General features: G+C 37.7%; 37 protein-coding genes (1 of these 37 running past the window's edge). 23 read left to right on the top strand and 14 right to left on the bottom strand.

The genetic code is table 11. The features are described 5' to 3' along the window. From Q360_RS25020 to Q360_RS0121680, 3 genes are all read left to right on the top strand, one after another. Positions 1–930 (top strand): hypothetical protein (locus Q360_RS25020; protein ID WP_027078953.1); only part of this gene is annotated, 930 nt, incomplete at its 5' end. Continuing rightward, positions 930–2096 carry a gliding motility-associated C-terminal domain-containing protein gene (locus Q360_RS0121685; protein WP_027078952.1) on the top strand — a complete coding sequence of 389 codons (1167 nt, stop codon included), beginning with the start codon at positions 930–932 and terminating at the stop codon, positions 2094–2096. The genes Q360_RS25020 and Q360_RS0121685, both read left to right, overlap by 1 nt. A 233-nt stretch (positions 2097–2329) precedes the next feature. Further along, positions 2330–3064 carry a M15 family metallopeptidase gene (locus Q360_RS0121680; protein ID WP_027078951.1) on the top strand — a complete coding sequence of 245 codons (735 nt, stop codon included), beginning with the start codon at positions 2330–2332 and terminating at the stop codon, positions 3062–3064. A gap of 22 nt (positions 3065–3086) precedes the next feature. On the opposite strand, the gene Q360_RS26085 is transcribed toward Q360_RS0121680, so the two are convergent. Next, positions 3087–3290 (bottom strand): hypothetical protein, encoded by a 204-nt coding sequence (locus Q360_RS26085; protein WP_156950238.1) that lies wholly within the window; start codon positions 3288–3290, stop codon positions 3087–3089. A 746-nt stretch (positions 3291–4036) separates the two neighbouring features. Between Q360_RS26085 and Q360_RS27305 the strand changes: the two genes are divergently transcribed. The 4 genes from Q360_RS27305 to Q360_RS0121660 all read left to right on the top strand — a co-directional run bounded on the left by Q360_RS27305 (position 4037) and on the right by Q360_RS0121660 (position 7717). After that, positions 4037–4204 (top strand): DUF6747 family protein, encoded by a 168-nt coding sequence (locus tag Q360_RS27305; protein ID WP_316931552.1) that lies wholly within the window; start codon positions 4037–4039, stop codon positions 4202–4204. Positions 4205–4561: 357 nt separating this feature from the next. Then, positions 4562–6064 (top strand): 2,3-bisphosphoglycerate-independent phosphoglycerate mutase, encoded by a 1503-nt coding sequence (gene gpmI, locus Q360_RS0121670; protein ID WP_027078950.1) that lies wholly within the window; start codon positions 4562–4564, stop codon positions 6062–6064. Positions 6065–6120: 56 nt separating this feature from the next. After that, the gene (map, locus tag Q360_RS0121665; protein ID WP_027078949.1) at positions 6121–6939 is read left to right on the top strand and encodes a type I methionyl aminopeptidase; all 819 of its coding nucleotides are present in this window, start codon (positions 6121–6123) and stop codon (positions 6937–6939) included. 13 nt (positions 6940–6952) lie between these two features. Then, positions 6953–7717 carry a class I SAM-dependent methyltransferase gene (locus Q360_RS0121660; protein WP_027078948.1) on the top strand — a complete coding sequence of 255 codons (765 nt, stop codon included), beginning with the start codon at positions 6953–6955 and terminating at the stop codon, positions 7715–7717. Here Q360_RS0121660 and Q360_RS0121655 read toward each other — a convergent pair whose 3' ends face one another. The 8 genes from Q360_RS0121655 to Q360_RS0121620 form a co-directional block, all read right to left on the bottom strand. Continuing rightward, positions 7718–8725: an FAD:protein FMN transferase gene (locus Q360_RS0121655; protein WP_036196450.1), complete on the bottom strand. Its 1008-nt coding sequence runs from the start codon at positions 8723–8725 to the stop codon at positions 7718–7720. Then, positions 8725–9090, bottom strand: a complete 366-nt coding sequence (locus Q360_RS0121650) for a hypothetical protein (RefSeq protein ID WP_027078946.1) — start codon at positions 9088–9090, stop codon at positions 8725–8727. Before Q360_RS0121650 ends, Q360_RS0121655 begins: the two co-directional genes overlap by 1 nt. 124 nt (positions 9091–9214) lie before the next feature. Then, positions 9215–10522 carry an NADH:ubiquinone reductase (Na(+)-transporting) subunit F gene (nqrF, locus tag Q360_RS0121645; RefSeq protein ID WP_027078945.1) on the bottom strand — a complete coding sequence of 436 codons (1308 nt, stop codon included), beginning with the start codon at positions 10520–10522 and terminating at the stop codon, positions 9215–9217. 3 nt (positions 10523–10525) lie between these two features. Further along, positions 10526–11284, bottom strand: a complete 759-nt coding sequence (gene nqrE / locus Q360_RS0121640) for an NADH:ubiquinone reductase (Na(+)-transporting) subunit E (protein WP_027078944.1) — start codon at positions 11282–11284, stop codon at positions 10526–10528. A 21-nt stretch (positions 11285–11305) separates the two neighbouring features. Further along, complete coding sequence (locus Q360_RS0121635) at positions 11306–11953, bottom strand: NADH:ubiquinone reductase (Na(+)-transporting) subunit D (RefSeq protein WP_027078943.1); 648 nt, start codon at positions 11951–11953, stop codon at positions 11306–11308. A gap of 2 nt (positions 11954–11955) precedes the next feature. After that, positions 11956–12708: a Na(+)-translocating NADH-quinone reductase subunit C gene (locus Q360_RS0121630; RefSeq protein WP_027078942.1), complete on the bottom strand. Its 753-nt coding sequence runs from the start codon at positions 12706–12708 to the stop codon at positions 11956–11958. Between the two features lie 2 nt (positions 12709–12710). Continuing rightward, entirely contained in the window at positions 12711–13997 is a 1287-nt protein-coding gene (locus Q360_RS0121625; RefSeq protein WP_027078941.1) for an NADH:ubiquinone reductase (Na(+)-transporting) subunit B, read from the bottom strand. 3 nt (positions 13998–14000) lie between these two features. After that, positions 14001–15353, bottom strand: coding sequence for a Na(+)-translocating NADH-quinone reductase subunit A (locus tag Q360_RS0121620; protein WP_027078940.1), 1353 nt, complete (start codon positions 15351–15353; stop codon positions 14001–14003). 151 nt (positions 15354–15504) lie between these two features. Between Q360_RS0121620 and Q360_RS0121615 the strand changes: the two genes are divergently transcribed. From Q360_RS0121615 to Q360_RS0121590, 4 genes are all read left to right on the top strand, one after another. Then, the gene (locus tag Q360_RS0121615; RefSeq protein WP_036196449.1) at positions 15505–16749 is read left to right on the top strand and encodes a type IX secretion system plug protein; all 1245 of its coding nucleotides are present in this window, start codon (positions 15505–15507) and stop codon (positions 16747–16749) included. Positions 16750–17882: 1133 nt separating this feature from the next. After that, the gene (apaG, locus tag Q360_RS0121600) at positions 17883–18269 is read left to right on the top strand and encodes a Co2+/Mg2+ efflux protein ApaG (RefSeq protein WP_027078937.1); all 387 of its coding nucleotides are present in this window, start codon (positions 17883–17885) and stop codon (positions 18267–18269) included. A 257-nt stretch (positions 18270–18526) separates the two neighbouring features. Next, complete coding sequence (gene pruA, locus Q360_RS0121595; protein ID WP_027078936.1) at positions 18527–20155, top strand: L-glutamate gamma-semialdehyde dehydrogenase; 1629 nt, start codon at positions 18527–18529, stop codon at positions 20153–20155. A 111-nt stretch (positions 20156–20266) separates the two neighbouring features. Beyond that, entirely contained in the window at positions 20267–20779 is a 513-nt protein-coding gene (locus Q360_RS0121590; protein ID WP_027078935.1) for a DinB family protein, read from the top strand. A gap of 517 nt (positions 20780–21296) precedes the next feature. Here the strand turns inward: Q360_RS0121590 and rsmG are convergent. Beyond that, positions 21297–21932: a 16S rRNA (guanine(527)-N(7))-methyltransferase RsmG gene (rsmG, locus tag Q360_RS0121585; RefSeq protein ID WP_027078934.1), complete on the bottom strand. Its 636-nt coding sequence runs from the start codon at positions 21930–21932 to the stop codon at positions 21297–21299. A 122-nt stretch (positions 21933–22054) separates the two neighbouring features. Here rsmG and Q360_RS0121580 point away from each other — a divergent pair, with 122 nt between their 5' ends. Next, positions 22055–23155 (top strand): fatty acid desaturase family protein, encoded by a 1101-nt coding sequence (locus Q360_RS0121580; protein ID WP_027078933.1) that lies wholly within the window; start codon positions 22055–22057, stop codon positions 23153–23155. Positions 23156–23417: 262 nt separating this feature from the next. Further along, positions 23418–24605, top strand: coding sequence for a pyridoxal phosphate-dependent aminotransferase (locus Q360_RS0121575; protein WP_027078932.1), 1188 nt, complete (start codon positions 23418–23420; stop codon positions 24603–24605). Between the two features lie 271 nt (positions 24606–24876). Here Q360_RS0121575 and Q360_RS0121570 read toward each other — a convergent pair whose 3' ends face one another. After that, on the bottom strand, positions 24877–26370 hold the full coding sequence (locus Q360_RS0121570) for a TrkH family potassium uptake protein (RefSeq protein WP_027078931.1): 1494 nt from the start codon (positions 26368–26370) through the stop codon (positions 24877–24879). 1 nt (position 26371) lies between these two features. Beyond that, positions 26372–27721, bottom strand: a complete 1350-nt coding sequence (gene trkA / locus Q360_RS0121565) for a Trk system potassium transporter TrkA (protein WP_027078930.1) — start codon at positions 27719–27721, stop codon at positions 26372–26374. A gap of 238 nt (positions 27722–27959) precedes the next feature. On the opposite strand from trkA, the gene ubiE reads away from it, so the two are divergent. Both ubiE and porT read left to right on the top strand, forming a co-directional pair. Continuing rightward, positions 27960–28691, top strand: coding sequence for a bifunctional demethylmenaquinone methyltransferase/2-methoxy-6-polyprenyl-1,4-benzoquinol methylase UbiE (gene ubiE, locus Q360_RS0121560; protein ID WP_027078929.1), 732 nt, complete (start codon positions 27960–27962; stop codon positions 28689–28691). A gap of 66 nt (positions 28692–28757) precedes the next feature. Then, the gene (gene porT / locus Q360_RS0121555; RefSeq protein WP_027078928.1) at positions 28758–29453 is read left to right on the top strand and encodes a type IX secretion/gliding motility protein PorT/SprT; all 696 of its coding nucleotides are present in this window, start codon (positions 28758–28760) and stop codon (positions 29451–29453) included. A gap of 4 nt (positions 29454–29457) precedes the next feature. Here the strand turns inward: porT and Q360_RS0121550 are convergent, their stop codons facing one another. Beyond that, positions 29458–30165, bottom strand: a complete 708-nt coding sequence (locus Q360_RS0121550; protein ID WP_316931551.1) for a TrmH family RNA methyltransferase — start codon at positions 30163–30165, stop codon at positions 29458–29460. Between the two features lie 42 nt (positions 30166–30207). Between Q360_RS0121550 and tamL the strand changes: the two genes are divergently transcribed. From tamL to Q360_RS0121525, 5 genes are all read left to right on the top strand, one after another. Beyond that, positions 30208–32814: a translocation and assembly module lipoprotein TamL gene (gene tamL / locus Q360_RS0121545; RefSeq protein WP_036196447.1), complete on the top strand. Its 2607-nt coding sequence runs from the start codon at positions 30208–30210 to the stop codon at positions 32812–32814. Positions 32815–32873: 59 nt separating this feature from the next. Then, positions 32874–33941, top strand: coding sequence for a class II fructose-bisphosphate aldolase (gene fbaA / locus Q360_RS0121540; RefSeq protein WP_027078925.1), 1068 nt, complete (start codon positions 32874–32876; stop codon positions 33939–33941). 35 nt (positions 33942–33976) lie between these two features. After that, positions 33977–34855, top strand: a complete 879-nt coding sequence (gene accD / locus Q360_RS0121535; RefSeq protein WP_036196458.1) for an acetyl-CoA carboxylase, carboxyltransferase subunit beta — start codon at positions 33977–33979, stop codon at positions 34853–34855. Positions 34856–35639: 784 nt separating this feature from the next. Beyond that, the gene (rpsO, locus tag Q360_RS0121530) at positions 35640–35909 is read left to right on the top strand and encodes a 30S ribosomal protein S15 (RefSeq protein WP_027078923.1); all 270 of its coding nucleotides are present in this window, start codon (positions 35640–35642) and stop codon (positions 35907–35909) included. A 255-nt stretch (positions 35910–36164) separates the two neighbouring features. Further along, the gene (locus Q360_RS0121525) at positions 36165–38381 is read left to right on the top strand and encodes a polyribonucleotide nucleotidyltransferase (protein WP_027078922.1); all 2217 of its coding nucleotides are present in this window, start codon (positions 36165–36167) and stop codon (positions 38379–38381) included. A 67-nt stretch (positions 38382–38448) separates the two neighbouring features. Here Q360_RS0121525 and Q360_RS26080 read toward each other — a convergent pair whose 3' ends face one another. Then, on the bottom strand, positions 38449–38598 hold the full coding sequence (locus tag Q360_RS26080) for a hypothetical protein (RefSeq protein ID WP_156950236.1): 150 nt from the start codon (positions 38596–38598) through the stop codon (positions 38449–38451). A gap of 321 nt (positions 38599–38919) precedes the next feature. Between Q360_RS26080 and Q360_RS0121515 the strand changes: the two genes are divergently transcribed. The 3 genes from Q360_RS0121515 to pulA form a co-directional block, all read left to right on the top strand. After that, positions 38920–39783, top strand: coding sequence for a sigma-70 family RNA polymerase sigma factor (locus Q360_RS0121515; protein WP_027078921.1), 864 nt, complete (start codon positions 38920–38922; stop codon positions 39781–39783). Between the two features lie 398 nt (positions 39784–40181). After that, complete coding sequence (locus Q360_RS0121510; protein WP_027078920.1) at positions 40182–40850, top strand: hypothetical protein; 669 nt, start codon at positions 40182–40184, stop codon at positions 40848–40850. Between the two features lie 1144 nt (positions 40851–41994). Next, positions 41995–43708: the 5' portion of a type I pullulanase gene (gene pulA / locus Q360_RS24215; RefSeq protein ID WP_051554888.1), read on the top strand. It continues 248 nt past the right edge of the window; only the first 1714 of its 1962 coding nucleotides appear in the window; it begins with the start codon at positions 41995–41997; its stop codon lies off the right edge, out of view.

Genomic DNA, 43708 nt, shown 5'->3' with positions numbered 1-43708 from the left:
GTAAACGGTAGCGGAACAGTGGCAGTAACTGGAACAGGAACGACTGGAGACCCATATGTACTAACAAGTGCCGATACATCCGATGGTTCGGAGACAGTTGTAAACGGCAGCGGAACGGTGGCCGTAACTGGAACCGGAACAACACCTGACCCATACGTGCTTACTACAACAGCAGGAGACAACTTTTCGAATACAGATTTAATTTTAGACGCCAACAGAACTCACAATCTAGCCGGCTTTAACTTTGTTTTTGGTGGCCCAGGTAATATAGCAGTTGGTACACTTCCAGGTGCTCCACAAAGCAAATTAGATGTTGACGGACAAATTCAAGCTAGATTGGGGTTTGCCGGCAACCCTGGCTCTGCTGGAAATCCAAGTTTTGGTTTTTACACAGAAACTACTATGGGGATGTATAGAGCAGGGAATAATCAACTGGGTTTTTCCACAAATAGTACAGAAGCAATGAGAATTATTGCAAATGGTGACGTAGGAATTGGTGTTGCAATACCACTTTCGAATCTTCATGTTGATGGTGACATTCGAGCAAATGGTGATATATTATACGATGGTAACTCTACTGATTTAGTACCTGACTACGTCTTCCAAAAATATTATACAGGGAAATCATTTTTAAACAGTATTTACAAATTTCAAACTTTAGAAGAAATTGAAAATTTTATTAAAGAAAATAAACACTTACCCGGTATAAAATCCGCAGCCCAAGTAAAACAAGACGGGTTTTGGAACCTTAGCAAATCCAATATAAAAAACCTCGAAAAAATAGAAGAACTCTTCTTGCACACCATAGAACAAGAAAAGAAAATTAAATCCTTAGAAGACACAAACAGTTCACTGACTAACGAAGTGGCGCTGCTTATAGCCCAAATGGAAGCAATTAAAAAAATGTTGACAGCGAAGAACAACCACTAATGCAAAAAACCTGCTACATCCTTTTTATGCTTTTGGCAGTAACCCTTACCGCCCAAACTGCCCTATACAACAGTGGCAACTTGCGCATTCACGAGAATGGGAATCTTGGCTTTCACACCAATCTAATCAACGAGGCTCCGTTTGATACCAATTTAGGATTGGTAGGCTTCTATAGCCCTACAGAACTAACTGTCTCAGGCACCATAGTTCCTTTATTTTTTGATACTGAAATTGCCACGGAAAACGGATTGCATTTAGAGCTGGGCATAGATAACACCAACAACACCAGTTTTATCGTTGGCGATATCCTAAGCCCAAGAACTCAAGACAACACCTACTATAATTTCCTTAAAAATAGTTTTTACCTTGGTGAAGGAAATCTAAATAAAATAGATGGGTATGCAGCCATAACCAATAAGCAGAACTTTATTTTCCCCGTTGGGGATTCAGAATTGCTAAGGCCTTTAATACTTGACTCGGAAAGTACCAACCTCTTTGCCAAATGCGCCTATTTTTTTGAAAATCCAAATGCGCCTGTTTCCCGCAGTGGAAACTTTGATACTGATAACACAGCCAGGAATATAGAATTAGTTAGTACCTCAGAATTTTGGCGTTTAGAAAGCACGGTGGTGTCTACTGTTAATGTAAGCTGGAATGCCAGAAGTAGCATGGAAAGCCTTACAGATGACAGCACTACTCTTGTTTTAGTAGGCTGGAGCAAATTAGGCAATCGGTGGGAGAATCTTGGGGCAACATCCGTACTTGGCAACTTGGAGCAAGGTTTTATAACCTCGGAACCCTTTCTACCTTCCGATTATGAGATTCTAACCTTGGGGTCTTCAAAAATTCCTTTTGAGCCTTTGGCAAGAGCAGTCGTTAGGTTAGAAAACTATTTTGTGTCCCCTAACGGAGATAATATTAACGATACCTTTTTTGTTCCCGAACTAGAAAACTCTGAAAATAATATAGTTACCATTTATGACCGGTACGGCATAAAAGTATTCAAAAAAAGCAACTATACCAATGACTTTTCAGGAACCGCTAATGTGGGTAATTTTATCTTTAATAGGAATCAAGGGCTACCTTCCGGAATTTATTTTTATACCATATTCATGATAGATTTAAATCTTGATTACCAAGGTTTTCTCTACCTTACCAACAAATAAAATTATAGCTTTACCAACACCTTTTAAGGGTTGGCGATTACTTAAATGTCTTTAAATGGACCCTTTACCACAGTTTTCCCCAACTAGACAACAATAATATGTGAGGGCTATACGTATGTACTATTTTTAAAATATATTCAAAATTTCAAAGAAGAATTTTTTACTTAATTTTAAATATGGCACGTTCGTTTTTTTGAATGCACGTGTAGTTATCAAAAAGCAGCCTAATCATGATGCAAAGAAGATCATTTATTAAGAAAACGAGTGCCGCAGGAATCGCGATGGCCCTTGTACCCGGTATTACCCTAAACCAAGAAATGGAGTATTCCATCGTTGAGCTTATGGGCAAAACCAATATAGAACTGTATGGCGAAGGAATCAACCTGCGAAAGAAAGCACATGACGCTTTTCTATCCATGAAAAGAGCCGCTTATTCTGATGGCATCGACCTTAAAATTGTTTCAAGTTTTAGGAGTTTCCAGCGTCAGGAGATTATTTTTGAACGAAAGTTCATCACCTATACAGAAGATGATGAAATGGAGCCTTTAGCAGCTATCGATAAAATCATCGAATATTCTACGATACCCGGTACTAGCAGGCATCACTGGGGCACTGATATTGATGTTATAGACGGCTACCCAAAAACAAATGGCGATGTCTTGGTGCCGGAAAAATTCGAATCTGGTGGCCCGTTTGAAAATTTCAAAAAATGGATGGACGAAAATTCAGTAATCTATGATTTTCATCTTGTTTATACCGATAACCCAAAAAGGAGAGGTTTTAAATATGAGCCTTGGCATTACAGCTATGCGCCAATCTCGAAACCAATGCTAGAAGCCTTTAGAAGCAAGAACATTGCTCAATTATTACAACTAGAAGAATTTTATGGAGCGGAGCATTTTACCATCGGCTTTCTAAAAAACTATATCCAGAATAATATTTTAGACATCAATAGAAACCTTCTTTAACTCTTTTGTATGTTTCGGCGCCTTATAAAACACCGTAATCGTGAGAAGAGGTAGTTGAAAAATCGATATATTCATTGGCCGTGCCCCTGAAATATTCGCATGTATTCAAAAATGCAGCAATACGGAAACGAACCCCTATTCCAGACGTTCCCAACATATTAGCATGACCTAATGAAGACATCGCCATAAGACTGCAAAGCGCACCAAAAAAATAGCCCAGCAGCATGGCGAACTTTACGCTGACGAGCGCTTACAAGCTTTTGTAGTTGCCGCAGGAAACAAACTGTCACACAGCAGTATTGAAACAGATACGCCCTATAAATACGATTTTCCTTTACTAGCAGATGTTCAAACCATGAACACATTCGCAGCACCAGGCGGCCAGTGTGTTAGTACCTATGCACTCTTTTCGCATTGGAACGAAGCATAATTGGCTGGCGTATTGGGCCATGAAATAACGCAGGTAATCAGAAGACATTCCGCAAAATAAATCGCTAAAGGTGATTGCTGGCAAACATTGACCATGGATATCTCTGTAGCTGGCGATATGGGTGGTTTAGTATACAGAATAGGTGAGAATACCTTATTATAGGATGGGCGTGGAGACGAACTGGAAAGGGACGAGCTAGGCGTGCTCTTTATGATACAGTCTGGTTGTGCTTATGAGATGGTAAAAGTGATAGACATACTAAAAGCGGCAAGCGATCTCAATCGTACTCCAGAAATCCAAAGCATACATCCAAATCCAAAAAACAGCATATAAAAAATTTAGGAAGCTATGGAGCACTGTAGTAATAAGAGCTAAACGCTTATCGATCTTTTAAGCGCTTAAACGAGACCTACACCTAAAATTGACTTCATTTTCACTATATTTAAAATTCCCAAATTAGTGACACCATTTACCCTTTACCTTTATAGCTATTGGTTAAATCAGTTGTGATGCAGTAGAACACGTCACATAAAAAATACTATATGGGAACACTATTACACTTTAAAGATCTTTATATATCTGCATTTGAAAATTGCAAACCAGAAATTTTGGTAGTACTATTAAAAGTATACTCCGTATTTTGTGGATTAATGTTACTAATGGCTTTTTATGCCTTCGCATATAGGGTCTTTCATGGATTTGAATTTTAACGTTTGTACTCTTTTACCTGAACACTATAAGAGATTTTATTGAAAATAAAAACCTGTTACGTATGCGTAAGAGGTTTTTTTATGTGCTGCATTCAAATGTAGGAGCATCCACCTTAGCCCCTCTTGGGAGAAAATCAAGGACTGGCGACCTTGATGTACACATCAGAACCGTATAACCAAGCCTAATAAATCTTTAAAAAAGTAAAAATCACCTAGTTGGAAATTAAAGAAAGTCGATAGCAATCCTATCATAAAAGCTAGTGTCCTAAACACTAAATTCAACCAAAAAGCTTGGAAAAATACTAGTTAAACTAGGGAAATCATGCTACTTTTGAAGGAACAATTTTGACAATGACCATGAACAAAAAAGTAATCTTAATGATTTTAGATGGCTGGGGAACATCTCCCGACCCTAAAGTCTCCGCAATAGATAATGCACATACACCTTATATCGATTCGCTATACACGGACTACCCTAATGCTGCTTTACGTACGGATGGACTTAATGTTGGCCTTCCAGAAGGGCAAATGGGAAATAGCGAGGTAGGACATATGAATCTGGGAGCCGGGAGAGTCGTCTACCAAGAATTAACACGCATTAATTTAGCGGTTAAAAACAATACCCTGAAAGACGAAAAAGTCTTAGTAGATGCATTTGATTACGCTAAAAAAAATAAAAAGAAAGTACATTTTTTAGGACTTTTAAGTGATGGAGGCGTGCATTCCCATATTACACATTTAAAGGGTTTGCTTACTGCTGCTAACGACAACGGTTTAGAAGATGTATACGTGCATGCGTTTACAGATGGTAGAGATGTGGACCCAAAATCAGGCATTGGTTATGTGCAGGATTTACAAGAACACATGTCTAAAACCGTAGGCAAGATTGCAACTGTTACGGGTCGGTACTACGCGATGGACCGCGATAACCGTTGGGAGCGCGTAAAATTGGCCTACGATGTTATCGTAAACGGAGTGGGTGAACCAACAGAGCATATTACTAAAGATTTACAAATAAATTATGACAACGATGTTACCGATGAGTTTATAAAACCGATGGTAGCTGCTAAAAATGGAACGGTAGATGCCGATGATGTAATTATCTTTTTCAACTTTAGAACAGATCGTGGAAGAGAGTTAACAAATATGCTCTCCCAAAATGATTTTCCGGAATATCATACTAAAAAATTGCCACTATATTACGTTACCATGACCAATTACGATGATAGTTTTAAAGGAATGCACATCGTTTTTAACAAGGACAATATCACCGACACCTTAGGTGAAATTCTTTCCAAGGCCGGCAAAAAACAGATCAGAATAGCAGAAACCGAAAAATACCCCCACGTCACCTTCTTTTTCTCTGGTGGACAAGAAGCCCCTTTTGATGGGGAAAGTAGAATTTTAAGAAATTCCCCTAAAGTGGCTACCTACGATTTAAAACCCGAAATGAGTGCCTACGAACTTACCGGTGCCTTGGTAGAAGATTTAAAGAAACAAGAGGCTGACTTTGTATGCCTCAACTTTGCTAACGGAGATATGGTAGGACATACCGGTATTATGGAAGCCGCCATAAAAGCATGTGAAGCCGTTGATATATGTGTGAAAAACGTAATAGAAACTGGATTAGACAACGGGTACTCAACCATACTCATTGCAGATCATGGCAACTGTGAGACGATGATCAATCCAGATGGTTCACCCAATACGGCACATACCACGAATCCTGTTCCCATTATTTTGATAGATCCAGAATTAAAACAAATTCATGATGGTGTTCTTGGCGATTTAGCCCCTACTATTTTAAAAATGATAGGTGTGGAACAACCGGCGAGCATGACCTGTACCTCCTTGATTTAAAAACAGAATTCTCCATAATTGGAGTATAAAAAAGGATTGTTTTACCTTTGTACCCTATGATAAAGATAAAATCGGCCCAAGAAATTGAATTAATGCGGGAAAGTGCATTAATTGTATCAAAAACCCTAGGAATGCTGGCAGCGGAAGTAAAACCTGGTGTAACCACACTCGCTTTAGATACTTTAGCAGAAACCTTCATTAGAGATCATGGTGGTGTCCCTGGTTTTCTTGGCTTGTATGACTTTCCCAATTCACTATGCATGAGCCCCAATGCACAGGTCGTACATGGAATTCCAAATAAACAACCATTGCAAGAAGGCGATATTATCTCCATAGATTGCGGTGTTTTAAAAAACGAATTTTATGGTGACCATGCCTATACATTTGAAGTTGGAGAGGTATCCCCGGAAACCAAAAAGTTACTACAGATTACCAAAGAATCGCTTTATATTGGAATCCGAGAATTTAAAACTGGCAATAGAGTCGGAGATGTTGGCTACGCGATACAAAAATTTACCGAAGACCATGGATATGGTGTTGTGCGGGAATTAGTAGGCCATGGATTGGGTAAAGAAATGCATGAGGATCCCGAAATGCCCAACTACGGAAAACGAGGAAGAGGCAAAAAGTTTGTTGAAGGCATGACGGTTGCCATAGAGCCCATGACCAATTTAGGTACAAAAAGCATTAAGCAATTGAAAGATGGCTGGACTATTCTGACCGCTGACGGCAAACCAAGTGCACACTTTGAGCACAACATAGCCATTATAAACGGAAAACCGGAATTACTTTCCACCTTTCAATATATTTATGATGTTTTGGGAATAAAAAGTAATGAGGAAGATGAATTCAGGCAAACCAAACTCCAGTCTTAAGAACCTCGTATAAATGAAGAAAATCTTTAAATTCTTCCTCAATTTCATACCAAGACCAGTTCTCATAAAAGTTAGCTATTTCGTAAGGCCTTTGTTTGCATTATACTACAGAGGCACTCAGTATACCGACCCCATTGATGGCAAAAGATTCAAGAGCTTTTTGCCATACGGCTACGAAAGTCCAAGAGAGAATGTATTATCTCCCTCTACCCTCTCGTTAGAGCGACATAGATTACTTTGGCTTTATTTAAAACAAGAAACTAATTTCTTCCAAAAGCAGCTTAAAGTACTACACTTTGCTCCTGAACAAGCTTTTTATAAGCGCTTTAGAGCATTGACAAATATCAACTACACCACAACAGACCTTAACTCCCCTTTAGCGGATATAAAGGCCGATATCTGTAACCTTCCTTTTAAAGCTAATTCTTTTGATGTTATTCTATGTAATCATGTACTCGAACATATTCCTAACGATACCAAAGCCATGGGGGAGCTGTACCGTATCCTAAAACCAGGTGGTTGGGGTATCTTTCAGATTCCGCAAGATATGAATCGAGAAACTACCTTCACAGATGACCGTATTACAGATAAAAAAGCACGCGCTAAGATTTTTGGACAATACGACCATGTGCGAATTTATGGTAGGGATTATTTTAAAAAACTAAGAAGTATTGGTTTTCATGTATTAGAGGTGGACTACACTAGTACACTTACGCCAGAAGAAATTAATAGGTATAGACTTGCAAAGGGAGAAATTATACCCCTTGTAAAAAAGTAACTATTCCAAGATTAGGTTCTTAAAGCCCTCGGTCAAAAATTCTTGTATGCTGCCTTTGTCATCTGCGTAGATGATATAGGCATCTAAACTATCGTCCGATAACACGAGTTGTTTTGCCTGCTCTAAATCCATGACCATACATGCCGTAGCATAACCATCAGCGGTAGCACAATCATCTGCCAAAATAGTGACACCCAAAGTGTTCGAATTTTTTGTGAAACCGGTTATCGGGTCTATCGTATGTACATACTTTTGTCCTGTAACCTCGTCTATCCTAAATTTCCTATAATTACCGGAAGACGCTAACGCTCTGTTATTTAACCGTATCGCAATTTTAGATTGCCTGTTGTATTCATTCTCAGGATTATCGATACCTACGCCCCAAGGCCTACTTTTTATCGTATTTATTCCTTTTCCAACAACCTCTCCGCCAATTTCTATCAAATAATTCTGGATACCCTTTTCATCTAACAACACGGCTACCCGATCAATGGCATAACCCTTTGCGATTGCATTAAAATCAAAATAGATGTTTGAATTTTCCTTTAGCACTTTATGCTCCTGAGAAATTTGGACCTTATCGAAACCTACGAATTGTAACAAACTGTCTACGCTAATACTGTCTAGGAGCATCTGCTGCTCTGGACCAAAACCCCAAGCATTTACCAAGACGCCTACCGTAGGGTCAAAATAACCCTTAGTTACCCTATGTATTTCTTTGGATAAGTCAAAGACATCCTGAAACATATGGTCTACCTGCAAGGTAGAATCTCCCCTATTAATTTTAGATATGTCCGAGTCAGGAATATAAGTTGATAAGGACGTATTAACCACCTGGAATACAGAATCGATTTCTTGTTGATAATCTAAGGTTTTATCTGCTAAATAGATAATACTGTAAGAGGTTCCAAACACGCCTCCTGTAGCCCCATTCTTAATTATCTCCTTTTTTTCAGAATTACAAGAAAACAGGATACTACAAAGAACAATTAAACTATATCTTTTCATTATTCAATTTCTGTTAAGCCATCGTAATCAACTATATAATCCTCATTAAGATAAACCGGTAAATTATAGTCCTTTGAGTTTACCAGTCCCACGGCAGCATAAAAGGTACGTGCTTCAAACTTTATAGCATGATCTCTCATTTTATTAAGATCTGCCCTAAAAAATTCCATATCCTTGGGGTCTCCGGGGTATCCTATACTCTTGACCACTACAAAGTGTAACTTCTTGTCCATAGTACAAACAAACTGGGGATTCTTCTTTAACTCGCTGTTTACTGACAAAAATTCAAATCCAGCCTCCTCGAGCTGCTTGCCTACAATATTCATTGCTAAATTATGTAACTCTTGTTCTGTAAGTATATGCATTGTATTGTCTTCTATTTTTATGCCTTATCGCAAAAACAAACTATAAAAAAACCGATATTATTTATATCGGTTTTTTTTAATATTAAAATCTACTTCGTATTAAAACTTATTACAGGATATAGTATTAACCACCAAAGTCATCAAAACGGATATGTTCGTCTGCAATACCGTAATCTTCTCCCATTTTTTGAACCGCCTTGTTCATTAAAGGTGGCCCACAGAAATACAACTCGATATCCTCTGGAGACTCGTGAAGGTCCAAATAATTATCAATAACACAATTGTGAATAAACCCAACAAAACCATCACCGGGCGCATCTAAACTTTCTTTTATTTTCCAATTATCCTCTTCAGCTGGTTCAGAAAGTGCTAAATAAAATTTAAAGTTTGGGAACTCCTCCTCTAACTTGTAAAAATGATCCAAGTAAAACAATTCCCTTTTAGAACGACCACCATACCAATAGCTAACTTTTCTATTTGTTTTTAATGTTTTGAATAAATGGTACAAATGAGACCGCATTGGAGCCATACCAGCACCACCTCCCACATACAACATTTCTGAATCAGACTCATTGATGAAGAACTCACCATAAGGTCCAGAGATAGTAACATCGTCACCCTCTTTTAATCCAAAGATATAAGACGAAGCAACACCAGGGTTTACATCCATCCAACCATTTTTAGAACGATCCCATGGTGGTGTAGCAATACGTACGTTTAACATGATTTCTCTTCCTTCAGCAGGAAAAGAAGCCATAGAATATGCGCGTTCAACAGTTTCAGGATTTTTCATCACTAAAGGCCATAAATTGAACTTATCCCATTCTGCCTTAAACTTATCCGGAGTATCGTGCTCTTCCGGGTGTGCGGTAATATCCATATCGGCAAAATTAACCTCGCATTCTGGAATCTCTATTTGAATATACCCTCCAGCTTTGTAACCCATATCTTGCGGAATTTCAACTACGAATTCCTTAATAAAAGAAGCAACATTATAGTTACGAACTACTTTACCTGGCCATTTTTTAATCCCAAATACTTCCTCAGGAATAGTAATTTCCATGTCCTGCTTTACTTTTACCTGACATGCTAAACGTGCTCCATGACCCAATTCCCTTTTAGAAAAATGAGGTGTTTCTGTTGGCAACGCTTCACCGCCACCAGAAAGCACATTACATTCACATTGTATACATGTTCCCCCACCACCGCAAGCGGATGGTAAGAATACTTTTTGAGCGCTAAGCGTGGTGAGCAAAGTGCTTCCAGAAGCTACTTCAACCTTCTTTTCACCGTTTATGGTAATGGTCACAGGACCAGAAGGTGATAACTTCTGTTTTGTAAATAACAAAATCGAAACCAAAATCATCAATAGCACTAAAAAGGCTACAACGGTAATCATTATTGTTCCAACTGTACTAGTAGCTAAAATCATCCTTTATTTATTTATATCGTTATACGAAATTTCCTTTTCATCTATTTCCTTTTTCAACTTCTCTGTCTCATCTGAACGTACACCCGAGTCCTCCATTTGTTGTGCACTTTCGCCAACGACTTCTTCAGGAGCCTCTTCTCCACCCCCGGTTAGCATACCTCCAAAACTTTGAAATCCTATACCCATTAAACCTGTGATGATAAAAGTGATACCTAAACCTCTTAGCGGTGCAGGAACATTCGAATATCTAATCTTTTCACGAATCGCTGCTATCGCTAGGATAGCCAAAAACCAACCTATACCAGAACTAATACCATAATTCAATGCCAAACCAAAAGTTGCTATTTCTCTTGCCTGCATAAATAAGGAACCTCCCAAAATAGCGCAGTTTACAGCGATTAAGGGTAAAAATATACCTAGCGCATTGTACAAGGATGGTGAAAACTTCTCTACGATAATTTCTACTAGTTGTACCATTGTAGCAATGGTGGCAATGAACAATATAAACGACAAGAAGCCAAGATTATAATCTGCATATTCTTCTCCAAGCCATACCAAGGCACCTTCTTGTAACAAATACTTATCTAATAACCAGTTTAACGGCACTGTAACAGCTAATACGAAAATCACTGCTGCCCCTAGTCCTACAGCTGTGGCCACTTTTTTGGATACTGCTAAATAGGAACACATTCCTAGAAACACGGCAAATACCATGTTGTCTATAAAAATCGATTTGAAAAATAACTCTATATGTTCTAACATAATTTCTTTGTATCTATTTGTTTAGTTATCTTCTATCAATGCTGGATTTTTAGAGCGTTGTACCCAAATTAGGATACCAACAACAATCAAAGCGGCCGGTGGAAGAATCATAAAACCATTATTCTCATATCCTGTTGCAAACAAACCTGTTTTCATAATAGGATCACCTAAAACAGGATATCCTAAAAGTGTGCCAGAACCTAATAATTCCCTAAAAAAACCAACTATGATAAGAATCACTCCATAACCTAAAGCGTTTCCAATACCATCTAGAAAAGACTTCCATGGACCATTTGCCAATGCAAAAGCCTCGAAACGTCCCATGATGATACAATTGGTTATAATTAAACCGATAAAGGCACCCAAGGTTTTACTGAGCTCATAAGCATAGGCCTTTAAAACTTGATCTACGATAATCACCAAGGTCGCAACAACAATTAATTGCACAATGATTCTAATTTTAGAAGGGATAATATCCCGCATTAGCGATATTACCACGTTTCCAAGCCCCATTACAAAAATTACCGAAATAGCCATCACAATGGATGCCTCTAATTCTGCGGTAATCGCCAGTGCAGAACATATACCTAATACCTGTATGGTAATTGGATTGTTATCTGCTAACGGATCTAAGATTAAACTAGTATCTTTTTTAGTAAGTAAGGCCATAGTTATTTAACTCTAATAGTTTCTAAATAGTCTTTATATAGGTTGACGCTCTCTTTAATCATCACCGCAACACCGTTTCCAGTAATCGTGGCACCTGCCAAGGCGTCTACCTCATTGTCATCCTTGGTGTTATTTAAAGGGTCATTATTCCCTTTGGCAACAGCAATACCTGCGTACCTGGTACCATCCAAAATACTTTCCCCTTCAAAGTCGTCCATGAAGTAGCGCATTTTAATATTAGCACCCAACCCGGCAGTTTCCCCTTTATGATCAAAGTAGACCCCTTGAACCGTCATAGTTTCATCTAAGGCAATATACCCCCAAATAGCATCCCACAAGCCTTTTCCATACATGGGTATGATATAAGAAGACTTACCGTCTTTCTCCCCAATAAACAGGGGTAGTTTATAGGATTCCCCCTTTTTCTTTGCAGCAAGTTGTTTTTTTAGGTCGATTAGGTAGGCCTCTTCATCCGGTGTAGTTTTACCATCTTCAAGCACCAATTGCTCCTTAATATAGGTAGTGAACTCTGCTTCTACCTTATCCGTTGGAATCTGACTAACATTGCCTTTGTCATCTCCATTTTCGTTTACACCCATAGCGTAAAGGATATTCTGCTGCGTTGCAAAACGTTCATTTTCTTTAATTTGAGGACCGAGTCCAGAAGCCAAAAAGGCTAAAATAGAACCAACTACTACAACCATGACAGCTGCAAAAATAACGGTATAACTGTTTTTATCTGTATCTACTGCCATAACTAAACGGTTTCTGCTTTAAGTTCTTTTGCCGCACTTTCGGAATCCCTAGGAAGTACAACGGCATTTTTAAGTCTTTTCATTCTTTGTTTCACATTGCCTTGAATCACATAGTGGTCAATGGTTGGAGCAAATACGTTCATCAATAATATAGCTAGGAAAACACCTTCTGGATAGGCCGGATTAAAGACACGAATCATTATAGCTATAAATCCGATAAAAAATCCATAAATCCATTTCCCCTTGTTGGTCTGAGAACCCGTTACCGGATCTGTAGCCATATAAACGATGCCAAACGCTAGGCCACCTACAATAAGATGTTTCCAGAAATCGAAACTCATAAGTCCGTAAAACTTATTCGTTTCGCCAATCCAACCCAATTCTACGACTTGGTTGAAAATCAATCCCATAACTAGGGCACCAATTACGGCACTCACCATAATTCTCCAACTTGCTATTTTACTAAAAATCAAGAATGAGCCACCTAATAAACATAAAAAGGCAGACGTCTCACCAACAGACCCCGGAACAAATCCGAAGAACATATCTGAAATACTGTATTTTGCACTCATGGCCGCTTCATTGTTCTGAGCCAAATACCCTAGTATCGTTTCCCCAGAAATAGCATCTACATTATCCGCTCCTGCCAAAATCTGTTCTGAACGCTCACGCGCTTCGTATACCCAAACCTTATCACCACTCATCCAAGTAGGATATGCAAAGAATAAAAACGCCCTAATCGTAAGCGCTGGGTTAAGAATGTTCATTCCCGTACCTCCAAATACTTCCTTACCGATAACAACACCAAAAACTACTGCTACGGCCAACATCCATAACGGCGTATCTACAGGTACAATTAATGGCACCAACATTCCAGTAACCAAATACCCTTCCTCTACTTCATGACCTTTAATAACCGCAAAAATAAATTCTACAAGAAGTCCAATACCATAGGATACGACTACAAGTGGTAAAACCTTAATTATACCAATCCAGAAATTATCCCAAGTAATAAAGTGCTCCAAAACAGAAAAATTCTCTGGAAAGCCATTTAATGCCGAGTAATACTGATATCCCGCATTGAACATAGAAAAAACTAAAATTGGAACCAAAGCCATGATTACCGTATTCATAGTTCTTTTTAAATCATCTGCTCCTCGAACATGAGACCCGGAATGGGTTGTCTCGTTCGGAGCAAACAAAAAGGTATGAAAGGCATTAAAGGCGGGTGCCATCTTTTGCCCCTGATACTTCATTTTTAACTCGTGCAATGTGCTTTTTATGCTCATGTCTTATCCTATTTCTTGTTGTAAATAATCTAAACCTTCTCTTATAATCTGTTGATGAGGCTGTTTAGAAATGCAAATAAATTCCGTCAATGAAAAATCTTCAGGTGCAACTTCATACAAGCCCAAATGTTCCATCTCATCTAAATCCTTGACCATACATGCTTTCAGCAACTGCATTGGATAAATATCCATTGGAAAAACCTCCTCATAATGTCCTGTCACTACAAACGCCCTATGTTCACCATTCGTATTCGTAGTAAGCTCATATTTTTTCTTTGGTTGCATCCATGAAAAAGTAAGTGCTCTGGTATTCGATATCTTATTAAAAATTGGCTTGTTCCAACCAAAAAACTCGTAATCATCTCCCTCTGGAATAACGCTTACTGTGTTGTTATAAAAGCCAAGGCTGCCTTCCGGTTTACTTTTAGAACCCGTAAGGACATCACCATTAATAACGCGTATATTTTCTTCTGTTACGCCACTCGCATAAAGAAAAGTAGCAATTTCTGCACCTATTTTTGTGGTGTAATATTTAGGAGCCTTTACACATGACCCTACCAAAGCTATAAATCTTTCAGCATTAAATTTTCCTGTCAGCAAAAACTCACCCATGATAACTAAATCTTGAGGCGACACCGTCCAAACCAACTCTCCCTTATTGATAGGATCTAACTTATTAATTTGCGTTCCTACCAAACCCGAAGGGTGTGGTCCAGAAATCTTGTGCAACTCAACTCCTTTTAAAGAAGCCAAAGGAGAATCCTCAGACTTCCCTATGGATACATGCACTTTTCCAGGAGTTAACTTTGTTAATGCGGTAACAGCTGCCTGCAACTCCACTTCCTTACCTTTTAAAACATAGTTAAGGTCCGCAGCCAATGGCGATGTTATATAAGCTGAAATAAAAATGGCTTTTGGAGTCGTATCTGGATCGGCAATAATATCATAAGGACGTTGCTTTATAAATGGCCAACAACCACCTTTTAACCAAACCGATTTAACATCCTGTTTTGTAGCACTCTCAATATCAATAGTAGGGCTTACGTCAAAACTCTGTTCCTTATCAGCTAAGATTTTAACCGACAATATGCGTCTTCTTGCACCCCGCTCAATCTCAACCAACTCACCACTAACTGGAGATACAAAAAGCATATCCGCTATATTTTTGTTATAAAACAAAGGCTCGCCAGCTTTTACCTCAGCCCCTTGCTTCAAAAACATCTTTGGCGTTACTCCGTGAAAATCGTTTAGATTTAAAGTGTACACATTACTTAAAACCGCTTTGACGGTTTCCAGCTCAGCAGCACCCACTAGGTTAATATTTAACCCTTTTTTAATTTGAATGTCTTTGGACATATATTGTGGACCTTTGGTTAACAAAATTTGAAGCAAATTTACCACTAAATGAAAAAATTTCATAATTATTAACCTATAATTTAGGCTTTATATCGATGTTAATTTATTCGGTATCCTTTTTGTTTACCTTTGAAATATAATTTGCTGATAAATGTGCGTATTGCTTAAACATATTGTTTTTTTACTTTTTGTCCAATCGGCTTTTTGTCAAGTGCAAGTTGAGATGAATGCTCCATCAAACATCAAATCAATTACTTTTAAGGGACCTACCGAAGATCAATTTCCAATAATTAAGATTGGTGAACCTATATATTTAGAGTTCGATGATTTAATGGCCAACGAGCAGGATTATTACTATAAAATTTTACATTGCGATTATGATTGGACACCCTCCGATTTGCTCAAATCCCAATTTCTTAATGGTGTGGATAACCAGCGAATTATAAATTATTCAAATAGCTACAACACCCTGGAAACGTATTCCAACTATCAACTCACAATTCCGAACGAAAATGTACGCCTTAAGGTTACTGGAAACTACGTTTTAGAAATCTACAACAACAATTACGAATTACAATTTTCAAGACGGTTTATTGTCTATAAAAACTTAGTAACCGTTGGAGGTACAGTTAAACGACCCCGAGATTTTGAATTTTTAAACGAGAAGCAAGTGGTTCAACTCTCCATTAATTCAGGGAATTTTAGATTGGTGAACCCAAAAAAAGAAGTCAAAATAGCAATTTTACAAAATTACTATTGGCCAACAGCGCTGTACAATATCCCTCCCCAATTTACTTTAGGTAATGAACTGGTGTATAAATACGACCTTGAAACCTCCTTCTTTGGGGGTAACGAATATTTACTTTTTGACACAAGCGACCTTAGAGCACCAAGTTCTCAAATAGGAAGAATAGACCTTATCGATATATACAATCACTATCTATTTTCAGACGGTTTCAGAAACGACGAACCCTACACGTACTTCCCAGACGTGAACGGGGATTTCGTAGTACGCACATTACAAGGAGACAACGATTCTCGGGAAGCGGAATACACAAAAGTACATTTTAGCCTACCCTACACTGATATTTTAGCTTTGGACGATGTTCATATTTTTGGAAAATATAACAACTATGCGCTCACCGATGAAAATAAAATGACCTACAATGAGGACAATGGTATGATGGAGGCAACCATAAAATTAAAGCAAGGGTTCTACAACTACAAGTATGCCGTAAAAGGGGAAAATAACAACATCAGACTCAATGATGTTGGTGGGGATTTTCATTTTACGGAAAACAACTATTTGATTTTGGTGTACTATAGGGATTTCGGTGATATCTACGATAGCATTATAGGTGTAGGGTCTGCTAACTCAAGAACCATAACCAATTAGGTTACCCAAAAGGTTCCTGAATTTAAAACTAAATACAAACAGACTAACGGATGTAAACTAAAATAGCGCGTCATTACCTGTCTAAACTGCAAGTATTCACTTAATAAGGGCGACAGGTAGCACCCTACCTTCTCACAACCCAATAGCACCAAAAAATAAAGCTTTAGTGATTTTTTTTGAAGCGTTCTTCGAAGTCTAATATCCTAAGACGTTACGCTTATAAAAACACACGCCCACCTGACTAGACCTGAAAAAATCGCAAATACATAGATTTTGGGCATATGTATATCCTAACCGATTCCTTTTAATTTTTAGTAAGCTTGGCCTTTATATTTTCTATTGATGGTGTTTCTTGCTAATTCAAAAAAGTTGGATTTACTTGAAAAAAAAACAAAAAATGGATTGATAAATACAAACACATCCGCACCTTAAGAATATTGATCTTAACGAGGTCAAAGCTGATAAAAATCAATGAATCTTCGAATGCGATGCTTTAGAAATGGCTGGGGTAATAACCGAACTAGTTTGAATAATAAACTCCGTGATACGTTCCAATCCCAAAAGAGAACAAAACGCTACTGATTACTTAAATCCATTTTATTTTGAAAAACTAGCCTTTTCCGGTACTTCAATAGGAAATAATAGGTTTCATAATTTCACCAAAACAGAGAACAAATACAACTTAAAAATACCACAAGCAACAAAGTTTTTTTTCCGAGCAAATGACCTAATTACGGAATCTGAATTGGTTATTAATACAGGTATGTCAAAACTGCTTTTTACTACATTTTTCTTCCTATGCTTATTCCTACTATCTATTTGGTTGATACATATCAGGAAAAAGTATGCATATACCGATTATCTAATATTTTACTTTCATAATAAACAACTGTTATTTACCTTGCTCTCTAATAGTTTTATGATTAACAGTGTTTTAAGCTAGAAGGCAACGGGTTTTATCCTTTTGGTTTTAACTATCTATCTTTACTACGGCAATCCAAAGTTTTTATAGTCAAGGTAGATTTTAAACTATTGTTAAAAAGGAAATTCTTAATCCAGTTTTTGTTATTTTAGCTAGAATTGGAAAGTAGTTTAATTTTGGGAGGTATTATTTTTACGTATTACAGAGACTTATGACAACACAAGTAACTAAAGGAATAAAGATATCGGTAAATACTAATTTTGAAGGCACCTTCTTCAAAAATTACAAGATGCATTATGCATTTGGGTACACCATCACCATTGAAAACCAAAGTAAGGATGCTGTTCAATTAACTTCGCGCCATTGGAGAATATACGATTCTCTGAACGATATGGAAACCTTAGATGGCGAAGGTGTTATTGGAAAAAAACCGGTCATTAACCCTGGAGAAGCTCATACGTATAATTCTGGGTGTTTACTTACCTCTCCTATCGGAGCTATGAGGGGACACTACAATATGTTTAATTTTAATTCCAACGAAAAATTTAGAGTACTCATTCCTACATTTAAATTTAGCGCACCATTTGCCCTGAATTAAAATCCTTCTTCAATTCAATTATGTAGCCTGTAAAACAGCACATTTTAAACAAGGTTAGTCTACTCTTCGGTGCCGAATAATTAAGTGCCGCCCGCTAACTAAACACCTTATTTTATTACCGTTTTATACCATCTTAGCGACTAAGCCTTATTTTCTACATATTAGATTTTCGGAAGCGGACGCTCAGCCCCTTTTCGCTTTTAATTCTCACTTACTAAGCTTATCTTTGTTTTACTTTAATTTTTAAAATTATAACAATGGGTAAAGGTTTTTTCCAAGTTCCAACTGCATTTAACGAACCAATAAAAAGCTTTGTGCCAGGAAGCCCAGAGCGCGAAGAGGTTTTAAAACAATATAAAGCATATTACAATAGCACCGTTGACGTACCTATGTACATAGGTGCCGACGAAGTACGTACTGGAAACACTAAGCCAATGTCACCACCACATGACCATAAACACATTGTAGGAACTTATCATGTGGCCGACAAAAAACATGTGAGTAAAGCCATTGCCAATTGTTTAGACTCAAGAGACGCTTGGGCAAACCTAACTTGGGAACAACGCGCAGCCATCTTCATGAAAGCTGCAGAGCTACTTGCTGGACCTTACCGTGCCAAAATCAACGCTGCAACCATGATGGCGCAGTCCAAGACCATACATCAAGCAGAGATAGATGCCGCGTGCGAGTTGATAGATTTTCTACGCTTTAACGTAGAATATATGACACAAATTTATTCTGAACAACCAGATTCTGCAGAAGGTATCTGGAACCGTGTAGAGTATAGACCTTTAGAAGGTTTTGTATACGCTATTACACCATTCAATTTTACTGCTATTGCCGGAAACCTTCCTGCGAGCGCCGCTATGATGGGAAATGTTGTTGTTTGGAAGCCCAGCGACAGTCAGATATTTTCTGCTAAAGTAATTGTAGATGTGTTCAAAGAAGCAGGCCTTCCTGATGGTGTAATCAACGTAGTTTATGGGGATCCAGTAATGATTACGGAGACCGTACTTGCAAGTCCTGATTTTGCAGGAATACACTTTACCGGTTCTACGCATGTATTTAAGGAACTTTGGAAGCAAATAGGAAACAACATACACAACTATAAGACCTACCCTAAAATAGTAGGGGAAACAGGTGGTAAGGATTTTATTATAGCCCATCCATCAGCTAAACCTGCGCAAGTTGCAACAGCCATCGTTCGTGGAGCATTCGAATTCCAAGGGCAAAAATGTTCTGCTGCATCCCGGGTATATTTGCCAAAATCCACAGCCAATGAAATTCTGGAACTCGTCAAGAAAGATGTCGCTTCTTTCAATACACCTGGCTCACCAGAGGATATGACCAATTATGTTACAGCTGTGATTCATGAGGGATCTTTTGACAAATTGGCAAGCTATATTGATCAAGCCAAAAAGGATAACAACGCCGAGATAATAGCTGGAGGAAATTATGACAAATCCAAAGGATACTTTATTGAACCTACTGTTATCCTAACTACCGACCCTAAGTACACTACTATGGAAACAGAACTTTTTGGACCAGTAGTTACCATATACGTTTACGAAGATAAAGATTGGAGCAAAACACTTAAATTAGTAGATGCAACATCGGAGTACGCCTTAACGGGAGCCGTCTTGTCCAAAGACAGATATGCTATTGACGAAGCAACAAAAGCGCTTCAAAACTGTGCTGGTAATTTCTACATAAACGACAAACCAACGGGAGCCGTTGTTGGACAACAGCCTTTTGGTGGAGCAAGGGCTTCCGGAACAAACGATAAAGCGGGTTCTGCTCAAAACCTAATGCGCTGGGTATCTCCAAGACTTATCAAAGAAACGTTTGTTACACCAGAAGACTACAGGTATCCATTTTTAGGGTAAAAAACTGATAATGAATAAATTAAAATAGACAATTAGGCTAAATATTTTACCTATAATTAAAGGTTCTGTTAGTCTATACTACGGAACCTTTTCTTATTAATAACTTACAAAATGAAAAAAATAATACTGGTATTTATGGTATTGGCGATGACTATAAGCTACAGCCAAGACAATCTCGCACAATCAACTATACAATCCGTCTTAACAGGTAATCAAGCGCAAGTCATTCAACTAGCGGAAGCTTTTTCCGAAGAACAATATGACTGGAGACCTAGCGATGGTGTAAGTTCCGTTGGCGAGGCGCTCTTACATGTAGCCGGAGCAAATTATTATTTGGCGTCTAAAATGGGTTTTGCGCCTCCTACCGATGTAGACATGATGGGTATAGGAAAAACCACTGGAAAAGAGAACATTATTGCCACGCTTAAAAAAAGTAATGCCTTTGTTTTGGAAACCATAATGATGGTAGAGAGTGCACAGCTTAACGAAGAAGTAGATTTCGGTTTTGCTAAAATGAACAAACTAGGAGGGCTCTTATCCATGATGGAGCATAATGGCGAGCATAAAGGACAGCTAATAGCCTACGCTCGGTCTAACGGTGTTGTGCCACCATGGAGTGAATAAGTAAGGATTTACAAACATTAAAAAAACCATGGACAAAACAGCCAATTCGATTACCACGCAGCTAAACAAAAAGCAGTAAAAATGAAAAACTGTACGCTCTTTATTAACTTATAGAGCTTGGTATTCCGAACTGGTGATTAATCCGATATATCAGCCGTCGAAGCATGCGATGTAAGTAATCCAATAGAAGATGTGGATTGGTTGAAAAATGAGATAGATTGTATAAAAAAGTAGCAGTGACACCTCAAAATACTTGCTTTAGCCTAGTGATTTCCTTGAAAAATCAATCATAAAGGCAAGCCGTTAGATTGAGAACATAGAAGATATTAGCATCTCAGGTTACGGTGTTTAATTATCTTTTTGACTTAAGTACCCTAAAAACAAGATGCTAGTAGATGTTCTAGGAGTACTTCTATTTGAAAATAGCATTTATATCTTTCCCATCCTGCCTGTTTGGTCCAAAGCTTAAACAATAGCTATCTAGTTTTTAGAAGTATTGGTAAAGTGCATACGTAAGTTATCCTTTGAATTTGATAGGAAGATAAACCACACGTTTGGTATCATAGAATTCTTCATTGAAATAATCGGACAACTCAAAAATTTTAGCTGTTCTATACTCTTTTAACTCTTCCTCTAGATTTCCACCTTTCAAGTAAAGAATACCGTTGCGCCGTTGGTGAACAGATTCTTTTTTTATTTTTCCTTTTACCCAATGTACAAAGGTGGGCATGACTGCAACCGCACGGCTAACAATAAAATCAAACTGCTTTGGAACCTCCTCTACCCTTGCGTTAATCGTTACTACGTTGGTTAGTCCCAGCCCTTGCACCACTTCTTCTACCACCTTTATTTTTTTACCAATAGAATCTACAAGCGTAAAATGTACATTTGGAAATAAAATAGCTAACGGAACACCAGGAAACCCGCCACCTGTACCTACATCCAAAACCTCAGCACCATCATTAAACTCCTGAATTTTAGCGATGCCCAGCGAATGTAAAACGTGCCTTAGGTAGAGTTCGTCGATATCCTTTCTGGAAACCACATTTATTTTTTGATTCCAATCCTTGTATAATTCTTCCAACAAAACAAATTGAGTTTTTTGTTCTTGAGATAAATTGGGAAAATATTCAAATAGTCTTTCCGTAGTCATTCGTATCTTTGTAAAATAATTAATGTAGTACATTTAATCATGCAAAGATTCTGTTTTTAATCAAGGTATCAAACTATAACGAAGTCATTTACGTTATATTTACATAAAAAAGCTTAGCATACATGGAAAAAAAAACAATTCGATTTCCGAGAAAAGACACCGCACAATTTTTCAAAACCTTAAACGGACGTGTAAACGATTACTTTAAAAAGAATGAAATAAAAAAAACTGGCAACTGGAGACTACATCTGAAAACGATTGTTATGTTCTCGTTGTTTTTGGCACCGTATTTTCTGATTTTAACCTTAGGCCTTCCCAATTGGGCAAACTTGCTACTGACGATAGTAATGGGTGTTGGTATGGCGGGTGTTGGTATGAACGTAATGCATGATGGTAACCATGGCGCGTATTCCAATAAGAAATGGGTGAATAAATTTATGGGAGGTAGCATTTACATCCTTGCTGGTAACGTTTACAATTGGCAAGTACAGCACAATGTACTGCATCACACCTACACTAATATTCACGAACATGATGAGGATATGGAAGCCGGTAGGATTCTAAGATTTTCCAAACATACCGAGTGGAAAAAACACCATAAATTTCAACATTTTTATTCTGTTCTTCTTTACGGATTACTAACGTTTAATTGGGCCATTACCACAGATTTTCAACAGATGTACCGGTATATGAAGCGCAAGTTATCCTATGGAAAATTACCTAGTGCAACTACGAATTGGACTACTTTACTTATCACCAAGACCTTATATGTAACTATTTGGATTGTACTTCCGATGTTGTTATTGGATATTGCTTGGTATAAAATATTATTAGGCTTCTTTGTTATGCATTACGTTGCGGGAGTTATTTTGAGTGTTGTATTCCAATTGGCGCACATTGTTGATGAGGCGGATACGCCATTACCGGACGAAAGTGGTACGATGAAAAACACATGGGCCATTCACCAGTTATTTACTACGGTAAACTTTGGTACAAAAAATAAACTTGTGAACTGGTTTACGGGCGGACTTAATCATCAGGTAGAGCATCATATATTTCCAAACATCAGCCATGTTCATTATACAAAAATTTCTAAAATCGTAAAAGAAACCGCGAAAGAATTCAATTTACCTTACAACGAGTACAAAACGACTAGAAAAGCTCTTATTTCTCACTTTTCACATTTAAAAGAATTAGGTAAACAACCTGCTTTGCAAGTATAGCGTTACTTGTTAAACAACTTTTAATAGCTCAATAATTACTTTCTGTATTTTAGAAACATACAGAAAGTAATTATTGAGCTATTCATTTAAACGCTATTCACAAACTACGCTCAAATAGTTAATAATCAATTGATTTTTAAAGCAACAAAGAATTCCAAATGTTTTAATTTTGCTTTGCATGAAAGCATTCATGGACTAGATTCACGTCTATACTGGGACAAGTTCGGTACAGGCGCGGGAATTCAAATAAAAGAACATTCTTATGAGTAATCAACTTTCGGATAGGATTAACAGTGTAACACCTTCCGCAACCTTAGAAATGGCCGCAAAAGCCCGGCAACTAAGAGCAGAAGGAAAAGATATAATCGGCTTAAGCCTTGGCGAACCCGATTTCAACACCCCTGATTATATTAAAAATGCTGCCATCCAAGCAGTAAACGATGACTATAATGCATATACTCCAGTAGACGGTTATGTTGAGCTAAAAAATGCTATTATTACCAAATTTAAACGTGATAACGGATTGCAGTATGCAGCGCCGCAAATCGTAGTATCAACCGGTGCAAAACAATCACTTTACAATGTGGCACAAGTAGTATTGAACAAAGGTGACGAAGTTATTTTACCCTGCCCATACTGGGTAAGTTACAGCGATATTGTAAAACTAGCCGATGGCGTGCCCATAGAAGTACCCTCATCAATAGAAAGCGATTTCAAAATGACTCCCCAACAGCTAGAGGCTGCCATTACCCCAAAGACCAAAATGCTATGGTACAGCTCGCCTTGCAACCCTAGCGGCTCTATCTACAGTAAAGAAGAATTAAGGGCTTTAGCAGACGTTTTAAAAAAACACCCACAAATAATTATCGTAAGCGATGAAATTTACGAGCATATTAATTACGGGGTTACGGCACATGCATCCATGGCCGAGTTTCCGGATATGTACGACCGTACTGTTACCGTAAACGGTGTAGCGAAGGCGTTTGCAATGACCGGATGGCGTATCGGTTACATTGGTGCGCCGGCGTATATCGCTAGAGCATGTAACAAGCTACAAGGACAGGTTACCAGCGGAGCCAACTGTATTGCACAACGGGCAGTGATTACGGCGTTGACCGAATCACCTACCCGTATTCAATACATGGTGGATGAGTTTAAAGTTCGTAGAAAATTGATTCTTGAACTTTTGAACAATATTGATGGGTTTACGTGTAATGAGCCAGAAGGTGCCTTTTATGTTTTTCCAGACGTTACTGCCTATTTTGGAAAAACATTAAACGGAACCAAAATTGATAATGCATCAGATTTTGCTATGTATTTATTAGAGAACGCAAATGTAGCCACCGTAACAGGTGACGCGTTCGGAAATGGTAATTGTATACGAATATCCTATGCGGCTTCAGAAAAAGAGATTCGAGAGGCTGTGGCGAGGATAAAAGCAGCACTATAGGCTTTAGAATATCTAAATTAGATAAGGAAAACCTCATTTGTATATTCATCTGAGGTTTTTTAGTAATATCTGCCCATATAACACTGCAATAGTATGTGCGAACTCATATATACAGTTAGATTACTAGCCGTTGAAAAAAGTTCTTAATCTCTCATGGTAAAATGTTTGCTCTAGCACAGATGTAAAGCCTTTCATGCTGTTTATGAGTTCCATAATATTTAAAAATAGCACCACAACAGTAGTAATTATTACAAAGCGAAGAATACCACGCTTAGGTACGCTTCCAGAAATATGGCGTCAACAGAATAAGTACGGTAAAAAGCTCCAACCTTCCTGCAAGCATTAAGAATCCACACCACCATTTGGCTAAATCTGGTAAATTATTAAAATTACTTACTGGGTTTAAACTGCCAAAAGCAGGACCAACATTACCTAGAGAGGACGCAGCACCACCAATAGCAGACTCAAAATCGAGTCCTAAAAATCCTAATACCATGGCACCTATTATAAAAAGGAGCATATACAGAACAAAAAATCCAATAATATTGTAAACGATATTCTCCTTAACGGTTTTGTTGTTGTGACGTACCGGTATCACCGCATTGGTGTGCAAGGTGCGCTTGAACTCCAATAGTCCGTTTTTGATAATCAATAAATGTCGCATCACTTTTATTCCTCCAGAAGTAGATCCGGCCGAACCTCCCATAAAGAATAGTCCAAAAAAGAAAATCGTTAAGAATGGTGTCCATTGAGTAAAATCGGCACTTACAAAGCCGGTTGTGGTTACGACGGCAACTACCTGAAACAAAGCGTGCCTAAATGAACTTTCTGCCTGTCCTAAAACCATGGGGTAACCAGGAGTTAACTCGCTTATATTCGCCCTGAAATAAATAACTAAACCAGTAATAACGGTGGCCAATACTATAAACAGTAAATAAAACTTAAACTCCTCATCCTTAATTACTTTTTGCACTTTCCCCTTAAAGGCAAAATAACTCAAGACAAAATTGGTTCCTGCCAAAAACATAAAGACAATAATAATATACTGTATCAACGGTTGATCGTTCCAATGGGCAACACTGGCGTTCTTGGTAGAGAATCCTCCTGTGGACAATGTAGCTAGTGCGTGGTTTATAGCATCGAAAAAAGACATGCCTGCTAATTTCAATAAGATAGTCTCAGCTACAGTATACCCAACATAAATTAACCATAAACGTTTAGCGGTATCTGTTATCCTTGGATGTAATTTATCTGCACTTGGCCCTGGGGCCTCAGCTGCAAACAACTGCATACCGCCAATACCTAACAATGGTAAAATCGCGATAGCCAGAACAATGATTCCCATACCGCCAATCCAATGTGTAAGGCTCCTCCAAAATAGGATGCCCTCTGGCATAGACTCTATATCATCTATAATAGAAGCTCCGGTTGTAGTATATCCGGAAATAGTTTCAAAAAAAGCATTAGTTACGTCAGGAATAGCTCCTGAAAATATGTACGGTAGCATTCCTGAAATAGACATCACTATCCAACCAAAGGTCACAATAATATAACCCTCCCTTTTCTTAACCTCTTTGAGATGCCCACGGGTATTGTACATGGCAAAAACCCCAGCAAACATAGTAGAAATAGAAGCCAAAGACATACTAAGCGTAGCACCGTCTTGATAAACCGCACTGACGACTGCTGCGATAAGCATAAAGCCGCCATTACATAAGAGCAAAAGCCCCATGATATGAAATATAATCCTTGAGTTTAGGCGCATGTTAAAGGAACATTCGTTCTATTTTTGGTATTTCTTCTGGAAGACAACAAACCACAACCCTATCTCCAGCCCTAATTTCAAAGCCACCTAAGGCAATAATCCCTTTCCCATCTCTTACTACACCTCCAATTGTAGCTGCTTTAGGAAAATTAAGATCTCGAATAATAGCTCCTGTAACACGAGAATCTTTCTTTACAATAAACTCCAATATTTCTGCGTTCAAATTATTCAATCGCATCATGGCAACCACTTCTCCTCTTCTGATATGCCTAAAAATATTATTGGCTGCCAATAATTTTTTATTGATTAAAGTATCTATACCTATAGAGTGGGACAGTTGAAAATAATCCATATTCTCCACCAAAGCAATGGTCTTCTTTATATGTTTGGACTTGGCAACCAAACAGGACATTATATTCGTTTCGGAATTACCGGTAACAGCTATAAAGGCGTCCATCGATTCGAGACTTTCCTCGTCTAACAGCTCTACGTTCCTTCCGTCCCCGTTAATTACCAAGGCATTTGGTAAGTCATCCGCTAGGTCAAATGCCTTTTCCTTGTTCTTTTCAATAAGTTTAACGTTAAACTTATTGTTGCACAAATCTCTAGCAGTTTTATAGCCCACCTTGCTGCCGCCCAAAATCATTACATTTTTTATATCCTCTTTCTTCTTTCCTGTAAGTTTGTATAGCTCATCTACACCTTCTTTTACTGTAATAAAGTATACTTGATCACCTTCCTTAAAAACGGTGTCTCCTCTAGGAATAACCGTATACTGGGTCCCCATACGTTTTAAGGCAATAGGCATAAAGTGAAGTTCAGGAAAAATCTTCGCGGCCTCCTTTACCATCTTACCCACAAAAGGGGCCATTTTGGGTAAGGATACGCCCACCATAATCAATTTACCGTCATCAAACTCAAATGTATCGTTAAAGGCAGATTTATTCAATAATAACTGAATTTCCTTTGCCGCCAACTCCTCTGGAGAAATAAGTTCGTCTATACCCAGCTCCGAGAACTTTAACAGCTCCTTATTATCTACAAACTCGGTATTAGAAATCCTAGCGATGGTCTGCTTACATCCCAATTGCTTGGCCAGCATGCAAAGGGTAATATTAGTAGTTTCAGAGGAAGTGACACCAATTACCAAATCGGACTCCTCCACTTGAGCATCCCTAAGTACGGAAATGGAAGTAGCATCACCTTTTAAGACTCGAATATCCAAGTGACTATCCGCATAAGCAAGGCTCTCTTTATGTGTGTCTATCAACGTGATGTTTTGCGACTCGTAGGAAAGTAGCTTAGCCAAATGAAACCCTACCTCACCTGCGCCTGCAATAATAATTTTCATTTAATTTCTTAGGTTACCTCTTCTTGGTGTCCATAACACTTTTTAATAAGGGTCAATTATACCAGTATTAAAACTGCATTTAAAGAATTAGGCATGTAATAGACTGTAAAATTACATAATTTTATTAGGGTAGCATTTTTTTTAGCCTTTTTAACCATCGGTCTTGTTACATCATGAAAATCGAAATTTTTGGAAGTCTACTTTCCTATATCGTATCTTTGCAAAAAAAAATAATGTTATGCCAGAAAAGGTTACTCCATACAAAGATTCTAATCTTGGCAAGAAAGAACAAGTCACTAAAATGTTCGATACGATTTCGAAAGACTATGATGGCTTAAACCGTGTTATTTCCTTTGGAATAGATATAAAATGGAGAAAGAGAGTCGTCGCTTTACTTAAAAAAGAATCCCCACAGACCATCTTGGATATCGCCACGGGAACTGGAGATTTGGCTATTGCTTTGGTGAAAACTGGTGCACGAAAAATCGTTGGCCTCGATATATCTTCAGGTATGTTGGCAGTCGGAAAAGATAAGGTCAAACACAAAAACCTAGATAGCACGATTGAAATGATTGTAGGCGATAGCGAAAAACTATCTTTTGCAGATAATTCGTTCGATGCCGTAACCGTATCCTTTGGAGTTCGAAACTTTGAAACCTTAGAAACTGGACTTTCCGAAATTCTACGCGTATTGAAACCACAAGGAGCCTTGGTTATTCTTGAAACCTCAGTACCGACAAAGACGCCCTTTAAACAGGGCTATCAGCTGTACTCCAAATATGTGCTACCCGTGATAGGGAAGGTTTTCTCAAAAGATAATTCCGCCTATGGCTATTTAAGCGAATCTGCAGCCGTTTTTCCACATGGTGAAACCTTCAACAATATTTTACGCAAAATCGGGTTTATAGAGGTAACCAATATCCCCCAAACATTTGGGGTGGCATCAATTTATGTTGCTAAGAAAGCGTAATAGATTTAGCTATCCTTACGCTGTAATTTAATCATACTTTGTGCAGGTTTTTGTAATTAGTTTTAGATGAAGAAATGGATTTTAATAGGTATTATTTTGCTATTCGCCACGCAATGGACTAGTGCACAATTTAATGAAAAACCTGTACTCAACAAGGAGAATGAGGATAAGAAGTTTTTAAATTATGGTTACTTCCTAGGTTTTAACCAGTATGACTTCAAGTTCGATTATATAGATAACGACAGGGATATACTTACCACCAAAACACTAGGATTCAACGTAGGACTTATTGGCGAAATGCGGTTGAATGAATTTCTGGATCTTAGAATAGAACCAGGATTACATTACACGGCAAGGACCATTGGCTTTCCAGGTTTTGAAGAAGAGCGAGATGCAATAAGGGAAATTAAATCAACATATATCAACTTTCCATTACTACTAAAAGCCAGTACACGCAGAATAGGTAATTGGAAACCATTCATTATCGGTGGTGGCTCTATGTCCTTAAACCTTGGTAGCAACGAAAGTAGCCTTGATGATAATTCAGCAGGAACTTTTAGAATGACAAAATGGGTCTACAACTACGAACTCGGTTTTGGCATTGACTTTTACTTGGAATATTTCAAGTTCAGCCCTTCTATCCGTGGTGTTTTTGCATTGACAGACGAACTAATTAGGGACAATGACCCAAACAGCCCATGGACAGGAAACATTGATACGATGCGCACCAGAGGTGTTTTTGTAAACTTCACTTTTGAATAAAAACTTATTCCTTACGTCTAATTTCATTCAACAAAATAGCCGATGCCGTCCCTACATTTAGGCTTTCAGTAGTAGCTTTTCCGTACTGCGGTACAGAAATACCATAGGTACAAAACTGTGTCACAGCATCAGAAATACCATTACCTTCATTGCCCATGACCAAAATTCCTTTTTCGGGCAATTCACTTTCATACACCGATGCACCATTCATAAACGAACCGTAAACTGGGAGAATATTACCCTGTAAAAAAAGCGAGAGATCCGTATATGAAATATTTACTCTTGCAATAGAACCCATAGTAGCCTGTAATACTTTAGGATTATAACAATCTACCGTGTCTTGAGAACAGACCAAACTTGAAATTCCAAACCAATCACACAATCGAATAATCGTCCCTAAATTACCTGGATCTTGAATACCGTCCAAAACCAAAATCCAATCTTTAAATCCAATAGGTTCTGAAGGAAGTATATGAAATACGCCCAATACACCGTTGGAGTTTTTAAGCGCACTCATCTGCTGTAATTCTTTGGCTGAAACTAGCTGTAGGCAATCACACTTCACATTAAAATTTGCAGTGTTGGTAACGTATACCTTGTATGGCAAAATAACGGAAGCAAGAAGTTCCTCCAAGGCCTTTTTCCCTTCTATTACAAATAGCCCATGTTCATTTCGGTACTTTTTTTGCTGTAAGCTTTTTATTAGTTTCAATTCACTTTTAACAACCATTCAAATAATGTATTTTTGATTTCTATGAATACGGTACTATGCTTTAAAAACAACATAGCTAAAATAAGCTTATTATCGCTTCTAGCAATGGTAGTGCTGTCGTGTAATTCCTTAAAAAAAGTAAGTGACCATGAATATCTGATAGTAAAAAACGAATTACTTATAGATTCTCTTGAAGTCAACAATGAGGCCATAGAAAGCCTTATCTACCAAAAACCAAATGCTGCACTTTTAGGCTACCCACTTAGACTTAACCTGTATAACATTGCTAAAGAAAATCCAGATTCTTTATTCCAGACATGGCTAAATAACAACCCTAATAGAAAAAAACGGCTAACAAAGGCACTCTCCGCTAAACAGGTAGAACGTTTAGGGGAGTCCTTTCTGGTGTCTGGCTTGAGTAATTGGTTAAAAGATATTGGAGAGGCACCTGTAGTGCTAGACACCTCGAGAACACGAAGAAGCCTGCAACGACTTAGCTCCTATTACTACGACAGAGGTTACTTTAACAATACCACGCATTACAGTATAGATTCTACTGGGCGTAAACAGCGGGCAACAGTAGGCTATCAAATTTCCCTAGGACACCCTTTTATAGTAGACTCAATATCCAACGAAATATCTTCCAATGCCATAGATTCACTCTACTTTATTAACTCCAAACAATCTTTAATTCAAACCGGACAACAGTTTGATCGTGATATTTTTAACGCAGAACGAGAGAGACTTACCACAATCTTTAGAAACAGTGGTGTTCGTAATTTTCAGGAAAGCTCAATCACCTTTGATATTGCTAGGGACACTACGGCAAAAGGAGCAGATCAAAAAATGAACATTGTCCTAAATATTGGAGATTTAAAAAAACGAGGTGAAAACGAGGTAACTACCGCAGAATATAAAGTGGAAAAAATAAACCATATAGATGTTTACACTGACTATCTTTCTTCCGATAAAAAAGACTCATTGATAGCTGTAGAATATGGTGACTATACTATTTACTATTCTGATAAATTTCAAATAAGACCCAAGACCTTGGCAAATGCCATCTTCTTTAAAAAAGGAAACACCTATAGAGACTTGGATAAAATAAGAACTTCAAGACAGTTAAACAGTTTAAATATTTTTAAATACCCCAATATAATTTTCGAGGAAGACAGCTCTGCAAATAGTGTGAACACTAGTATTTATTTAGCTCCAAAAACAAAGTACTCACTAGGAACAAACTTTGATGTCAGCAGGTCCAACATTAGAAGACTTGGCGTTGGAGTAAACGCATCCTTACTTATAAGAAATATTTTCAAAGGAGCTGAAAACTTGAGCATATCTGGTGACGCAACTTTCGGCTTATTAAGTAGCCCTTCATTTCAAGAGGATTTCTTCTCGGAAATTGGGGGCGATATTACATTAGACTTTCCGCGGATATGGTTCCCTTTCCTAAATACTAACAAACTTATTCCCAACTACACCTTACCTAAAACGCGAGTTGCCATAGGCACAAGTTTTCAAAGAAACATTGGCTTGGACAAGCAAACATTAAATAGTGTCTTAAGCTATAACTGGACACCATCAGAATTCAAAAAACACAATATAGAACTGTTGAACGTACAATATGTACGTAATGTAAATAGCAATCGCTTTTTTAATGTATACCGCAATACATATAACGTGCTTAACAGAATAGCTACAGAAGATGCTATCGTGGTAAACCCAATTTATTTTGATGGAAATGGAAATCTTACTACCCCTGTAGAAGCCTTAAGCCCAGAAAGTATTGGCACAGATAGGTTTATTGATGATGTGCTTAGTGGCGAAATTCCCATCACCTCAAATGGACTAACATTAGAAGACTTTAATGAAGTGAATAGTATTGAGGAAAGAGAGCAACGATTAACGGAGAACAATCTTATTTTCACTACCAACTATACGTTCAACAAAAACAATAGAAACGGTATAACGGACAATAGTTTTTACCAGTTTCGATGGAAACTGGAAGGTGCCGGGAATTTATTGGCTGGCCTGTCCGGCATACTTCCGTTCAACGAAAAAGATACTCAGTTATTGGTATTTAATGTTCCCTTTTCACAATACTTAAAAACAGAGTTGGACTTTGTAAAGTACTGGGACCTATCGCGCTCCAATGTGCTGGCGGCAAGAACATTCTTTGGGATCGCTATCCCTTATGGTAACTCTAACAATATACCGTTTGTACGTAGTTACTTTGGCGGAGGCTCCAACGATAATCGAGCTTGGTTCCCCTACTCATTAGGGCCTGGAAGGACCTCTGCAGTAAATGATTTTAATGAAGCCAATCTTAAGCTGGCTTTGAATCTAGAATATCGCTTCCCAATTGCAGGAGCTATGAACGGAGCTATTTTTGCCGATGCGGGTAATATCTGGAATGTTTTTGATGATGTTACCGACCCTGATGCCACTTTTAGCGGCATCTCCTCCTTAAAAGATATTGCCTTGGGTACCGGTTTTGGGCTTCGCTACGATTTTACGTATTTCCTTTTTCGCCTAGACCTAGGCTTCAAAACCTACAATCCTGCGGAAATACAGTCCAAAAGATGGTTCAGGACCTATAATTTTGCCAATTCTGTATTGCAAATAGGTATTAACTATCCTTTTTAAGTCTAATTGTTTTGTTACTTTTGTTTCTTAATTTTTTGAAAACTAAAGATCAGAAGACTATGAACCACAACATTAAACCGGGAGTTGCTACCGGAAATCAAGTTCAAGAAATATTCAACTACGCAAAAGAAAAAGGTTTTGCATTACCAGCAGTTAACGTAATAGGATCCGATACTATAAATGGTGTTCTAGAAACGGCTGCAAGTCTTAATGCACCCGTTATTGTTCAATTCTCAAATGGAGGTGCACAATTTAATGCAGGAAAGGGACTATCTAATGAAAGCCAGAATGCGGCCATACAAGGAGCTATTGCAGGTGCAAAACACGTACATCAGCTAGCCGAAGCTTATGGAGCCACGGTTATTTTACATACAGACCACTGTGCAAAGAAATTGCTGCCTTGGATAGACGGTTTGTTGGATGCAAGCGAAAAACACTACGAAGCAACGGGTAAATCCTTGTTCAGCTCGCACATGATTGACCTTTCAGAGGAGCCTTTGGAGGAAAACATCGAAATCTGTAAAGGGTACTTAGAGCGCATGAGTAAAATGGAAATGACCTTAGAAATAGAATTAGGCATTACAGGTGGCGAAGAAGATGGTGTTGACAATTCAGATGTAGACGACTCTAAATTATATACACAACCAGAAGAAGTAGCCTATGCTTATGAAGAGCTTTCTAAAGTAAGCCCAAGATTTACCATTGCTGCCGCCTTTGGCAACGTTCACGGTGTTTATAAGCCAGGAAATGTAAAGCTGACGCCTAAAATTCTTTTAAATTCTCAAGAATATATATCAAAGAAATATAATGTAGAACACAATCATATTGATTTTGTTTTTCACGGTGGTTCAGGCTCTACAGTAGCAGAAATAAGAGAAGGAATAAGCTACGGTGTTATTAAAATGAATATTGACACTGATTTGCAATATGCTTTTCTTGCTGGAGTAAGAGATTATATTCAAGACAATAAGGATTATTTGCAAGCACAAATTGGCAATCCAACAGGCGCAGATGAGCCAAACAAAAAATACTATGACCCAAGAGTTTGGTTGAGAAAAGGTGAAGTTTCTTTTATAGAGCGTTTGAAAAAAGCGTTTGAAGACTTAAACAACGTCAATACTTTATAAAAATATCATACCCTAAATTTAAAATGGAAGACGATATGACTGCTTGGTTTAAAAGGAAAGAAAAAGGAATACAAACTTCAACAGAAGAAAAGAAAGACACCCCAAAAGGGCTTTGGTATAAATCCCCAACAGGTAAAATAGTGGAGTCCGACGATTTAGCCAAGAACTTTTATGTTAGTCCGGAGGACGATTACCACGTTCGTATAGGAAGTAAGGAATATTTTGAAATCTTGTTTGATGACAACGCCTTTACAGAATTGGATGCAAAACTTTCTTCCAAGGATCCTTTAAAGTTTGAAGACACCAAAAAATATGGTGATCGCCTTTTAGCGGCTCAGAAAAAAACGGGGCTTAAAGATGCGGTGAGAACTGGGTTTGGAAAATCTTTAGGAAAGGATATTGTTATCTGCTGTATGGATTTTAGCTTTATAGGAGGCTCTATGGGTAGCGTTGTAGGAGAAAAAATTGCACGAGGTATCGATCATGCAATCAAAAACAAAGTTCCCTTTCTTATGATTTCTAAATCTGGCGGTGCGCGTATGATGGAAGCAGCACTTTCGTTAATGCAACTAGCAAAAACTTCTGTTAAACTGGCGCAACTAGCCGAAGCTGGTTTACCCTATATATCGCTTTGTACGGACCCAACCACAGGAGGCACCACAGCTTCTTATGCTATGTTGGGAGATATAAACATAGCAGAACCAGGCGCTCTTATTGGGTTCGCAGGGCCGCGTATTGTTAAAGACACTACAGGTAAGGACTTACCTAAAGGTTTTCAATCTTCAGAGTTTTTATTAGAGCATGGATTCTTGGATTTCATCACGCACCGTAGAGAATTAAAGAAAAAGATAAATCTTTATATCGATTTAATACAAAATATTCCTGTTCGTACCGAAAAACTGAAATCTGCATAAGGTATTTAATGTGATAGCATTAAAATACGAGCCCGTAATTCATTTGAATTTCGGGCTTTTCTCTACCATAAAACTAGAACTATGTTAGGACTAATTTTAATTTTATTTTTCACATCACTACTCACATTTTTGTGTTATCGCACTAACTATACTTTAAATAAAGCAACAAATAATAATGCTATTTCTTATCGTTCTAAGATGTAGCAACTAAATGAGAGAATAGAGGAAGTATTCAAAAAGATGACATTTATTCTCTCAGTCAATTAAATATAACCGGTGGAGAATTTTACAGTACCCAGATAACGGTATCAGGAGATTTAAACCTGACCTGAAGAGCAAGAAATACATCGGTTTGGCTTTTTGTAAATTATGTACGTCAAGGGTTCAATAGAGTCACGACCGGCACATATGCCTTTAGAACAAGAAACAGTAGAAAGATGCTCCCACCCTCGCTAGTCCGCATTTCTTTAAAAAAGGAAAATTCACAGTAGCCTTGAATGGGAATGACAAATTGAAAAGCGCCAACAATAAATTCGTTAAAATCACTTGAGTAACCATTGAAGTTGAAGTGGGGTCTGGGATTTATACCACTGACTATCGAACCTTGAAAACGGCGAGGTAGCAACAGGAATCTTGTGTAAAGATTTTGACCAAGTGTAAAATAGCTATAAAGGCTAGCTTTAGATTTTGGTTTTCAAAAAATCAAAATTTAAAAAATAATAGTATATTTGCAGCCTGATTGAAAATCATTCAGATACATAAAAATCATTAAACGAATATTGGAATGTATTTAACAAAAGAAGTAAAAGCCGAAATCTTTAAGAAACACGGCGGAAAAGTGGAAAACACAGGTTCTACGGAAGGTCAAATCGCGTTGTTCACGCACCGTATTAATCATTTGACTGGTCACTTGAAAAAAAATCACAAAGACTACAACACGGAACGATCATTGGTAAAGTTGGTGGGTAAAAGGAGAAGTCTTTTAGATTATATGATAAAGAATGATGTTGTAAAGTATCGTGAGCTTATCAAAGAATTGGGTATTAGAAAATAATTTAAAAAGGGGAAAGCTAGCTTTCCCCTTTTTTTAAATTAAACTGCTCCGAAGTTTCTGAGGATTTCAGTACATAAAATTTCAAAGTCCTGAAATTAAACCCTGTTTTATATAGGAAAGGCAAAAATAAAAGCTGCACACAGTTTTTCATTGGTCGAGTGCTTACCGCACATACAACAACACAACCTTCTGGCTTCAACAACCGGATGACCATTGTTTAACAAAATCCCGAGGGTTCGGGTAAAAATCAATTTTATGATTCCAAAAGTTTTTAGAGAGGTCATTGACCTAGGTGACGGTAGAGAAATTTCTATCGAAACTGGAAAATTAGCAAAACAAGCACACGGGAGCGTTGTTGTGCAATCAGGAAAATGTATGTTATTATGTACAGTAGTTTCCAATTACGAACAAAAAGACCTTGGTTTTCTGCCACTAACAGTAGATTACAGAGAAAAATTTGCTGCAGCAGGTCGTTATCCTGGAGGATTCTTCAAAAGAGAAGCTAGACCAAGTGATGGCGAAGTCTTAACAATGCGTTTAGTGGATCGTGTTTTACGTCCATTATTCCCAAAAGATTATACGGCAGAGACTCAGGTGATGATACAGTTAATGTCTCATGACGATGACGTTATGCCAGATGCAATGGCAGGATTAGCAGCTTCAGCAGCGATTCAATTATCAGATTTCCCTTTTGAATGTGCCATCTCTGAAGCTAGAGTTGGTCGCGTGAATGGTGAATTTGTAATCAATCCAACACGTGCTCAATTATTAGAATCTGATTTAGATATGATGATTGGTGCTTCTGCAGATTCAGTAATGATGGTAGAAGGTGAAATGGATGAGATTTCTGAAGAAGAAATGGCAGATGCCATTAAGTTTGCTCATGAAGCTATTAAGGTTCAATGTGCTGCTCAATTAAGATTGGCAGAAGCATTTGGAAAGAAGGAAGTTCGTGAATACGAAGGCGAAAGAACAGATGCAGATTTAGAGAAGAAGGTTCATGATATGGCATACGATAAAGTATATGCTATAGCAAAAGCTGGATCAGCTAAACACGAAAGAAGTACTGCATTTGCTGAAATTAAAGCAGACATAAAAGCTACTTTTTCTGAAGAAGAATTAGCAGATTATGGTGGCTTAGTTTCTGATTATTACCGCAAAGCTGAAAAAGCAGCCATTAGAGATTTAACCTTAAATGAAGGGTTGCGTTTAGATGGTCGTCAAACAGATGAAATTAGACCAATTTGGTGTGAGGTAGATTACTTACCATCAACTCACGGTTCTTCTATTTTTACGCGTGGAGAAACTCAAGCATTAGCTACCGTAACTTTAGGAACATCTAGAGATGCAAACAAAATAGATATGCCATCTTATGAAGGTGAAGAAAATTTCTATTTACATTATAACTTCCCTCCTTTTTGTACAGGTGAAGCTAGACCAATTCGTGGAACCTCTCGTAGAGAAGTTGGACATGGTAATTTAGCACAACGTGGTTTAAAAGGAATGATTCCTAACGATTGTCCTTACACAGTACGTATCGTATCTGAAGTATTAGAATCTAACGGTTCTTCTTCTATGGCTACTGTATGTGCAGGAACGATGGCTTTAATGGATGCTGGTGTGCAAATGGTTAAACCAGTTTCTGGAATTGCGATGGGATTAATTTCTGATGCAGCTTCTGGAAAGTATGCTGTATTATCTGATATTTTAGGTGATGAAGATCACTTAGGAGATATGGATTTTAAAGTAACGGGAACTGCAGACGGTATTACCGCTTGCCAAATGGATATTAAAGTAAAGGGATTATCATACGAGATTTTAGTGAATGCACTGCAACAGGCGCGTGCTGGGCGTTTACATATCTTAGAGAAATTGACGGATACCATTGCTAAACCAAATGTAGATGTTAAAGACCACGCTCCTACAATGGTAACAAGACGTATTCCTAACGAATTTATTGGCGCCTTAATTGGACCTGGTGGAAAGGTAATTCAAGAGATGCAAAAAGAAACTGAGACCACTATCGTTATTAACGAGGATCCAGTAACTGAGGAAGGTATCGTAGAAATTTTAGGCGTAGGCAGTAAAGGTATTGATGCTGTTATGGCAAAAATCGATTCTATTCTGTTCAAACCTCAAATGAATGAATCCTACCAAGTAAAAGTCATCAAGATGCTTGATTTTGGAGCTGTTGTAGAATATCTTGATGCTCCTGGAAACGAGACTTTGTTGCACGTATCTGAATTGGCATGGGAACGCACAGAGAATGTTACTGATGTTGTGAATATGGGTGACGAGTTTGAAGTGAAGTATTTAGGTACAGACCCAAGAACACGTAAAGAGAAAGTTTCTCGTAAAGCACTTTTACCAAAACCAGAAGGCTTTGTAGAAAGACCACCACGTGATGATAAACGAAGAGATGACCGTCGTGGAAACGATCGTAATCGTGATAGAAAGCCTAGAAGAGATTAACTAAATTCAAGGTTAATTGAAAAGCCCTAACTCTCTAGTTAGGGCTTTTTACTTTTTATTACTATTATCATATATGTACTTCGCAACTGATGGTAAAAATAAAAGCACCTATGGCTGTCGTAGTTCCATTATATTCCAAATGCATGAGCTCGCCGGTTAATCCCCCTAAAATAAGCGAAGCTCCAAGAACCCCTGAAATAAATGTAATTTTCTTCATCTTATTGTACTAATCAAAAAACCATTCTTTCTTGGATAAATTTAGTAAATCGAATTGGAATTCAAATTACCTTTAAAATATCGATTAATCCATACGATTTATTCAAGGGCTTCTAACTAATAATATAAGGAAAAGGGTATCATGATTAAAGGTGCTACATCATGAAATTGGAATACTCCAATTTCTAACCATAATAGACAAAGTGGAGATTTTCTTACCGTTTAACGGAAAAATAATCTTTTTTTTACACAATTGTAACATTCTATAGTTTTTTACGTATAAGTATATGCAGTCTATGCAAATTGAACTTAATTTATTTTAATGAGACAGCTTAAGATTACAAAACAGGTTACCAATAGGGAAACCGCATCTTTGGACAAGTACTTACAAGAAATTGGAAAAGTAGACTTGATTACTGCAGATGAAGAAGTAGAATTGGCACAACGTATCAAGGCAGGCGATCAACTCGCTCTTGAAAAACTCACCAAAGCCAATCTCAGATTCGTAGTATCGGTTGCCAAGCAGTACCAAAACCAAGGACTTACTTTACCGGATTTAATCAACGAGGGAAACCTTGGCTTGATTAAAGCTGCACAGCGTTTTGACGAGACGCGGGGATTTAAATTTATTTCCTACGCCGTATGGTGGATTCGTCAATCTATATTACAAGCTTTGGCGGAACAATCACGTATTGTTCGTTTGCCATTGAACAAAATCGGATCGATTAACAAAATCAACAAAACATTCGCGTTTCTTGAGCAAGCTCATGAAAGAATGCCTTCTCCTGAAGAAATTGCAAAGGAATTGGATATGACTGTTGATGATGTAAAACAATCACTTAAAAACTCAGGAAGGCACGTATCCATGGATGCGCCATTAATTGATGGTGAAAACTCTAACCTTTACGATGTTTTACGTAGTGGAGAATCTCCAAATCCTGACAGGGAATTATTGCATGAATCCCTAAGAACAGAAATAGAACGCGCTTTGGAAACTTTGACACCAAGAGAAGCAGATGTCATTCGTTTGTACTTTGGGTTGGCAGGACAACACTCTATGACCTTAGAAGAAATTGGGGAAACCTTTGATCTTACAAGAGAACGTGTACGCCAAATAAAGGAGAAAGCGATTCGTAGATTAAAGCACACCTCTAGAAGTAAAATTCTAAAAACGTATTTGGGTTAAAACCTCAGGGCGTTTAAACTATAAAAATTACACGTTAAACATTCCGTAAATTGGTAATATGGCATATTAATTGTAATTTTAACGATAACAACAGTTTATCATGACTGTTCGTTTTTTGATTGATGAATAAACTCCGGCTGATTACCGGAGTTTTTTTTTAATGTATTTTCGAAACTTTATCAAGAAAATCCGCAGCTTCAAAATAGTCCTAGTAGCAAATGATAGTATTCTTATTTTATACGCTTCTTTCAAACGCATAATCGGTACCATTTAATCATAATTAAAAATGTAGTAAACGACCTATTTAGTGTATTCGATGATAAAACTATGCCTTTTGCTTTTTTGTAGCGTTGTTTCTTAACATCCAATACCAACTATGATAAAAAAGGCCTTATTTATTGCTATATACTACTATTCAAGCACAAACAAAAGCACTTCAGAATCCAGATTGTATGGTAACCTCAAGTTGCAGCTACATCGCCGCACCACAAGGGTTTCGAATTCATGTTTTAAACGGCGGTAATGCCGTAGGAAGCGATAGAAATAAATTGGTAGTTGAGTCTATTCGACCAAAATATTATGATAATGCCATCTATGGTACAAATTGTTCTTCCAACGGAAATTTGATAGATGCACCATGTTTTAAGCTTATTGGAACACAGAATAGTAGTGTTGGCTTATTTGGCACAAACAGCTTTGCTCACGACCCAGATGGCAACTTCATTTTAGATGATGTGTACGAAATTAAGAATAGAACATATGATCAAAACCCATATAACGGCAATGGCTTCTTTTTAGAATTTAGTGGTCACGAAGCACTATTATGTGAAGACGATTTCTTTTATCGCATCATAAACAAGATGGACCAGTATAGACCAAATGACCAAGTTACAATTCCGTCCATTAACGGTACAAGCAGACCATTTAACAATCACGCTCCTTTAACAGGCGGCGTAACCACAAATGTTAATGGAACCATTGATAACCCAATTGGTCGTGATTGGATGAATGACAATAGTTCTAAAAGACTTACAACGTACTTAGATGCAAATGCTACTGGTGATTGACTCATCTACTTACGCGTTGTTGAATCGGGGTATAGTCTTGATTTTAATACGTTGCACAATGCTAAAATACAGCAAGAATTAGCCAAAAAGGCTACCGCGAAACAATGAAAATACTTGCGAAGAGCAATCTAGGTAAATATACAATTGGTGACATAGGGATGTTTCTCTGACAACAAACCCAAACAATCAAGAACCCAGCATACCTGTTATCGTTACTGTTTTAGGAGCGTATAACAGTATTCGAAGCAGTATTACAGCAGGTTATAATGAAGGACTACAAAGCAATGTAATATTACTAAATGTACCCCTTAGATTCGGTGCTTCTCCAAATACCACCAAGGTAGTTTTTCCAAGCTCATTTTTCGATACACCAAAACATCAAGCTTTTTATTTGGGTACTAGTGTGAACGCTTTACAATATGGACCATTAGCAACATATTACAAACACGATTTATTACCGAGCACATGTAACCCAAATAATGACGAGTATATACCGGCGGCATTCCTCAACATTCATCTATTAGATGAACTTGTTTTAGATTGACGGTATTTAACTACCAAAAACCTCAATACCCTGAAGGAAAGGGGGTTTGACTTAGAAAGAGAATATCTTCATAATTTTTCACTGGCGTGCGGCAATTCGGTTGATACAGATGCTTGCATGAACCAAGTAATGAGTATCAATCCAGCCCTTAAACGTTTATCTGTTTATCCTACAAGCATTGACCAGGTTGCAAATAATCAGTCTAGTGTCAAAGACTCAAAATTAAAAATAATTCAGAATAAAAAATCAAATAAAATCCATGCCGAGCCCCCCCAATCGCTAAAGAAATACCAAAGCCAATATTAGTTAAAACCGAGGCCTACTATCAAGACTTAATTGAAAACAAGCTTTTCAGGATGAATCCAGTATTTAGCAAAACCGATTGCATTCCAAAAGCAAATGGCCTTACACGAAAAAAGTGCTAAATTTTATCAAAATGTAGTACTATTCAAAAACCTTCGACCCAGTACTGCCATTCTTCCATATTTAAAGGTTAGTTTTATGTAGATACAAGACCTATTGATTGCTTGTGAAAAAGATTTCCTGCGTTGAAAGTCATTCCTTTTTCTAATAACCCAACATGAAATTTTCTTTAGTTTGATGTTATCCTTTCGTTTACCCTATTCATTTGAATCTATACATCATAGTGCATCTTTTGCGACTTATCCTGCTCTAATCCAAAGTACACTATGGCCAATTTACACGCCAGAAAACACACTATTTACATTATGGACACCCATGGCAGAGGAAGTAGTTTTAACATTATATAAAACTGGAAATAACTCAGAAGCCTTTGCCACCAAACAGTTGAAAAAAGAGGCGAATGGCATATGGCAACTTAAGGTTGATGGAGACTTAAATGGCACGTATTACACATTTCAAGTACGGGTAAAAGGTCTATGGCTGGCGAAAACACCCGGCATCTATGCTAAGGCAGTTGGTGTTAATGGCAATAGAGCAATGGTCTTGGATATGGAATCTACAAACCCAGAAGGATGGAAAATAGATAAAGGTCCAAGTTTAGCCAACTACAATGAAACAATAATTTATGAGTTGCATATTAGAGATATGACTATTCATGCTAACTCGGGATCATCCTCCCCTGGTTTGTATTTAGGGTTAGTAGAGGAAGGGACAAAGGGACCTGAAAATATAGCAACAGGAATTGACCATTTAAAAGAATTAGGGATCACACATGTGCACGTATTACCCACTTTTGATCATTATGCTATAGATGAAACCAATTTAGATACCCCACAATTTAATTGGGGATATGACCCAAACAATTACAATGTGCCAGAAGGATCTTTTTCGTCAGATCCTTTTAATGGAGAAATACGAATCAAGGAATTTAAACAAATGGTGAAGGCTTTTCATGACAATGATATTGGCGTTATTTTAGATGTAGCATACAGCCATACTGGCAAGACTGAAGAATCCAACTTTAATCAAGAAGTACCTGACTATTATTACCGCCATTGGGAAGATGGTTCTTATGCAGATGCTGCGGCCTGCGGTAACGAAACGGCATCTGAGCGCGCCATGATGCAAACGTTTATGATAGAATCTGTCTCCTATTGGACCCAAGAATACCATATTGATGGTTTTCGATTTGACCTAATGGGTATTCATGACATCAAAACAATGAACAAAATTTCTGATGCTGTCAAAAAAATAAATCCAAATGCATTACTGTATGGCGAAGGATGGACAGCTAAAGATTCAACCTTACCTGAAGCGGAAAGAGCACTAAAGAAACATGTTCAAAAACTTCGCAATATTGCAGCTTTTAATGATGATTTACGAGACGGCATCAAAGGGTCTGTTTTTGAGAATAAGAGTACGGGTTTTGTAAGCGGAGCTAAAGAAATGGAAGAATCAATAAAATTTGGTGTCGTCGGCGCTATAGAACATCCACAACTCGACTATAAAAGTGTTAATTACTCAGATGCCCCTTGGGCTCGAGAACCATGGCAATCCATAAATTACGTTTCATGTCATGATAACCACACGTTATTTGACAAACTACAAGTTTCCAAAACCGAAGCCAACGTAGAAAAGTTGATTGCTATGGATAAATTAGCAAATGCAATTGTACTTACGTCGCAAGGGACACCTTTTCTTCATTCAGGCGTCGAAATGCTTCGAACAAAGAATGGCGAGCATAATTCCTATAACTTACCAGATAGCATCAACCAGATTAATTGGGGTTGGAAAATTCAACATATAGCTGTTCTAACCTATTATAAAAATCTCATTGCACTACGTAAAGCTCATCCCGCATTTTACATGAATAGTGCTGCAGATGTAGTTA

Origin of the sequence: Maribacter antarcticus DSM 21422 (assembly GCF_000621125.1) — a bacterium.
GTDB classification, from domain to species: Bacteria; Bacteroidota; Bacteroidia; order Flavobacteriales; family Flavobacteriaceae; genus Maribacter; species Maribacter antarcticus.
This window is presented reverse-complemented; position numbering and strand designations above follow the sequence as displayed.

What these genes read in the sequence shown, in the direction of transcription:
- Q360_RS27305 (WP_316931552.1), top strand. Translation starts at nt 4,037, where the DNA reads ATGGGAACACTATTACACTTTAAAGATCTTTATATATCTGCATTTGAA.
- nqrF (WP_027078945.1), bottom strand. Translation starts at nt 10,522, where the DNA reads ATGATTTTAGCTACTAGTACAGTTGGAACAATAATGATTACCGTTGTA.
- Q360_RS0121655 (WP_036196450.1), bottom strand. Translation starts at nt 8,725, where the DNA reads ATGAAAAGATATAGTTTAATTGTTCTTTGTAGTATCCTGTTTTCTTGT.
- Q360_RS0121630 (WP_027078942.1), bottom strand. Translation starts at nt 12,708, where the DNA reads ATGGCAGTAGATACAGATAAAAACAGTTATACCGTTATTTTTGCAGCT.
- Q360_RS0121635 (WP_027078943.1), bottom strand. Translation starts at nt 11,953, where the DNA reads ATGGCCTTACTTACTAAAAAAGATACTAGTTTAATCTTAGATCCGTTA.
- Q360_RS0121590 (WP_027078935.1), top strand. Translation starts at nt 20,267, where the DNA reads ATGAAAAAAATAATACTGGTATTTATGGTATTGGCGATGACTATAAGC.
- pruA (WP_027078936.1), top strand. Translation starts at nt 18,527, where the DNA reads ATGGGTAAAGGTTTTTTCCAAGTTCCAACTGCATTTAACGAACCAATA.
- fbaA (WP_027078925.1), top strand. Translation starts at nt 32,874, where the DNA reads ATGAACCACAACATTAAACCGGGAGTTGCTACCGGAAATCAAGTTCAA.
- gpmI (WP_027078950.1), top strand. Translation starts at nt 4,562, where the DNA reads ATGAACAAAAAAGTAATCTTAATGATTTTAGATGGCTGGGGAACATCT.
- trkA (WP_027078930.1), bottom strand. Translation starts at nt 27,721, where the DNA reads ATGAAAATTATTATTGCAGGCGCAGGTGAGGTAGGGTTTCATTTGGCT.
- Q360_RS0121650 (WP_027078946.1), bottom strand. Translation starts at nt 9,090, where the DNA reads ATGCATATACTTACAGAACAAGAGTTACATAATTTAGCAATGAATATT.
- accD (WP_036196458.1), top strand. Translation starts at nt 33,977, where the DNA reads ATGACTGCTTGGTTTAAAAGGAAAGAAAAAGGAATACAAACTTCAACA.
- Q360_RS0121580 (WP_027078933.1), top strand. Translation starts at nt 22,055, where the DNA reads ATGGAAAAAAAAACAATTCGATTTCCGAGAAAAGACACCGCACAATTT.
- porT (WP_027078928.1), top strand. Translation starts at nt 28,758, where the DNA reads ATGAAGAAATGGATTTTAATAGGTATTATTTTGCTATTCGCCACGCAA.
- Q360_RS26080 (WP_156950236.1), bottom strand. Translation starts at nt 38,598, where the DNA reads ATGAAGAAAATTACATTTATTTCAGGGGTTCTTGGAGCTTCGCTTATT.
- Q360_RS0121620 (WP_027078940.1), bottom strand. Translation starts at nt 15,353, where the DNA reads ATGTCCAAAGACATTCAAATTAAAAAAGGGTTAAATATTAACCTAGTG.
- map (WP_027078949.1), top strand. Translation starts at nt 6,121, where the DNA reads ATGATAAAGATAAAATCGGCCCAAGAAATTGAATTAATGCGGGAAAGT.
- Q360_RS0121660 (WP_027078948.1), top strand. Translation starts at nt 6,953, where the DNA reads ATGAAGAAAATCTTTAAATTCTTCCTCAATTTCATACCAAGACCAGTT.
- Q360_RS0121680 (WP_027078951.1), top strand. Translation starts at nt 2,330, where the DNA reads ATGCAAAGAAGATCATTTATTAAGAAAACGAGTGCCGCAGGAATCGCG.
- Q360_RS0121625 (WP_027078941.1), bottom strand. Translation starts at nt 13,997, where the DNA reads ATGAGCATAAAAAGCACATTGCACGAGTTAAAAATGAAGTATCAGGGG.
- ubiE (WP_027078929.1), top strand. Translation starts at nt 27,960, where the DNA reads ATGCCAGAAAAGGTTACTCCATACAAAGATTCTAATCTTGGCAAGAAA.
- Q360_RS0121570 (WP_027078931.1), bottom strand. Translation starts at nt 26,370, where the DNA reads ATGCGCCTAAACTCAAGGATTATATTTCATATCATGGGGCTTTTGCTC.
- Q360_RS0121525 (WP_027078922.1), top strand. Translation starts at nt 36,165, where the DNA reads ATGATTCCAAAAGTTTTTAGAGAGGTCATTGACCTAGGTGACGGTAGA.
- rpsO (WP_027078923.1), top strand. Translation starts at nt 35,640, where the DNA reads ATGTATTTAACAAAAGAAGTAAAAGCCGAAATCTTTAAGAAACACGGC.
- Q360_RS0121685 (WP_027078952.1), top strand. Translation starts at nt 930, where the DNA reads ATGCAAAAAACCTGCTACATCCTTTTTATGCTTTTGGCAGTAACCCTT.
- Q360_RS26085 (WP_156950238.1), bottom strand. Translation starts at nt 3,290, where the DNA reads ATGCTGCTGGGCTATTTTTTTGGTGCGCTTTGCAGTCTTATGGCGATG.
- Q360_RS0121575 (WP_027078932.1), top strand. Translation starts at nt 23,418, where the DNA reads ATGAGTAATCAACTTTCGGATAGGATTAACAGTGTAACACCTTCCGCA.
- Q360_RS0121515 (WP_027078921.1), top strand. Translation starts at nt 38,920, where the DNA reads ATGAGACAGCTTAAGATTACAAAACAGGTTACCAATAGGGAAACCGCA.
- apaG (WP_027078937.1), top strand. Translation starts at nt 17,883, where the DNA reads ATGACAACACAAGTAACTAAAGGAATAAAGATATCGGTAAATACTAAT.
- tamL (WP_036196447.1), top strand. Translation starts at nt 30,208, where the DNA reads ATGAATACGGTACTATGCTTTAAAAACAACATAGCTAAAATAAGCTTA.
- rsmG (WP_027078934.1), bottom strand. Translation starts at nt 21,932, where the DNA reads ATGACTACGGAAAGACTATTTGAATATTTTCCCAATTTATCTCAAGAA.
- nqrE (WP_027078944.1), bottom strand. Translation starts at nt 11,284, where the DNA reads ATGTTAGAACATATAGAGTTATTTTTCAAATCGATTTTTATAGACAAC.
- Q360_RS0121615 (WP_036196449.1), top strand. Translation starts at nt 15,505, where the DNA reads ATGTGCGTATTGCTTAAACATATTGTTTTTTTACTTTTTGTCCAATCG.